Here is a 57,671-nt window from a genome sequence, read left to right on the forward strand (position 1 = left end):
ACCGACGGCGCTCCTGACCACCTTCCAATTTCCACCACCTTGACGGATGTGACCGGAAGAGCGGCGCCAAGCCCGCGCTTGGCGGACGCGCTTTCGACGCGATCCAGGCACTTACCTGGCTTGCCTCGAACACCTCGCCTGCCAGCAAAGCTTGCCGACTTAGAAAAAAGTGCATCCGAAGCGAAAAAAGCACTTCACAGCCCGGCACGTGGTCGCTATAAACCCGCCCACACCACGGGGAACGGCAAACGAGCCGCCTCGGTGACGGTCTGGGGGATCGTCTAGCGGTAGGACAGCGGACTCTGACTCCGCCAGCCTAGGTTCGAATCCTAGTCCCCCAACCAACCTTTCCTGGAAATCCTTGCACATCAGGCACTTAGGGCGAAGCCAACAGGCTGGTTCCCCAACTGTGCCATCAGCCTGCGCCAACGACGGTTCGGCGCCCTTCACGGGGGAGTGCCGGGGATGTGGCTTGGGGTCCATCTCTACCGCCGCGGATCCGTCTACTGGTGGCGCCGGATCCTGCCGGTATGTGGTGCCGCTGTCGGAGATGGCCGCGCTCCGATAGATTTCTCGAAAAAAATCGCCGGTCGGGAGATACGCCTCTCCCTGCGGACCAATATGCCCGGCCTCGCACGGCAGCGAGGGCGGCGTTTCAGCGTCGTGGTCGATGCCGTGCTCGCACTCCTCGGCGAGGTCATGCAGGCCGGCACCATCGACACCAGCGCGCTCCGCGCCCTCCTCCAACCGATCCTGCTTGGCGAGCTGGAACGGGCGGAGGTGGCCCGTGCCCTGGGCGGGGAGCGGGGGCCGGAGGAGATCGCCCGGCGGGTCCAGGCCGAACTCGACGCGGTCGCCACCATCGAGGACGCCGTCCGGCACAACCGTCTTGACGCCGCCCGCGCGGTGCTCGAGCGCGCCGTCACCATCGGCCTGCCGGTGCCGGCGGCGGAGACGGCCGAGCACAGCTACCTCGCGCGGCTGGTGCTGCGCGGGCTTCCCCGCGTCCACCGCATCAACGCCGAACGGGAACAGAACCACTACGACGACGACCTCGCGGACGTCCTGCCGCCCTTGCCGGCCAGTAGCATGCCGGCCGGCGCGCCGTCGGACACTGCGGTTCCCGGAGCCGGGGGTCGGCCCGCCGTCGTACTGGCGCCGCAGGCGCCGGTGCCGACCGTCATGCCTGCGCAGGTGGCGGCGCAGCCCCCCTCGGCCGCGCCCCCCGTGGCATCAATCGACCCCGTTGAACCCTGCGCCAGCCCGGTGCCCAACCGGAAGGAGGTGGACGCCCACCCGCACTCCCTGGCCAGTCAGCCCGCAGTTGCTGCTGCGGCGTCCGTGTTCGTCACGACCTCCACTGCCGCGGCTCCAGCGAGCCCGATCGCCGGCCCCTCTGCCACCGTTGTCGACCGGACGCCCGAAGCGACGGCGGCGGAAGCACGCCCCCAGCCGCAGAAGTCCAGCCCGGCAAAGGACTGGACGATCCAGCAGGCCATGGGCGAATGGGTCCGCCGCCGTCAGCGCGATGCAAACCCCTTCAAGACAGCGTCTCTGTGCAAGGAGGAGGAACGGAACTACCGCGTTGCCGCGGAGCTGTTCAGCAGCCTCATCGGCGACCACCGTGCCATCAAGGTGACGGAAGAAGAAGAGTTGCGGTTCAGGGGGGAACTGCACCGGGTTCCGAACCTGTTCGGCCGCGGCGCCTATCGCAACATGACCGGCGCCGAGGCCGTCGCCAGGGCGTCTCGGAATGTCGGCGCCGACGTTGCGTACGCTTCGCTTGTGGCGCAGCAAGCGCCTGTTTTCACAGCCGGCGGGGAGCGACTTCGGTGGACGTCAACTCCTTGAGAGACTCGCCATTGCCGCCCTACTCAAACGCGGTTGGTCGGTGGCGGCGATCGCCGACCTCCTCGCGACGCTGGATGATCCGACGCTGACCGCGTGCATCGTCGCCGAGGCCCAGGGCGGCGGCGCGGTTGGAGTGCCCCCTGGACCGGCGGCGCCTTTGACTCAGCGTGGAACAGCGCCCACCATGGGCGCAATGATCCGGAGGAGGTCGTCGTCGGCCTCCAATTCCTCCAGCATGCGGGGAAGGCGGCGGCGCCAGTTCGGGTGTTGGTCGACGGTTCCGGGAAGGTTGGGCTGCTCGTCGTCCGCCAGCGCGTCTTCGATCTGAACCATCACGATGCGCGACGGGGTGTGCGCCAGATAGGCGTGGACGGCGGCGGACAGCTCGACGCGGAACGGCTGGTCGCCATCGTCGGTGGGATAACTGTCCGGACGCAGCCCCTCGCGGGACAGGGCCTGCAACAGGCGCCAGCGGTCGACGCCGCGGTCCCAGCGGTCCTTGTCCCGGCTGGCATCGTCGGGATAGAGGCTGAGACGCCGGCGCCAATCAAGGTCGCGGCCGGTCCAGAAAGCCCTTGAAGGGTGCCAGATCATGCGTGCTGACCGTCGCCATCGACCCGGCGGGATACTCGCCGGGAGACTTGAAGCCGCCGTCGACGGTGCGTTCGAAATACAGCACGCGGTAGCTGAGGATGCCGGCCTGCTCCAGAGCCGGCCGGAAGCCTTCCGGAACGGTGCCCAGATCCTCGCCGATCACGACACAGCGGTTGCGGCGGCTCTCCAGCGCCACGATGCGCAGAAGGTCGTGGAAGGGATAGGCGACATAGGCGCCGTCGCTGCCGTCCTCCGGGATCCAGAACAGGTGCTGCAGCGCCATCACATGGTCGATGCGAAGCGCCGCCGCATGGCGCATGTTGGCGCGCAGAAGCTCGACGAAGGGGCGGTAGGCGGCCTCGCGCAGGCCCAGCGGCGACAGCGGCGCCAAGCCCCAGTTCTGGCCCTTCAGATTGAACTGGTCGGGCGGCGCGCCGACATTGGCGCCCTGCACCAGCATCGACGGATCGGACCAGGCGGATCCGCCGCCGGGATGGGCGGCCACGGCGAGGTCGCGGTAGAAGCCCATGGCAAGCCCGGCGGAACGGCCGCGCGCCGCCGCCTCCCCCAACTGGCGGTCGGCCTCGAACTGCGCCCAGGCGAAGAAATCGACGCGCCCGGCATGGTCGGCGGCGAAGGCGGCAACCTCGGCGCTCCCCGGATCCTGGAAGGCTGCGGGCCAGCTGCGCCACATCCACAGCGATGGGTCCTTGCGGAAGAAATGCTCGTGCAGGGCATCGAACAGGGCATGGCGGTCGAGCGCCGCCCCCATCTCCTGCCGGAAACGGGCGTAGGCTGCCTTGCGCGGATGGCCGTCGGGCAGGCCGCGGAAGCGGGCGTGCAGCCCCTCAAGCACCGGCAGCTTCAGCGCGGCGACCGCGGGGTAATCGACCAGCTCCGCCTGCCTTGCGGCGGCCAGGGCGGCCTGGAAGGCGGGGTCCGCGATCCGGGTGCGCAGGTCGTCGGCATCCGCCAACTCGGGAACGGAGGACGGGTCGATGTAGAGGATGTTGAGGAACTGGCGGCTGGACGGCGAATAGGGGCCGATATGGTTCGGGTCGGCCGGGAACAGGGCATGCAGCGGGTTCAGCCCGACCAGCCCGGCGCCCAGCCGGCCGGCGACCTCGGCGAAGCCGGAAAGATCGCCGAAATCCCCCATGCCCCAGTCGCGGCCGGACCGCAGGGAATAGACCTGCAGCCCGATGCCCCAGCAACGGCCGGCCGGCACCATCTCCTCCACCGTCACACAGCGGTCGGGCGCCACGATCAGGGTGGTGGCACCGGATGGACCGGCGCCGCCAGGGGCCTCCACATGCACCGCCAGCCGGTGATAGCCGATGGGCAGCGACACCGGCAGCAGCCCCCCAAGTGCGCGGCGCTCATAAACCGTGCCGTCCACCGTGGTACGCTCCTCCACCGGCAGATCGCGGATCGCGACGCGGCCGCCCTGGGCGATCCCGCCCTCCGGTGTCAGTTCCCAAAGCAGCGTAGCGTCATCCAGGCCGGCAGGCAGGGCGACGCCCAGCCCGATCCCCTGCCCTTCCCCGGTGACCAGGACCGGCGGCAGCGGGCGGCTCCAGGACCGCCGCTCCACCCTGCGCAGGCTGGCGGCGACCTCCTCGTCCGTGGCGGCCGCCAGCCCCATGGCGGCGATCAGCGCCCGCTTGGCGGCGGCGGAGGTCTCGCGCCGGTTGCCCCAGATGTCGTGATAGAGGGGTTCTACTCCAAGCAGATCGGCCAGCCGGTCGAGATCACTCATGCAGGGTCCCCGCGGGTTTGTACGGAAAGGGTGTGGGGCTAAGGGATTGGGGGCGCGGAGCGTGGCGTCAATGCAGACCGGCGGCCTATGCCATCGGCGCCTCCCGCGTCACCCGGCCGGAAGGGCGGATGCCGCCTGCCCTCCGGCACCCGGTGGCGGGACGGAGGAGGAGGCGGAAACGTCGTCGGCGGGGATCGCCGGCAGGGCAGCGGCGGCCGCCTTGGCCTGGGCGATCTGCTCCAGCCGGCTGCGGTAGCCGGAGACGGCGGCGGACACCTCGCGCGTCATCGCCTCCAGCGGGCGGTCGGGATCGACGGCCTGCCATCAGGGCGCGCGACAGGGCCTGCAACTGCTCCCGGTCGTCGACGGGGACCGGTCCGCACTCCGCGGCGGCGCGGACCTTGTCGGCCAGCGTCTTGACGGCGCGGGCCACCGCCTCAACCGGGGCATGGTCGCCGTCCTCGCCCAGCCGGCGCAGCAGATCGTCCAGGAAGCCGCCGATGCGGCCGACATGGTCGATGGCCATGCGGTCCGGCGCCCGTCGCGCCAGCCCGTCCAGGGCGAATTCCACCAGGAAGGCGACCTGGATGCTGGCGCGCAGCCGCTTCTGGGTGGTGACGGTCGAAATCGCCTCGTTCAGCTGCATGCGGGCGCCGGACTGGGTCCACTGGCCGACAGCCTTCAGGCGGAGCGTGTTGGGGGCGTCCAGAACCGGCACCTGGGCGCCATCGCGCGGGGATTTGCGGCGGTCGGGGCCGGTATAGTCGGCGGTGACGACGAAGCCCTTGCGCGCCTCGATCAGGCTGACGATCCGGTCGCGCACCTGCTTGGGCGACACCGGCTTCATCAGCAGATCGTCGCCGCCGACATTGGTGACGCGGGTCAGCAGTGCCGGAGTCGGCGCCCAGGTGGTGACGATGACGCAGGCGAAAGGGTTCGGCACGGCCGGTTCGTTGCGCAGGGCGCGGATGAAGCGGAAGGCTTCCGAATCCTCTCCGTCGGCGTCGAGCAGCAGCAGATCCGGCATGGCGGCGGTCAGCAGCCCGGCGGCGGCCCTCACCGAATCGAACAGCTCCACCCGGCGGAAGCCCAGGCGGATCAGCACGTCGCGGAACACGCGCGCGGTGTTGAGCTGGCTGTCGATGATCGCGGCGTCGACCTGCGAGAAATCGTAATCCGGCATCGCCCTACCCGAAGCTCCGCTGCGACCGTGACGGCACCACGCCCCGCAGGCTAACACGCATTGTCTCCGGCCGTCGCGGTAGCATCTTCACCGGGGAAAAGAACAGTGGGCAAAGGACCGCAGGGGCCGGTGCATGCCGTGCCACTGCCGCTCCACCGCTCACATCCCCGCCTGTTCCACCAGGGTGAAGACCAGCACCGTCCGCCCGTCCACCAGCACCGACCGGCCGGCCAGATGCAGTCGTTCGTCCCCCGCCCCGTCGGCGACGCGGGTGTCGAGCAGGCAACGCCAGCCCCGGCCGCCCGGCACGTCCGGCAGGGTGACGGTCAGGATGTCGGCATGGGCGTTCAGCACGATCAGCATCACGCCGTCGGACAGCGGCTGCCCGTCCGGCCCGGCATGGGTGCCGGCGCGGCCGTTCAGCAGCAGGACGATGCAGCGCGCCTGGGTGTTGCGCCAATGCTCGGCGGTCTTCTCGACACCCTGGGCATTGTACCAGACGATGTCCTTCAGCCCGTTGGCAGCGGTCTCGCGCCCATGCAGGAAGGTGGGGCGGCGCAGGACCGGATGGGCGCGTCTCAGCGCGATCAGCCGGCGGACGAACGACACCAGCGCCCCGTCGCGCTTCGCCCAGTCCAGCCACGTGATGTCGTTGTCCTGGCAATAGGCGTTGTTGTTGCCGTCCTGGCTGTGCTCCAGCTCGTCGCCGGCCAGCATCATCGGCGTGCCCTGCGACAGCATCAGCGTGGCCAGCAGGTTGCGCTTCTGCCGCGCCCGCAGCTCGTTGATGCCGGGGTCGTCGGTCTCGCCCTCCGCCCCGTGGTTCCAGGAGCAGTTGGCGGAATGGCCGTCGCGGTTCTCCTCGCCGTTCGCCCAGTTGTGCTTGTCGTTGTAGGCGACGAGATCGTGCAGGGTGAAGCCGTCATGGGCGGTGATGAAGTTCACGCTGGCCCAGGGCCGGCGCCCGCGCTTCTCGAACAGGTCGGCCGAGCCGGCGACGCGGCCGGCCAGTTCCGGCAGCATGCCGTCGTCGCCGCGCCAGTAGCGCCGCACGGTGTCGCGGTAACGGTCGTTCCACTCCGCCCAGCCCGGCGGGAAATTGCCGACCTGATAGCCGCCGGGGCCGACGTCCCACGGCTCGGCGATCAGCTTGACGTCGGCCAGCACCGGGTCCTGCCGCACCGCGTCGAGGAAGCCGGAGCCGGGGTCGTAGCCGTAGGGCTCCCGCGCCAGCACCGTGGCGAGGTCGAAGCGGAAACCGTCGACATGCATCTCCGTCACCCAGTAGCGGAGACTGTCCATCACCATCTGGACCACGCGCGGGTGGCTGAGGTTCAGGGTGTTCCCGGTGCCGGTGTCGTTGATGTAGTAGCGCGGGCTGTCCGGCATCAGCCGGTAATAGCTGAGATTGTCGATGCCCTTGAAGGACAGGGTCGGTCCCAGATGGTTGCCCTCGGCGGTGTGGTTGTAGACGACGTCGAGGATCACCTCGATCCCCGCCTCGTGCAGGCGGGCGACCATGGTCTTGAACTCCGACAGGACGCCGGTGGTCATGTAGCGCGGCTCCGGCGCGAAGAAGCCGATGGTGTTGTAGCCCCAGTAGTTGGTCATGTTGCGGGTGACGAGATGCTGCTCGTCGGCGATGGCCTGGACCGGCAGGAACTCCACCGAGGTGATGCCGAGCGCCCGCAGATACTCGATCACGCTCTGGGTCGACATGCCGGCGAATGTGCCGCGCAGATGGGCAGGCACCTCCGGGTGGCGCATGGTGAAGCCGCGGACATGGGTCTCGTAGAGGACCGTCTCGGTCCAGGGCACCCGGCGGTGGCGGTCGTGCCCCCAGGTGAAGGCGCCGTCCACCACCCGGCATTTCGGCATGCCGCGGGCGTTGTCGCGCCGGTCGAAGGATAAGTCCTCCTTCGTCGAGCCGACACGGTAGCCGTAATGGGCATCCGACCATTTGAAGCCGCCGAACAGCGCTCTGGCATAGGGATCGATCAGCAGCTTGTTCGGATTGAAGCGGTGCCCTTCCTCCGGCTCGTAGGGACCGTGGACGCGGTAGCCGTAGAGCAGACCGGGCCGCGCGTCGGGCAGGTAGCCGTGCCAGACCTCGTCGGTGTGTTCGGGCAGCGTGACCCGCTCGACCTCGCGCTGGCCGGTCTTGTCGAACAGGCAGAGCTCCACCCGCTCGGCATTGGCGGAGAAGATCGCGAAGTTGACGCCGAACCCGTCCCAGGTGGCGCCGAGCGGATAGGGCTTGCCGGGCCAGACCGGGGTGCGGGCGGGGGTGGAGGGCATCAGCGGGTGGCCTGTGTGGTGGAGGTCGTAGAGGTGATCGGCAGGGCCGGCGATGCGGCGGGGCGCTGGGTCGCCGGCCGGCGGATGGAACGTTTGGAACAGGATGAAACGGTTTTCGGGGCCTGTTCCATTGTTCCACGACCCTTGCGGCACCGCACCTTGCGGTTTTCCCGACGGGTCCGCATCGCGTCATCAAGGGAGGGAACGGGGTTCCTGTCGACCATCAGCCAGCGCACGCCTCACCGGTTCCCCGAAAAGACACAAGGGATCCAATAAGAAAGCCTCCCCCCGGCGGCGTCAAGGGAGGTTGGGAAAGGGTAGTGTCTCAGTTTGAATTTTCCAGTTCCGAGAAACTGAAGGGGCCGCTGTCGTGTGACAGCGACCCCTTCAAGTATCTGGCTTGGCGTTTCCGGCGGGCGGATCATTTCACCGGCTGAGAGCTTCTTTGAGAAAGCAGTAGGACTTATCACAATATAACCAGTACATATTGTCCGTCGTTTTAATTGTCAAACAGGCATTTAGGCATTCCTAAGACTTCTGCGGAATAGTGGGCGGTCCGACCCGTTCGAATTGGTGGCGATCTGCGTAAATCTTCCAGCCACGCAGTTCGTCAAGCGTCCTGACCCAAGTAACCAGCGTATCAGAAAGAACGAGTTCTGGCGGTATATACAGATGGCCTATCGCGAACTGCTCAACTCTGTAGCGCACACTCTCGTTTTCAAAGCTTTCATCCAACCTGATAAGCCCGGTTGACTGCACGCCGAGATTGGGTTCAGTAGCGCTAATTATCCGTGGCATTCCGGCCTCCTGATCGTATTTGCCACTAGGCATCTAGAAACGCGCAGCTAGATGCGAACGCCCTTTGAGCAGCGTTCGCCTGCGAACGAAATTTAAACTGAGACACTACAAAAATTTTGTGATTTTCCTACAACACAAACCGAAACGTTGGCGGCTACTTTGACCAACCAACGCTTCAGTTTTTTTGCGACAGATCATCCGCCAGAATAGCCATTCCGACGAGCGTTATCAACGCAATCGGAACGGTTCACATACCCTTGAGAAGATGCCCCAACAATCCTGCCGTTCGATGCAGTACGGGTCCATCTCCATTCACCGGCGTTATCCTTATAAATAGTCCACGAATCATTAGCGCCAGACATCTGCTTACCCTTCGAAGATTGCACAAAGCCTCTGCCTCGCAGCGGCAAATGCGATTCAGGGGTAGATGCTAGCGCGTTCAAGACTAGCAGAAAGAAAGTATGAGTATATTTTCTCCAATTCCCTCAAAAGTCCAATAATAACAGTCTACGAATGAATACATAAGGATGCTACTCCGCCTTCCTCTCCAAAATCAGCGTCGACAGCGGCGGGATGGTCAGGTCGAGCGAGTGGGTGCGGCCGTGCCAGGGGGTTTCCTCGGCATAGACGCCGCCGCCGGGGTTGCCGACGCCGCTGCCGCCGTATTTGCCGTCGTCGGTGTTGATCCGCTCCACATAGCGACCGGGCAGCGGTACGCCGACGCGGTAGCCGTACCGGGGAATCGGCGTGAAGTTGCACACGGCGATGACGATGTGCCCGGACTCGTCGGCCTTGCGCAGGAAGGTGAAGACCGAATTCTCATTGTCGTTCGACTCGATCCATTCGAAGCCGGACGGGTCGCAGTCGGTCTTGTGAAGCGGCTCCAGCTCGCGGTAGACGCCGTTCAGGTCGCGCACGAGGTCGCGCATGCCCCGGTGCATGGGCTGGTCCAGCAAATGCCAGTCCAGGCTCCGCGCCTCGCTCCACTCGCTCCACTGGGCGAACTCGCCGCCCATGAACAGCAGCTTCTTGCCGGGGTGGGCGAACATGAAGCCGTAATAGGCGCGCAGGTTGGCGAATTTCTGCCAATCGTCGCCCGGCATCTTGTTGATGAGAGACCCCTTGCCGTGAACCACCTCGTCATGGCTGAGCGGCAGCACGAAGTTTTCGGAGAACTGGTAGATCAGCCCGAAGGTCATCTGGTGGTGATGGTAGCGGCGGTGGATCGGGTCGTTCTGCATGTAATGCAGCGTGTCGTGCATCCACCCCATGTTCCATTTGTAGCCGAAGCCGAGGCCGCCGAGATAGGTCGGCTTCGACACCATCGGCCATGACGTGGACTCCTCCGCCACCGTCATGGCGCCCGGCTGCTGGCCGTAGACCAGCTCGTTCATGCGCTTGAGGAAGGCGATGGATTCGAGGTTCTCGCGACCGCCGAACTTGTTGGGGACCCACTCCCCTTCCTTGCGGCTGTAGTCGAGATAGAGCATGGAGGCGACGGCATCGACGCGCAGCCCGTCCAGCTTGTAATGGTCGAGCCAGAACAGCGCGTTGCCCAGCAGGAAGTTCTGCACCTCCGTCCGGCCGAAATTGTAGATCAGGGTGTTCCAATCCTGGTGGAAGCCCTGGCGCGGGTCGGCATGCTCGTAGAGATGCGTGCCGTCGAAATCGCCCAGCCCGTGCGGATCGGTCGGGAAATGGCCGGGCACCCAATCCAGCAGCACGCCCAGCCCGGCTCGGTGGCAGGCGTTGACGAAGTCCTTGAAGTCCTCCGGCGAGCCGTGGCGGGCGGTCGGGGCATAGAGGCCGATGGGCTGGTAGCCCCAGGAACCGTCGAACGGATGCTCGGTGATCGGCAGAAGCTCGATATGGGTGAAGCCCATGTCCTTGGCGTAGGGGATCAGCCGCTCGGCCAGCTCCTGATAGGTCAGGAATCGGTTGTCCTCCTCCGGCACCCGCGCCCAGGAGCCGAGATGGACCTCGTAGATGGAGATCGGCGCGGTGCGGTCGGAGGTGGCGAGCTTGCGGCTCTGCCACTCCTGGTCGCGCCACTCGTAGGGCGGCAGGCCGTGCACGACCGAGGCGGTGGCCGGGCGCATCTCCGCCTGGAAGGCGTAGGGGTCGGCCTTGGCCGGCATCAGGTTGCCGTTGGGTCCGCGAATCTCGAACTTGTAGCGTTGGCCGGCACGGGCGTGGGGGACGAAGATCTCCCAGACGCCGACCTCGACGCGCCGGCGCATCGGCAGGCGGCGGCCGTCCCAGTTGTTGAAGTCGCCGACGACGCTGACGCTGCGGGCGCTCGGCGCCCAGACGGCGAAGGAGACGCCGGCGACGCCGTCGACCTCGCGCGGGTGGGCGCCCAGCTTCTCGTAATTGCGCAGGTGGGTGCCCTCGGCCAGCAGATGGACGTCCAGTTCGCCCAGCATGTTGCCGAAGCGGTAGGCGTCCTCGAACTCCTGGGTCGCCAGCGGGTATTGGGCGCGCAGGCGGTAGCGGAAGCGCTCCGCCCGGTCGGGCATCACTGCGAGGTAGAAGCCGTCCTGGTGGATGCGCTCGGCCTCGCCCGCCGGTTCGCCGGTGGCACTGTCGATCACCCACAGCTTTTCTGCGCCGGGCACGAAGGCGCGGACCTCCACCGGGCGGCCGGGCGCCTCCTGCTGCATGCCCAGCACGGCGAAGGGATCGCCATGGTCGGCCCGCGCGATGGCGTCCGCCGCCGCGCGCAGGGCCTCGGCCCGGTGATCGGTACGGGGCTGACCGCCGTTACGGCCTTCGGGGACGCCGGTCTGCGCCTGGTCCTTGCGGGTGTCCGTCGTCATGTCGCTCGCCATTGGCCAAGTGCCCTTCTTCGTGGAGGCCCTATCGTCTTGTGGACCATTACTGTCCCAACCCCGTCATCCCCGCGAAGGCGGGGATCCAGGCTAACGCGCCAAGCTCCATTTTGGGGAGCCCTGGATTCCCGCCTTCGCGGGAATGACGGCCGACGAGGAGTCGCATAGCGCAAAGTCTCGCCGGAACGCCTTCTCCGGACGTGAACATACCCGCGGCGGTTTCGTCACACCATGCCCGCCGCGGATTTGTCCGCTCACCCCTTCGCGCCCGCCTCATTGGCATCGTCGAGCAGGCCCAGCACGCCCTTGACCGGGATGCCGATCCAGTTGGGCCGGTTCGCCGCCTCGTAGCCGATCTCGTAGAAGGCCTTTTCCAGCAGGAACAGGGTCAGCAGGCCGCGCGCCGCCTCGTCACCGGCCCCAGTCTCCGCGGGCCAGACCGGACAGCCCTCGATCGCCGTCCGGTAGCCGTCGAGGAAGGAGTCGATGCTGCGGCGTTCCCAGTCGAGGGCGGCGGCCAGCGCCGGGCTGTCACCGCTGTTGGCACCCTCGCCCGCGCTGTCCAGCCGGAACAGCGCCGCCCAGGCGGCATAGTTGAAGGAGCGCAGCATGCCGGCCACGTCGCGCAGGGCGCTGGACTTGGCGCGGCGTTCCTCCAGCGTCTTCGCCGGCTCGCCTTCGAAGTCCAGGATGTACCAGTCGTTCTGCGCCCGCACGACCTGACCCAGGTGATAGTCGCCGTGGATGCGGGTCTTGACGCCGTCGATCCGCATGCCCGCCAGCGCGTCGAGCCGCGCAATCGCCTCGGCCCGGCGGGCAAGCAGCTGTTCGGCGTCGGCGCGCACGTCGGCCGGCAGACGGTCCAGCGTTCCGGGCAGGGCGGCGAAGGCGGCCTCCGCCTGGGCGCGGGCGGCATCGGCCCAGCGGGCCAGATCGTCGGGCGTGATCGGCTCCGGATCGAAGGCGGGCCTGCCGGTGGCCTGCGCCAGTGCGCGATGCAGTTCGGCGGTGCGCTGCCCCAGCGTGGTCATCATCACCAGATGCATGCCGAAGGGCTCGCCCGCCTCCGCCGCATCCTCTGTGGTGCCGGCGACGCCGAGGCGGATGTCCTCCAGCTGGCGTTCCAGCTCCTCCACCGTGCTGGCCCAGCCGTCGCCCTGGTTGCGGACGAAGGCCTGCGCCACCGCCAGCGCGGTGGGCGTGCCGTCGGCCGCCACCTGCTCCACCGTGCCCAGCAGGGCCGGGGTGTTGGCGAAGCCGACCTCCGTCAGGAAGCGGCCCATCTCGACCTCGGGATGCTCGCCCTCCACCAGCCGGCGCAGGACCTTCAGCACGATCTGGCTGTCGACCAGGACGGAGGTGTTGCTCTGCTCCACGCCCAGCCGCCGCACCTCGGTCTCTTCCGACAGCTCGATGGCGGCCAGCGCGTCGGTGGCGGTGAAGCGGATGCTGCCGCTGCCGGCCATCCCCGGCGCGGACATCGCCTGCAGAGTCTCGCCGCGCCGCAGCGCCTCGATCAGTGCAAGCGCGAAACTGTCGGCCTGCACCGCGTCATAGATGGCGCCGGTTCGGGGTCCGCGCCGCACCTTGGCCAGCGTGTAGGGAAGCAGCGGCCAGCCGGTGCCGCCCGCCCCGTTCTCCCAACTCATCGCCATCGGCAGGAAATAGCTCTGGTCGGCGGCGTCGCCGTCCACGCCGACCCCGCTGAGGCCCACCTGCGTGCGCACCAGCATGAAGCCGTCGCCCGGCCCCGGCAGCTGGGCTGCCATGGTGACGTGCGAGCGGGTGATGCGGCGGTCCTTGGCGGAGAACCAGCGCTGCTTGGGCAGGAAGGCCTGCAGGACGTCGCGGCCCAACTCGTCCGCCGCCTTGCCGCTGGTCAGGCTGTGCCAGCCGTCGCGCACCACCACGGTCAGCAGGTCCGGCACCGGCTCCGGCGGGGTTTCGTGCCAGGTCGGCAGCTCCGCCTCGGCGGTCAGCGCGAACCAGTAGAAGCCATAGGCCGGCAGCGTCAGCAGATAGGGAAGGTCGCCGATCGGCGGGAAGACGGTCCGGCCCAGCAGCTCGACCGGAATGCGGCCCTTCCAAGTCTTAAGGTCCAGCTCAACCGCCTGGGCCGAGCGTGACAGGTTGGCGACGCACAGCGCGATCTCCGACCCGTTTTCCGTCTCCAGGCAGCGGACATAGGCCAGCACCTTGCGGTTGCCGGGATAGAGCAGCGAGAAGCTGCCGCGGCCGAAGCTCTGGCGCTGCTTGCGCACCGCCACCAGCCGCTTCATCCAGTTCAGCAGCGAGGAGGGGTTGCGGGCCTGCGCCTCCACATTGACGGCCATGAAGCCGTAGATCGGGTCGAGCACCGCCGGCAGGTAGAGCCGCGCCGGGTCGGCGCGCGAGAAGCCGCCGTTGCGGTCGATCGACCATTGCATTGGCGTGCGCACGCCGTCGCGGTCGCCGAGATAGATGTTGTCGCCCATGCCGATCTCGTCGCCGTAATACAGCACCGGCGTGCCGGGCATCGACATCAGCAGGCTGTTCAGCAGCTCGATCTTGCGGCGGTCGTTCTCCAGCAACGGCGCCAGGCGGCGGCGGATGCCGAGGTTGATCCGCATGCGCCGGTCGGCGGCGTAGAAGTTCCAGAGATAGTCGCGCTCGCTGTCGGTGACCATCTCCAGCGTCAGTTCATCGTGGTTGCGCAGGAAGATGGCCCACTGGCAGTCGGCCGGGATGTCCGGGGTCTGGCGCATGATGTCGGCGATGGGATGCCGGTCCTCCATCGCCACCGCCATGTAGATGCGCGGCATCAGCGGGAAGTGGAAGGACATGTGGCATTCGTCGCCGCCCTTCTCCGGATCGCCGAAATAGGGTAGCACGTCCTCCGGCCACTGGTTGGCTTCGGCCAGCAGCATGCGGTCGGGATACTCGGCGTCCAGCGCGGTGCGGATCGCCTTCAGGACGTCATGCGTTTCCGGCAAATTCTCGTTGTTGGTGCCCTCGCGCTCCTTCAGGTAGGGGATGGCGTCGAGCCGCAGCCCGTCCACCCCGATGTCCAGCCAGAAGCGCATGACCTTCAGCACCTCCTCCAGGACTTCGGGATTGTCGAAGTTCAGGTCGGGCTGGTGCGAATAGAAGCGGTGCCAGTAATAGGCGTTGGCGACCGGATCCCAGGTCCAGTTGGACTTTTCGGTGTCGCAGAAGATGATGCGCGTGCCCTGGTATTTCTGGTCGCTGTCGGACCAGACATAATAGTCGCGGTGGTTGGAGCCGGGAGGCGCCTCCCGCGCACGCTGGAACCAGGGATGCTGGTCGGAGGTGTGGTTGATGACCAGTTCGGTGATCACCCGCAGGCCGCGGTTGTGGCATTCCTCCATGAAGCGCCGGAAGTCGTCCAGGTTCCCGTAGGTCGGGTTGACCGAGGTGTAGTCGGCGATGTCATAGCCGTCGTCGCGTAGCGGGGACGGATAGAAGGGCAGAAGCCACACCGCCGTCACCCCCAGATCCTGGATATAGTCCAGCTTCTGGGTCAGGCCGGCGAAATCGCCGATGCCGTCGTTGTCGGCGTCGAAGAACGCCTTGATGTGCAATTGGTAGATGACGGCGTCCTTGTACCAGAGCCGGTCCTGCCGATCGATCATGGGTCCAGCACTTTCGAGAAGCGATTGACGGAACACGTGTCGCGGGAACACGGGACGGAAACAAGCCAACCGCTCGAAGGTTTCACCCGGCGAGCCATCAGGCAACCCCTGACTTCCGGATATGCTCGACGGCAAAAGTCAGGGGCCGCAACGGTCGGGAGTGTTTTCGAGCCGTAAGTCCAAATGCGCGGCAATCCGGACTGGACATGGAGTGGCGCGGAAGAGTTATCCAGGCGGGCCAGTTGACATACCATCCAGCGCCCGCAACCTGGCCGATGGATCATTCGCAATCATCGACGCACAACCGCGCCAGATCGCGCACCGCGCGGTCGAGCGTCGCCGGGTCGTGGGCGGCGAAGCCCAGCAGCAGGCCGTTGCCGGCGATGCCGCCGGCGGCGCGATGGTAGCTGGACAGCGGCGGCGTGGTCAGGCCGATGCCGGCGGCGCGCTCGGCCAGGGCATGGTCGGGGCAGTCCGGCGGCAGGCGGAGCAGGACATGCATGCCGGCCTCCCCCGCCTCGGCCGTGGCGAAACCGTCGAAGGCGCCTGCGATCGACTCCAGGATGGCGGTGCGCTTGGCGGCGTAGAGGGAGCGCATGGCCCGCAGGTGCGAGGCGAAATGGCCGTCGGCGAGGAAACGGTGCAGGGCCGCCTGCGGCACCACGCTGGTTCCGCCGTCGAAATGGCGCCGCGCGGCGCGCACCGGCTCGACCAGATCGGGCGGCACCACGACATAGCCGAGCCGCAGCGCCGGGAACATCACCTTGCTGAAGCTGCCGACATAGATGACCCGCCCGGCACCGTCCAACCCCTGGAGGGCGGCCAGCGGCGGGCCGGCATAGCGGAACTCGCTGTCGTAATCGTCCTCGACGATCCAGGCGTCGCGGGCCGCCGCCCAGTCCAGCAGGCGCAGGCGCCGCGCGAGGCTCATGGTCACGCCCAAGGGGAATTGGTGGGAGGGGGTGACCAGCGCCAGCCGGGCGTCGGCACCGCGGGCCATGCCGGCGGCGACGTCGATCCCCTCCCCGTCCACCGGCACCGGAATCAGCCGTGCCCCGGCCCCCAGCAGGGCGGCGCGGTTGCCGGGCCAACCCGGCTCCTCCACCCAGGCCGCATCGCCGGGGTCGAGAAGCAGTTGCGCCAACAGTGCCAGCCCCTGCTGCGCGCCGGAGACGATGACGACCTGCTCCGGCTCGCAACGGACGGCACGGATGGCCCGCAGACAGGCAGCGATCTCCGCCCGCAGCGGAGCGTGGCCCAGCGGGTCCGGCTCGGTCGCAAGCGTCCGCCCGCCCTGGCGCCAGCAGCGTCCGAGAAGCTGCGCCCACAGGGCGAAGGGAAAGACGCCGAGATCCGGCGTGCCGAGCGCGAAGGGCCGCCCCACCCGGTCACGCGCGATGGCCGGCGCCTCGGCCAACACACGGCCGCGGACGGACAGGCCGACACCCCGGCGGACCTCGTCGCGGGCCGGAATGCTGCCGGGCGCCGCATCGGGAAGCGAGGCGGCGACGAAGGTGCCGGCCCCCACCCGCCCGGTGACGTAACCCTCCGCCAGCAGCGTGTCGTAGGCGGTCACCACCGTGTTGCGCGACAGCCCCCAGTCGGCGGCGAGCGCCCGGCTGGGTGGCAGTCGCTCCCCCGGACGCAGGCGGCCATCCAGCACCGCCTGACGCAGCGCGCGGTAGAGTTGGCGGTGCAACGGCTCCGCTCCGTCACGGTCGAGCGCCACCGGGCCGAGGCTGGAGAGAACCGGAACTGCCGACCGGGCCATGGCGATCCTCCGTGGGATGAGCGGATTGGTCCCTATCGAATCGACATTCCGGACCTTTCGAGAGAACCATTCTGCGGGCCATTCTGGGCCATCGCAACAGTTCCGGCCTTGAGCACGACCATGACCAGCCTTCCAGCCGCTTCCTCCGCCGCCCTGGCCCAGACCCCGCGCACCCGGCCGGTGCGGCTGGGCGACCGCGGCAGCCATGACGTCGCCCTGATCCACGCCATCATCGACGAGGCGCCGATCTGCCACGTCGGCTTCGTCGACGACGCCATCAAGGGCCAGATCGAGGGCCAGGGCGCCCGCTCCCCCATGGTGATTCCGACGGTTCCCTGGCGCGTCGGGGACGAACTGATGATCCACGGCGCCTCCTCCAGCCGGATGATCCGGCGGCTGCAGGAGGGAGGCGAAGCCTGCATCACCCTGTCGCTGATCGATGGATGGGTGCTGGCACGGTCGGCCTTCCATCATTCCGTCAATTACCGCTCGGTCATGCTGTTCGGCCGGCCGCGGCTGGTGATGGAGGAGGCGGAGAAGCGCGCCGCCCTGGATGCCCTGATGGAGAAGATCGAACCCGGCCGCAGCGCCAAGGTGCGGGCGCCCAATGCGCAGGAGCTGAAGGCCACATCCGTGCTGGCCTTCCCGATCGCCGAGGCGTCGGCCAAGCGGCGCTCCGGCCCGCCAAGCGACGACCCGGAGGATATGGCTCACCCGGTATGGGCGGGCGTGGTGCCCTTGCGGCTGACGGCCGGGGAGCCGGAACAGGACCCGGCCCAAACAGGAGTCTGAGAGCAGGCTGGAACGGAAAAAGGCCGCGGCGGGAAAACCCGGCGCGGCCTTTTTCTTGCGGTTTCTCCCGCAGGCGGGAAGGCCGATCCGAAACCCCCGGAGCGGCCCCCTGCCATCCGTCCTTAGGACGACGGAGCGTTCAGCAGGCGCGGCAGGATCTGCGCACGACGGTTGGACGGCTCACGCACGTTCGGACCGGTCTGGACCAGCAGCTGGCTCTCGCCCTTGCCTTCGGTCGTGATGTTGGCAGTCTGGATGCCCTTGGCGACCAGAGCCTTCTTGACCGCGTCGGCACGACGCAGCGACAGCTTCTGGTTGTAGGCCGGCGAGCCCGACGTGTCGGTGTGGCCGACGACGTGGATCTTGGCGCCACCGTTCTTCAGGATGGCCGACACCGCGTCACCGATCACGCGATCGGCGGCCGGGGTGATGGTCGACTTATCCCAGTCGAAGAACACCAGATATTCGCTCTGGACCGCAGCGACGGCGGCCGGAGCCGGAGCAGCGGCGGCCGGCGGGCACGGATAGCTGCCCTGATGGATGACGTAGCCGCCGCCGGCGGTGCGGGCGGCGACGCCTTCCTTGACCTGACCGTTCCACCCGATGACCGGGTTGCACCACTCGGTGCCCTTGCCGACCAGGCTCGCGTCCTGGGCATTGGCGGCCGCCGACAGACCGAAAGCGACGATGGCGGCCGGGATGGCAGCCAGACCCGCGCGAACAATAGTCTTCATTGTCTTCACTCCCTTCCAGAACCCTTCCCCATCAGAGTGCCTGCGGGGGATGAACCTATCAACCGAAGCATCCGCCCATGTGCAAGCGCGGCAGCGACCATCCCAACATGTGGTGTGCGGTGGTGTTCCGACACCTCAGCCGATTGGCCGAACCGTACCTGTTCTTGGACCTATGCTCCACTTCCATAGCAGCTTTTCCGGTAGGATTCCGCCAAATCCGTGTAACGGTGGCTGAGAACCGGAAAAACCGCGAGATCGCGCTCCGTCAGCTCGCGAACCGGTCTAGCAGGGCTGCCGGCCCACAAGAATCCGGACGTCACCCGCTTTCCGGGCGTCACCAGAGCACCGGCGGCGACCATCGCCCGCGACTCGACATAGGCCCCATCCAGGATGCAGGCCTTCATGCCGATGAAGCAGCCGTCTTCCAGCGTGCAGGCGTGCAGCATCGCCATATGGCCGACGGTGATGTCGTCTCCGATGTAGGTGCCCTGCCCTTCGGCGGCCACGTGGACCACGGTGCCGTCCTGGAGGTTGGTGCGAGCGCCGATTCGGATCTCGTTGACGTCTCCACGCACGGTGCAGCCGTACCAGATGCTGCTGTTCGCCCCGACCACGACATCACCGATCACCGCCGCCGTTTCCGCGATGAACGCGGTCGGGTCGACGGTGGGCAGAATGCCGTTGAAGGCGCGGACAAGGCCGGTCATCAGGTCGTACCGAAGTCGTGCATGACGGGCCGGATTGAAGCACCGTAAGGCTTAAGGCACCACCTGATTTCGCATTGACAGGGCAAAGCAAATCCCGATTGGTGCCTCTGTGCAACAGTGCGGACAGGGGGCCACAACGCTGTCACAGCCCCCTCGTGCTGACTTGTTACGGGAAAAGCGGCGCCTGATCGATGCCGGTGGTCTCGCCCAGCCCCATCATGACGTTCATGTTCTGGATGGCCTGGCCCGAGGCGCCCTTCACCAGATTGTCGATCACCGACACGATGATGGCACCGCGCGGGGTGCGGTCGGCGACCACGCCGATCAGATTGTGGTTGGACGCGCGGACATGGCGCGTCGCCGGGACCACGCCGGCCGGAGTCACCCCGACGAAGGGCTCGTCGGCATAGCGGGCGGCCAGTGTTGCGCGCAGGTCGTCGGCGGTGACGCCGTCGGCCATGCGGACATAAATGGTCGCCATCATGCCGCGGTTCATCGGCACCAGATGCGGGGTGAAGGAGACGGTGACCGGCCGGCCCGCGGCCAGCCGCAGCTCCTGCTCGATCTCCGGCATGTGGCGGTGGTGGCCGACGCCATAGGCGTTGAAGCCCTCCGACACCTCGGTGAACAGGTTGGCCTGCTTGGCGTCGCGGCCGGCGCCCGACACGCCGGACTTGGCGTCGATGATGATGCCGCCCGGCTCGATCTGGTTCTCCAGCAGCAGAGGCAGCAGAGGCAGCAGCGAGCAGGTCGGGTAGCAGCCCGGATTGGCCACCACCCGCGCCTTGCGCACGCCCTGGCGGTTGAACTCGGTCAGGCCGTAGGCGACCTCCTTCTGCAGGCCGACGGCGCGGTGCTCATGGCCGTACCAGGTGGCGTATTCGGCCGGGTCGCTCAGACGGAAATCGGCGGACAGGTCGACCACCTTCAGCCCGCTGGGCAGGCCGGCGATCACCTCCTGCGTAGTGCCGTGCGGCAGGGCGCAGAAGATGAAGTCCAGGCCGTCCCACTTCAGCTGCTCGATCTTCACCAGATCGGGCAGGCCATAGCCGCCCAGATGCGGGAACACCTCCGCCATCGGCTTGCCGGCCTGTCGTTCGGCGGTCAGGGCAGAGATCTCGACGTTCGGGTGGCGCAGCAGCATGCGCACCAGTTCGGCGCCGGTGTAACCGGAAGCGCCCAGGATGCCGACGCGGATTTTCGAACCGCCGGGAGTGCTGCCCGGAATGCTGATCGAGGCCATGGAGGCGATGTCCTTCGCTTGACGGGAGGAACGCTTGATTGGTGATACCGGGACAAAAAGAAAGGGGCGCCCCTTTCGGGACGCCCCTCGCTTGTACCGTAAAGCAGCAGGCCCGTGTAGGGATTAGCGCTTCGAGAACTGGAAGCTGCGGCGGGCCTTGGCGCGGCCGTACTTCTTGCGCTCGACCGTACGGGCGTCGCGGGTCAGGAAGCCGGCGGCCTTCAGCGGCGGGCGCAGGGCCGGCTCGAAGTAGGTCAGCGCCTTGGAGATGCCGTGACGGACGGCACCGGCCTGGCCCGACAGACCACCACCGGCGACGGTGGCGACGACGTCGAACTGGTCCAGACGCTCGGTCACGCCGAACGGCTGGGCGATCATCATGCGCAGCACCGGACGGGCGAAGTAGACCGACTGGTCGCGGCCGTTCACGGTGACCTTGCCGGTGCCCGGCTTGATCCACACGCGGGCGACGGCGTCCTTGCGCTTGCCGGTGGCATAAGCGCGGCCCTGGGCGTCCAGCTTCGGAGCGGCGAGCTCCTCGGTGACGGTCGCGGTGGCGGCGGCGCCCGTCAGTTCCTTGAGGCTGGAGAGGGTGGTGGTGACCTGGGCCATGCTTACGCGCTCCGCTTATTCTTCGGGTTCAGGGCGCCGATGTCGAGGGCGACCGGCTGCTGCGCATCGTGCGGATGCGTGGCGCCCTTGTAGACCTTGAGATGGGTCATCTGCTGACGGCCGAGCGGACCGCGCGGAACCATACGCTCCACGGCCTTCTCGATCACACGCTCCGGATACTTGCCGTCCAGGATCTGGCCCTTGGAACGGCCCTTGATCCCGCCCGGATAGCCGGTGTGCCAGTAGAAGATGTCGGCATCGCGCTTGTTGCCGGTCAGCTTCACCTTCTCGGCATTGATCACGACGACATGGTCGCCGCAATCCATGTGCGGGGTGTAGGTCGGCTTGTTCTTGCCACGCAGGATGTTCGCCAGGATGCTGGCGAGCCGGCCGAGAACGAGGCCGTCGGCGTCGACGACGTACCACTTCTTCTCGATATCGGTCGGCTTCAGATTGAAGGTCTTCATCGCCACACTCGTTTCTTCGAATACGGATCGGCAGGCCGCCGAATCCGGGGCGCCGAAGCGGACGGCTTTCTACGGGCAGCGGCACACCTCTGTCAACCGAAAAATTTTCCTTTGATATCAGCGCCTTGCGAGAGCGGTAATTAGATACCTCTTTGCCAAACCCATTGATAATAAACAGATTTTTACGCGGCCCCATCCACACGGTAATGAGATACCGCAACAGTGACGGGATCGTGCGGGGGGATGGAGTAGGTGCCGGTGACATGGGCGACCGGCTCCGGATCGCCTTCGGAGAACAGCAGGATCTCGCCATAGGCCAGCCGCTTTCCCAGCTTCAGGACGCGCGCCTCGGCGACGATGGCGACGGGGGGCGGGCGGCGCAGGAAGTTGATGGTCATGCTGGTGGTCACCGCCAGTTCCACCCGCCCGATCAGGCTCAGCACCGCGCCATAGAGCGCCACGTCGGCCAGCCCGAACATGGCAGGACCGGTGACGGTGCCGCCGGGCCGGACGAAATCGTCCTTGTAGGGCAGCCGCAGGCGGATCGTGCCGGCGCCGAGGCTGTCGACGACGATGCCGAAGTTGCCGACCAGGGGAACCCCCTCGCGGATCAGCTCCTCCAACTCCTCCCTGGTCATTGCCGGAATAGGGGCTGGAGTGGGGGCGGGAGCGGCACTGTGTGCGGAATCGACGGCGGACATGGACCCTCGGCCGGTGATCTTACGGTTGGATCACCGGACTGTGCGCCATCCCGTCCATTCGGACAAGTATGGAGCTACAAGCATGGAGCTACTCGGCCGGCTTCGCCTCTGCTGGAACGGGAGCCGGAAGAGGGTCGGCGAACGGTGCGGAAACCGCAGGCGCCGGGGCATTGCCGGCAGGAGCGTTGTCGGTGGGGGCGGTCAGGCGAATGGGGCCGCCGCCACTGGACGGCGCAGGGCCGGCGGCGGATTCGGACGCGGCGGATGCAGACGGGGCAGATGCGGCGGGCGGGGCGAGCGGCACCGTCCTGACGTCCGATTTCGGCGTTTCCGGCTTCGGGGGTTCCACCGCGGCCTCCGTCTTGGCCGGATCGGCTTTGACCGAATCGGCCTTGGCGGCCGCGGACTCGGCGGGCGACGAATAGTCGGGCACGATGCGGGCCTGGCTGCCGGTGATGACCAGAACCTTCTGGCCGATGGGCAGCGGCTGCGGTTCCTTCTGGGTCAGCGACAGCAGGTCGCCGTTGGATTTGCGGACGATGTATTCCCAGCCGGTGGTGTCACCGGCGATATGCTCCATCGCCGTGCCCAGCAGGCCGCCGATCGCCGTGCCGCCGACGGTGCCCAGCGCTGCGTTCATGCCGCCGGAGCCGACCTGCGCCCCCAGGATGCCGCCGGCCGCCCCGCCGCTGACGGCGCCGACCGTGCCGTTGGCGCTGATCGCCACCTGACGGAATCCGACCACGACCGCCGGCTCCACCTTGTTGGCCTGCTGGACCGCGCTGGAGGAGTAGGTGTTGGGCGAATAGTCGGAGGTGCAGCCCGCAAGACCGCCGGCCGCGGCGACGAACAGGCAAAGGGAAACCGATCTGAGCACGGGGGATCCATCCGTTTTGAGGCCCGTCCTGTCTCTTACGGCAAAGCAAGCCTGCTCGTCACCGGGCAAAATCCGGACAAGGCCGGAAGGCTGCATTGCGGTGCCGCGATGTCCGGTGACGGATCGTCGGCAACGGCTGCGCCCCTGCGCTGTTGGGAAGGCATCGTCACAACCGGGGGGAAGCCACGGTGAACGATGCGGCCAAGGCCGGCGGCTCTAACAAGAAGACACCAGGCCCGATCTACGACGTCTGATTTCCTGCCGGCGTCAAGGTGTTGGCGCCGAAAGAAAAGGGCCGGGGAAGAGCCTGTCTTCCCCGGCCGTTTTCCATGCAGTCGGATCGCGGCCGGCGTCAGCGGCCGGCGGGTTGGTCGGCAGCTTTCAGCGACAGGTATTTCAAGGTCAGGGTCGGCACATTCTCGATCACCCAGGAGGCCATCGCCTCCTCCTCGCGCAGCGATGTCTGCAGAAGCGGGACGGCGAAGGCGAAGTTGCCGGCATCCGCCACCGTCAGCAACGACCGGTAGCTCGCCACCTCGAAATTCTCGAAGGCATAGTTGGCGAAGGAGTTCTTGAGGATTTCGTCCTCGGCGAAGCTGTGGCCCAGCGCCGCCAGATTGCCCATGATCGACAAGGCGGTGTCCTTCAGGCCCGAATGGCTTTCCTGCAGTTGGTCCAGGATCTGGTCGAGCCGGGTGATCTGCGCCTCGGTCTCGCCACGGTGCATGCGCAGATGGTCGGAGACTTCCGGATAATTCACCAGACGGTCAAGCTGGCGGTCCATCAGCGCGAGCGCCTGCTGTTCGACCGCGTGGGCGTTGCGCAGACCGGTGACGAACAGCGCGCGCGTGAGGTCCGCGGGATAGGCAGCCATGATTATCCTCCTTGTGGTGTCAACGCTCTGTTGAACGTGCTCTGTTGAACGTCTGCCCGCACCAACAGGGCGGCCACGCTTTCGACGCCCTACCGCTTCAGGCCTACTCCGACGGAACAGGCGGACAGTCCCTTGGCTGCCGGACCGGCCGGGAGGTGCCCCGACCAGGACACGGACGCACGGTTGCCGGGGGAGGGTTGCACCGGGGAAATGACGGGATGACCCACTGCACCTCCCCCGCAAAAGACATCCCCGTCAAGAGATTGGCCCTGCCCGGCTCGCTGGGCGCCGTGGCCGTCCTGATCCTTCTGCTGGCCGGGCTGACCGCCTGGCGCCGGACCGAGCCGGTGGACCTGACCGGCTGGCGCGCCGAACGGCTGGCCGCCTTCCAGGTCTGGCAGGCCGAAGGCGCGGCGCGCGAGATCTGGGACCATCCCGACGCCCCGGTGCTGGTGACGGTGCCGGCCGGCAGCTTCCTCCAGGGTTCGCCGGAGACGGAGGCGGAGCGTTTTCCGGGAGAAGCGATTCAGCGGCCGGCAACGATCCGGCACCCCTTCGCGCTCGGCAAATACACGGTCACCCGTGGCGAGTACGCCCGCTTCGTCGAGGACAGCGGATATCGGTCGCAGACCATCTGCCGCGGCTACACCGGCGAGACCGAGCTGCTGCCGCGCTGGCACTTCTCCTGGCGCCGGCCTGGATTCGACCAGACGAACGCCCACCCGGCGGTCTGCGTCAGCTGGTACGATGCCAAGGCCTATGTGGACTGGCTCAGCCGCCGCACCGGCCACGCCTATCGCCTGCCGACGGAGGCGGAGTGGGAGTATGCGGCCCGTGCCGGCACCGCGACCGCCCGCTGGTGGGGCGAAGACCCGGCGGCGGGATGCGGCGCGGCGAACGGCGCCGACCTGACCGCCAAGGACCGCTTCACCGACTGGGAGGTGGCGGCCTGCCGCGACGGCGCCCTGTTCACCGCCCCGGTCGGCAGCTATCGGCCCAACGGCTTCGGCCTGTACGACATGCTGGGCAACGTCTGGCAATGGGTGGAGGATTGCGCGGCCGACGCATCCGCAGGTTCCGAAGAGGCCGGGCGGAATTGCCCGCGTCGGACGATGCGTGGTGGGTCATGGCACAGCCACCCGCGCTATGTCCGCTCCGCCGTGCGGCGGGTGGATGGGGCGGAGAGCGGATATGCCGCTTACGGATTCCGCGTCGTCCGCGAGCCCTGATCCTCCGGCCAAAGCCCTGCGCTCAGCTTCGCAGCACGTCCAGCGCCGACAGCCCCTGCACCGCATGGTCGAGGAAGGCGCGCACCCGGCCGGGCATCAACCGCGCCGTCGGCACCACGGCATGGACCGGCAGCGGCGCCGGCTCGGCATGCGGCATCAGGCGCACAAGGGTTCCGGCGGCGATGTCGTCGGCCGCCTGGTAGGACAGTGGCCGGGCGATGCCATGCCCATCCCGCGCGGCGAGCAGGGCCGGCTCGATGTGGCTGACCGCCAGCCGCGGGGTGACCCGCACCACCCGCTCCCGCCCGTCGACCAGGAATCGCCAGTCCGGCGGACCGGGACGGGCCATGGACAGGATGATGTCGTGGCCGGCCAGATCCTCCGGCATCGAAGGCGTGCCGCGCCGCGCCAGATAGCCGGGGCTGGCGACCAGATAGCGCCCGACCTGCCCCACCCGCCGGGCGACGAGGCCGGAGTCGGGCAGCGGGCCGATGCGGATCGCGACGTCCAACTCCTCCTCGATCAGGTCGAGATTGCCGTCGGACAGCACCAGCTCGACCCGGATGTCGGGGAAAGCGCGCATGAAGTCGAGGACCAGCGGCGTCACATGCTTGCGCCCGAACATCACCGGAGCGGTGACGCGAAGCCGCCCGCGCAACGGCCGGTCGGTGCCTGTGGCGGCCAGCGCCTCGTCATAGTCGGCCAGCAGCCGGCGCGCCTGCTCCGCCAACCGCCACCCGGCGTCGGTGGGGGAGAGGTTGCGGGTGGTGCGCTCGATCAGCCGCAGGCCCAGCCGCTCCTCCAGCCCCGACAGGGCGCGGGTGACGGCGGGCGCCGACCGCCGCAGCCGCTTGGCCGCGCCGGCAAGGCTGCCGGCCTCCAGGATCGCGACGAAGATCGCCAGTTCGTCCAGCCGGTCCACGATTGTTCCGATTTCTGGAAGAGTGCCTTTTGATCAAAGCGCATTCCCGCGTCGGTGCGCAAGTGGTTGGCTGTGGGCATCCGCGATCCAACAAGGAGGTGCTTTCCCATGAGCCTTAATACCGATCCCGCCATCACGCTCTACGGCATGCGTCTGTCCGGTCACGTCCACCGGGTGGAAGCGTTCCTGAACATCCTCGGCCTGCCCCACCACTATGTCGAAACCGACGCCGACCGGCGGCGGTCGGACGCCTTCCTCGCGCTGAACCCGCTCGGCCAAATCCCGGTGCTGGTCGATGGCGACCTCGTCCTGCCGGACTCCACCGCCATCCTGGTCTATCTCGCCGACCGCTATGACGCCTCCGGCCTGTGGAACCCGAAGGCGCCGGAGGCGGCGGCGCGGGTGCAGCGCTGGCTGTCGATCGCATCCGGCGACCTGCGCTTCGGGCCGGCGCTGGCGCGCATCCTGACGCTGTGGGGCGGGGCCGGTTCGCTGACCGATGCGCAGAGGGTCGCGGAGCGCGTTCTCCGCTTCATGGACGGGCATCTGGCCAGCCGCGACTGGCTGGCGGCGGAGCGGCCGACCATCGCCGACATCGCCTGCTACGCCTATGTCGCCCGCGCCCCGGAAGGGCGCATCCCGCTCGATCCCTATCCGGCGGTCCGCCGCTGGCTGGAGCGGGTGGAGGCGATTCCGGCACTGACACCGATGCCGCAGAGCGCCATTCCCAGCGCCATTCCGCAGCATGCCTGAACGCCCTTCGCCTCGAACACAGGAGCACGGCCATGGACCAGGACCGCATCCCCGATCCCTTCCATACCGGCGAGCGGGAGGCGCAGGCGCGGGCCGGGTTCCGCGTGCCGTCGGCGCCGATCCGCGACCGGCTGATCCCCCAGCACCAGGAGTTCTATCCGCTGCTGCCCTGGCTGCTGGTCGCCGCACGGGACGAGGCCGGCGACCCGTCGGCCGGCGTGCTGACCGGCGCCCCCGGCTTCGTTGCCGCGGCCGATCCGCGGACGCTGTGGGTGCGGCCGGACGTTGGCGCGTGGCAGCCCTGGCCGTCCGGGCCGGCGGTCGGGGATCCGGTGGCGGCGCTGGGCATCGACCTCGGCACCCGGCGACGCAACCGGGTAAACGGCCGGGTGTCGGCGCGCAACGGGCAGGCCTTTGCGATAGGGGTGGAAGAGAGCTTCGGCAACTGCCCGCAATACATCCATGTCCGCCGGACGGAGGCCGCACCCCCCTCCCCCGCCGGAGCGGTGGAAGCACTGTCCGGATTGGACGGCGAGGCACGGCGCCTGATCGGTGCGGCGGACACCGCCTTCGTCGCCTCCGCATCGTCGACGGGAAAGGACGCCCGGCTGGACGTGTCGCACCGGGGCGGGCCGGCGGGCTTCATCCGCATCGACGGCGACCGGCTGATCGTGCCGGACTATGCCGGCAACCGCTATTTCAACACGTTGGGCAACATGCTGCTGAACCCCCGCGCCGGGCTGCTGCTGGTCGATCTCGCCGGCGGCGACGTGCTGCACCTGACCGGAGCCGTCGGCATCGACTGGGAGCCCGACTCCGCACTTCCCAATGCGCAGCGGAGCTGGAGCCTGCATGTGGAGCGCGGGTGGCGGCGGAAGGCCGCGATCCCGTTGCGCTGGACCCGGTTGGAGGACGGCAGCGGGACACCCTGACGCAAACGTACTCGGATACCGTGGCGCAAGCGTCACTGGACCATCGCCAAGCACTTGAAACTGTGCTTCGATGACGATTCCATGACACTTGATGGATGGGTGTGTCGATGCGCAAATCCGCCTGTTCCGGGCGCTGGTCGCTGCTGCCCGGTGCGGTTGTCCTCTCCCTTCTCGCCGGTCCAGCCCTTGCCGCCGATCCGGCTACGCAGGGTCCGGTGCCCCAGAACGACCTGCTGAACGCCGAGCTGTGGATGCAGCGGTCGGTCGAATACAAGGCCAACGCGCTGGCCGTCTATGCGCTTGGCAAGATCCAGCTGGACAAGGCGCTGGCCGACAGGACCTGGACCGCGGCGACCGAGCAGACCGGCAATTACCAGGACCTGCCGCCGGCCGTGGTGCTGGACCTGGACGAGACGGCGATGGACAACTCCGCCTACCAGACCGGGCTCGTGACCACCGGCACGGACTTTTCGCCCAAGACCTGGGATGCCTGGGTGAAGGCGGAAAAGGCGACCGCCGTGCCGGGCGCGGTGGAGTTCACCCGGTATGCCGAGTCGAAGGGCGTCAAGGTCTTCTACGTCACCAACCGCAGCGCCGACCAGGAAGAGCCGACCCGCCGCAACGCGCAGGCGCTGGGCTTCCCGATGGGCGGCAACGTCGATACCTTCCTGATGTCCAAGGAAAAGCCCGATTGGGGTTCGGCGAAGAGCACGCGGCGCGCGGCCATCGCCAAGGAGTACCGGATCGTCCTGCTGTTCGGCGACAATTTCGGCGACTTCTCCGACGCCTATAACGGCAGCGACGCGGAGCGGCTGAAGGCCTACGAGTCGGCGAAGGAGCATTTCGGGCGCGACTGGCTGATGCTGGCCAATCCCGGCTACGGCTCGTTCGAGAGCGCGCCCTACGGTCACAATTTCAAACTCTCGGCCGACGAAAAGCGGGCCAGGAAGGTCGGTGCGCTGGAACCCTGGGTGGCGCCGGCCCAGTAAGCGCGTGACGTATGGGGGTGCGCCGGTCCGAGACGAACTCTCAGAAGATCAGGCGCACCGCCTGCACGATCACCACCCACGGCGCGCCGATCATCACCGTCCACACGGCCAGACGCGGCAACCCGCGCATCTTGCGGATTTTCGGCTCGGCGGACGGGGCGGCTTCGAAAGAGGTGGCGTTGTAGATCGACATGGCCTGCTGCTCCATGAGCAAGATGACGGTGACGCCATCATGCGGTTTCGATCCTTAACGACCTTTAAAGAGCACCGTCTTCCAAGTCGACGTTTGCGCATTACCTCGACCGGGTAAGTATGCTCCCGGCGAACGCGGTGTCGTGACGCTGTCCGGCAGCCGTCACGATGCCTCAAGGAGAGGGACGTTACGGCTTCGCCACGTGCCAGACGTTGTTCACCCCGTCACCGGTGGTGTCGCCGGGCTTGGCGTCCTTGGCCCAGGTGTAGAGCGGCTTGCCGTCGTAGGCCCATTGCCGGGATCCGTCGTCGCGGGTGACGACGGTGTATTTGCCCATCGGCTTGGCGGAGGCGGGAGCCGTCAGCGGCGGCCAATTCGTTGCGCAAGGCCCGTTGCAGGCCGACTTGCCTGCCGTGTCCTTGTCGAAGACGTAGAGCGTCATGCCCTTCGCGTCGGTCAGGACGGGACCCATCGCGGTCTTGCCCATCATGGCCGGTTCTTTTTCCTGGGCGAAGGCCGGCGCGCCGAACAGGACGGCTCCCAGGCCGAAGGCGGCGACAACACGGATTGCGGACTTCATTGCACGGTTCCTCCCAAAGCAGGCCCGCCGGATGGCAGGCCCGATGGATCAAAGACGCAATGGCCGTCCGGTTATTCCGCAGGTCGCCCACAGAAAATTACCGCAAGCAGTGTTATACCGTCAGGTACTTGCGCACCTCCTGCTCGTCCAGGCCGCTGCGCGGACCGGACAGCATCACCTCGCCACGCTCCATCACCACCCAATCGTCGGCAAGGTCGCGGGCGAAATCGAAATACTGCTCCACCAGCAGGATCGCCATCGTGCCCTTGTCGCGCAGATAGGAGATGGCGCGGCCGATGTCCTTGATGATCGACGGCTGGATGCCCTCGGTCGGCTCGTCCAGAACCAGCAGGCGCGGGCGGGTCACCAGGGCGCGGCCGATGGCGAGCTGCTGCTGCTGGCCGCCGGACAGGTCGCCGCCGCGGCGGTCCAGCATGGATTTCAGCACCGGGAACAGCTCGAACACCTCGTCGGGAATGGAGCGTTGCGAGCGCGGCAGCGGGGCGTAGCCGGTCAGCAGGTTTTCCCGCACCGTCAGCAGCGGGAAGATCTCGCGCCCTTGCGGCACATAGGCGATGCCGCGGCGCGCCCGGTCGGCAGGCGCCATTTTCGTCACGTCGGCGCCGTCCCAGCCGATGGAACCGCCGGACACCGGCTTCAGCCCGACGATGGCGCGCAGCAGGCTGGATTTGCCGACACCGTTGCGGCCGACCAGGCAGGTGACCTTGCCGATTTCGGCCTTCATGGAAACGCCGCGCAGAGCCTGGGCGGCGCCGTAATGCAGATCGAGGGAACGAATGTCCAGCATCATGGGATCTCCCGTCAGCGGCCGAGATAGGTGTCGATGACCTGGCTGTTCGCGCTGACCGCATCCAGCGAGCCTTCGGCGAGAACCGAGCCTTCGGCGAGCACGGTCACCTTGACGCCGAGTGCGCGGACGAAACTCATGTCATGCTCGACCACGATCACCGAATGCTTGCCGGCGATGCTGCACAGCAGTTCCGCCGTCTGTTCGGTTTCGGCGTCGGTCATGCCGGCGACCGGCTCGTCAACCAGCAGAAGCTTGGGGTCCTGGGCCAGCAGCATGCCGATCTCCAGCCACTGCTTCTGCCCATGCGACAGGCTGCCGGCCTGACGGTTGCGCAGAGCCGACAGGCGGGTGATGTCGAGGATCTCCTCGATCCTGCTGCGGTCATCGCGGCTGATGGCGTAGGTCAGCGTTTTCAGCGGACGGCGCGGCGCCTTCAGCGCCAGCTCCAGATTGTCCCACACCGTGTGCGGTTCGAAGACGGTCGGGCGCTGGAACTTGCGGCCGATGCCGAGGTTGGCGATGGCCGCCTCGCGCAGGCGGGTCAGGTCGGTGGCGCCCTCGAACAGGATGGTGCCGGTGTCGGGGCGGGTCTTGCCGGTGATGACGTCCATCATCGTCGTCTTGCCGGCGCCGTTGGGACCGATGATCGCCCGCATCTCGCCGGGCATCATCACCAGAGACAGGCTGTTCAGCGCCTTGAAGCCGTCGAAGCTGACCGACACGCCGTCGAGATAGAGAAGGGTCGATTCCGCACTCATGGGTCAGGCTCCCTTCTGGCCAGCGGTCTGGTTTGCGGTTTGGACGTTGGGAAGGGCGGCGGTCTTGTTGCGGCGCGGCAGCTTCGCGGTCAGCTGGCCCCACAGGCCGAGCAGGCCCTTGGGCAGGAACAGCGTGACCGCCACGAACAGGCCGCCGAGAGCGAACAGCCACAATTCCGGCAGGGCGCCGGTGAAGTAGCTCTTGCCCATATTGACCAGAACGGCACCCAGGATGCCGCCGGCCAGCGTGCCGCGCCCGCCGACGGCGACCCAGATCACCGCCTCGATCGAGCTGGCCGGGGCGAATTCCGACGGGTTGATGATGCCGACCTGCGGGACGTAGAGGGCACCCGCGACGCCGGCCATGCAGGCCGACAGGGTCCAGGCGAACAGCTTGTAGCTTTCGGTGTCGTAGCCCATGAAGCGGACGCGGCTTTCCGCATCGCGCAGCGCCACCAGCACCTTGCCGAGCTTCGACGCGATGACGCCGGACGCGATCATGTAGGAGAGCGCCAGCGCCGCGACCGTCGCCACGAACAGCGCGACGCGGGTGGTGTCGGCCTGGATGTCGTAGCCGAGGATATCCTTGAAGTCGGTCAGGCCGTTGTTGCCGCCGAAGCCCATGTCGTTGCGGAAGAAGGCCAGCAGCAGGGCGAAGGTCAGCGCCTGGGTGATGATCGACAGGTAGACGCCGGTGACGCGGCTGCGGAAGGCGAACCAGCCGAAGGCGAAGGCCAACGCGCCGGGCACGACCAGCACCATCAGCGCCGCGAACCAGAACTGGTCGAAGCCCCACCAGTACCAGGGCAGCTCCGTCCAGTTCAGGAACACCATGAAGTCGGGCAGCTCCGGGTTGCCGTAGACGCCGCGCGGGCCGATCTGGCGCATCAGGTACATGCCCATGGCATAGCCGCCCAGCGCGAAGAAGGCGGCATGGCCGAGCGACAGGATGCCGCAATAGCCCCACACCAGATCGAGCGCCAGCGCCAGCAGCGCGAAGCACAGGTATTTGCCCAGCAGCGAGACGGTGAAGACCGAGAGGTGGAAGGGCGAGTCCGCCGGCACCCACAGCGTCATCACCGGGACCGCCACCGCCAGAACGGCGAGGATCGTCAAAACGATCCCGGCCTTGCGGTCCAGCCCCATCAGGAAAAAGCGCAGCAGCATCGGATCAGGCCTCCACCGCGCGGCCCTTCAGCGCGAACAGGCCGCGCGGACGCCGTTGGATGAACAGGATGATGAAGATCAGCACCAGGATCTTGCCCAGCACCGCACCGGCATAGGGTTCCAGGAACTTGTTGATGGAACCCAGCGTCAGGGCGCCGACCAGCGTGCCCCACAGGTTGCCCACCCCGCCGAACACCACGACCATGAAGCTGTCGATGATGTAGCCCTGGCCGAGGTTGGGGCTGACATTGTCGATCTGGCTCAGCGCCACCCCGGCCAGCCCGGCGATGCCGGATCCGAGACCGAAGGTCAGCGCATCGACCCGCGCGGTGCGGATGCCCATGGCGTTGGCCATCGGCCGGTTCTGCGTCACCGCCCGGATCGACAGGCCGAACCAGGTGCGCTTCAGCGCCACCAGCAGCGCGGCGAAGACGGCGAAAGCGAAGATGACGATCCACAGCCGGCCGTAGGTGATGGTCAGGCCGCCCAGTTCGAAGGCGCCGGACATCCAGCTGGGCGCCCCCACCTCGCGGTTGGTCGGGCCGAAGATGGAGCGGACGGCCTGCTGCAGCGCCAGCGACAGGCCCCAGGTGGCGAGCAGCGTTTCCAGCGGACGGCCGTAGAGCCAGCGGATCACGCTGCGCTCGATGACGATGCCGACGCCGCCGGAGACGATGAAGGCGGCGGGCAGCGCCACCAGGATCGACAGGTCGAACAGGCCGGGGGCGTAGGCGCGGAAGAACTCCTGCACCAGGAAGGTGGTGTAGGCGCCGATCATCACCATCTCGCCATGGGCCATGTTGATGACGCCCATCACGCCGAAAGTGACGGCCAACCCAATGGCGGCCAGCAGCAGCACCGAACCCAGCGACAGCCCGTACCAGAGATTCTGCAATGCGGCCCAGAAGGCCAGCTTCTGCTCCAGGGTGGAAACGGCGGCGGCGGCCAATTTCTTGGTGACGTCGGACGCGCCGGAGCCGGCGACCATGTTCAGCAGCACCAGCGCGTCGCGGTCGCCGCGGGCGGTCAGCGTGTCGGTCGCCGACTGGATTTCGGCGTCGGTCATCTTCGACGCGGCCTCGCCGGTCAGCAGGATGGCGGCACGCGCCTGCTCCATGGCGGCGCGGATGCGCGTGTCCTGTTCCTTGGCGATGGCGGCGTTCAGCGTCTCCAGCGCCTGGGCGTCGCGGCTCTTGAACACCGCATCGGCGGCGGAGCGGCGGACGCCGGCATCGGGGCTCATCAGGGTGAGGGCACCGAGCGAGGCGCTGATGGCGCGGCGGAGCGCATTGTTGATGCGGATCTTCTCGACCGCGGCGGCCGGCGCATCGCCGAGGGCAGCGCGGCTCAGCGGGTCGGTCAGGGTATAAGCGTCGCCGGCCTTGCGGGCGATCACCACGGCCCCGTCGGCCTTGCGAACGAAGAGGTCGCCGGACTGGAGCGCCTCGATCACCGGCACGGCTGCCGGGTCGCCGGCCTCCGACAATTGCGCCAGGGCCTTTTCGGTTCCGGAATAGCCGCCGCTGCCCAGGGCCTGGACGAGAGGGCGCAGATCGGTTGCTCGGGGGTCGGCGGCGAATGCGGCGGTCGATGTGGCGACCACCACATAGAGCGCCATCAGCCAGCGGAGAGCGCGTCGCATCGCGGGTCCTTCGGTGCGGGGGTTAGAAATGCGAAACGCTTGCTCTCTCCCCTCCCCGGCCCAGCGGGAAAGGGGAAAGGGGAAAGGGCAAGCGTCGCAACCACTCAGATCAGCGAGGGAACGCTACCCTCACGACCCCTTGCCGCCGCACTTGCCGGTCTTCACGTTGAAGTTGCCGCAGGACATCGGCTTGCGCCAGTCGGCGATCAGGTCCTTGCTGTCCGGCAGGTAGTCCGACCACTCGTCGCCCGGGACGAGGCCCGAGGTCTTGGAAACGACGTCGAACTGGCCGTTCTCCTGCACTTCGCCGATCAGGACCGGCTTGGTGATGTGGTGGTTCGGCAGCATCGCCGAATAGCCGCCGGTCAGGTTGGGCACGGCCACGCCGACCATGGCGTCGATGACCTTGTCCGGCTCGGTGGTGCCGGCCGCCTCGACCGCCTTCACCCACATGTTGAAGCCGATGTAGTGGGCTTCCATCGGGTCGTTGGTGACGCGCTTGTCGTTCTTGGTGTAGGCCTTCCACGACTTGATGAAGTCGCTGTTCGACGGCGTCTCGACCGACTGGAAGTAGTTCCAGGCGGCCAGATGGCCCAGCAGCGGCTTGGTGTCGATGCCGGCCAGCTCTTCCTCGCCGACCGAGAAGGCGACGACCGGGATGTCCTGCGCCTTCACGCCCTGGTTGCCCAGTTCCTTGTAGAACGGAACGTTGGCGTCGCCGTTGATGGTGGAGACGACGGCGGTCTTCTTGCCGGCCGACCCGAACTTCTTGATGTCCGCCACGATCGACTGCCAGTCGGAATGACCGAACGGCGTGTAGTTGATCATGATGTCCTCGGGCTTGACGCCCTTGCTCTTCAGGTAGGCTTCGAGGATCTTGTTGGTCGTGCGCGGATAGACATAGTCGGTGCCGGCCAGCACCCAGCGCTGGACCTTCTCCTTCTCCATCAGGTAATCGACGGCCGGGACCGCCTGCTGGTTCGGCGCGGCGCCGGTGTAGAAGACGTTGCGGGACGATTCCTCGCCCTCATACTGGACCGGGTAGAAGAGGATGTTGTTCAGCTCCTCGAACACCGGCAGCACCGACTTGCGGCTGACCGAGGTCCAGCAGCCGAACACGGCCGACACCTTGTCCTTGCTGATCAGCTCGCGCGCCTTCTCGGCGAACAGCGGCCAATTGGAGGCCGGGTCGACCACCACCGGCTCCAGCTTCTTGCCCAGCAGGCCGCCCTTCTTGTTCTGCTCGTCGATCAGCATCAGCATGACGTCCTTCAACGTCGTCTCGCTGATCGCCATCGTGCCGGACAGGGAGTGCAGGATGCCCACCTTGATCGTGTCCTGCGCCATCGCCGGCGCGGACATCGCAGCCATCGCGCCCATGGCCAGACCGGCCAGCGCGCTGATCCCGAAGCTCGACGTCAGTTGCTTGGTCCGCATGAAGTTGCCCCCTTCCTTTGGCGCCCCGGTTGCTCCGGGGCTTCGCCACATCGTCGGAAGAAAGGCTACCGCGCATGCGAAAGACGGTATCTACGTCAAATGACACATACGGCCACGCCCGAGCATTTCCGGCGGTACCACCGGCGACGGTTCGGAATAAAACCGATGCGGCGGCGTCCACCTGTCTGATGAACGCGTGTAACGATGATGGGCGCCTGCGAGTGACGCGGCGATGCACGGGAGCAACAGTGTGAACAGCAGAGCTGACGACACCAAATGTCGCTTGCGGATCCCGGGTGGCTCGCTGAAGGATACAGCGCTCGATCCTATCCGTTCACGTTCCGGTCCCATCGCCATGCATGATCACCGCCGCCTGATCTCCCGCCGCTCCGCCGCCCTCTGCATGGTCGGCGGGCTGGTCGGCGTCATCCTGAGCGGTCCTGCGCTGGCCGCACCGCAGAAGGAGGCGGCCCATGCCGCCAAGCCTCCGCTGGTCGCCGGCTGGGCCGCGGCGCTGGAACGGCGTGCGCTGGAAATCCAGAACGCGCCCAAGGCGCAGGCCACCCGCATCGGCTATGGCGCCGTCGTCAAGAAGGGCGACGGCGGCATGATCGAGGGCGTCGCCCCCGCGGTGGACCTGCCGCCGGCCGAAGTCCAGCAGGCCCAGGCCCCCACCCTGCCCGGCCTGGAACCGGTGGAGCCGGCGCCGCCGGTCGTCATCACCGTGCGCTCGCCGCTGGCCGACCGCGTCGGCCGGGTCTCGCGCCGCCTGATCGAACTGGGCTTCCTGCCCGACGACAAGTGGACCGACAGCTTCAACGACGATGTCGAGACCGCCGTGCGCGCCTTCCAGCTGGCTGAAGGGCTGCAGCCCGACGGCAAAGTGGGCGAGGTGACGCGCCAGGCGATGGACCGCACGCCCGCCCAGACCGTCGCGCTTCTGCGCCGCGCCGCGGCGGCGATGCGCGCGCAGCAGGCCTCCATCCCCGAGACCACCGTGCTGGTCAACCTGCCCGGCCAGTCGGTCACCCTGATCGAACATGGCCGTCCGAGCTTCACCATGCGCGCGGTGGTCGGCCGCCCGTCGCGCAAGACGCCGCTGCTGCAGGACAGGATCACCAGCGTCACCATCAACCCGACCTGGACCGTTCCGCCGACGGTGCTGAGCGAGGACAAGCTGCCGGCCCTGCGCAAGAAGGGCACCACCGGCATCAAGAACGCCGCCGTCTATCTGGACGGGACGGAGGTCGTCAACACGCAGTCGGTCAACTGGTGGGGGGTCGATCCCGGCCGCATCCGCATCGTCCAGAAGCCGGGCGACGACAACGCGCTGGGCCGCTTCCGCTTCAACCTGACCAACGGCGACGGCATCTTCCTGCACGGCACCAACGACCCGCGCCTGTTCAGCCGCGACCTGCGCGCCGCCAGCTCCGGCTGCGTCCGGCTGGAGGATGCCCGGATGATGGCGGAAACGCTGCTCGGGGCCGCGAAGATCACGCCGGCCAGCATCGGCCAGCAGCTCGACACCGGGGAGACCAAGACGATCCGGCTGCCGAACGCCATCCCCGTGCGCTTCGTCTATTGGAACGCCTCGGTCGACACCGCCGGCGTGGTGCGCGTCCATCCCGACATCTACGAGGATCCGCCCACCCTCTCCACCCCGGCCGGTCAGTCGGGTTCGGCCGCTCCGGCGATGTCGGCCAATCCGGGGGGTAGCGCTGCCGCGACCCCGGTGTCGACGCCGCGCCCGCTGTCCAAGCCGGCGCCGCTGCCGGTCCCGGCCGCCCATGCGCCGACGCCGCTGTCCTCCGCCTCGGTGCCGGCGCCGGCCAAGCCGCTGCCGGCACCGACGGGAATGTGAGGAAGGGCGAATCCCCCTCTCCCCCGCTCTCGCGCAAACTTCGTTTGCGCTGACGCGACAGGCGGACCATAGGTCCGCCGAAAGCGGGGAGAGGGGATTGTCTGTTACCTCACCGCGCCTGGAGCACCCCGACCGCACCGCGGGCAACCTCGTGCAGGTCGGTTTCGCCGCCGGCCTGGACATGGGCGAACAGGCCGGCGCGCATGCGCGGATCCCAGAATTTGCGGATGTGGGTCGCCGTCTCCGTCACCGCCTCTTCATGCGGGTAGGTGGCGAAATGGACGGCGATCTGGTTCGCCATCCGGACCAGATCCTTGGCATGGTTCGTGTGGCTCATTGGTGTCTCCGGAATGGGTTGAAATCAACGGAACAGGATGACGGTGTCGCGGCGCGACAGCGCACCCAGGGTCAGGTTGGCGTTGCGCGCCAGTTCCAGCGCCAGCGCCGTCGGTGCCGAGATGGTCGCCAGCAGCGGATGCCCACCGCAGCGGTCTTCTGCACCAGTTCAAAGCTGCAGCGGCTGGTCATCACCACGAAGCCGGTCGCCGGGTCGGCACCCGAACCGGCGATGGCGCCGATCAGCTTGTCCAGCGCGTTGTGGCGGCCGACATCCTCGCGGGCCAGCCGGATGGTCCCGTCCGGCGCGCACCACGCGGCGGCATGGACCGAGCGGTTGGCCCGGTTCATCGGCTGGTGGTCCGGCAGAGCACGGAAGGCGGCGGCCACCGCGGCCGGGTCCACCTCCAGCGAGGTTTCGATCTTGCGGGGCTCCCGAACGGCGTGGACAAGACTGTCCACGCCGCACAGGCCACAGCCGCTCCGCCCCTCCATGGAACGGCTGCGCAGACTTCCGCGCAGGAGACGCAGCGGGTCGACCGTCAGGTTGACGACGAAGCCCAGCGGCGTTTCCCGCACGGAGATTTTCTCGATATCGGCGGCGGACCCGACGATCTCCTCGGCAAGGCTGAAGCCCAGCGCGAAGTCTTCCAGATCGGCAGGGGTCGCCATCATCACGGCATGGGAGCGGCCGTTGTATTCGAAGGCGACCGCGGTTTCCTCCGGCACCTGCCATTCGACGTCCGCGCCCTCCTCCACCCCGACACCCGCGGCAAAGCCGGTTCCGGTGACGGCGATGGAGCACATCAGGCTGTCGTCAGGACGGATGGAGCCAGAGGGCATCGCGGTCATGCTTCCCACTCCTCAGGACGTTATTCGGCGGCGAGGACGTTGGCGGCGGCGATGCGCTTGCGCTCGACGTCGTTCTTCGCGTAGTCGACCTGCCAGTCCGACGGCTGGTTGCTGCGGGCGACCTGCACCGCCGTCACCTTGTATTCGGGGCAATTGGTCGCCCAGTCCGAATTCTCGGTGGTGATGACGTTGGCGCCGGTCACCGGGTGGTGGAAGGTGGTGTAGACGACGCCGGCCGGCATGCGGTCGGAGATGACGGCCCGCAGCGTCGTGGCCCCCATGCGGCTGGCGAGCGACACCATGTCGCCGTCCTTGACGCCGCGAATCTCGGCATCCACCGCGTTGATCTCCAGCACATCCTCCGGATGCCAAGCCACGTTGGCGGTGCGGCGGGTCTGGGCACCGACATTGTAGTGGGCGAGGATGCGGCCGGTGGTCAGCACCAGCGGATACATCCGCGTGGTCCGCTCATCGGTCGGCACATATTCGGTGATCACGAAGCGGCCGAGACCGCGGGCGAAGCTCTCGCCATGCATGATCGCCATGCCGGTGTCGTCGTCCTCGAACCCGGTGCAGGGCCATTGGACGCTGCCGACGCGGTCGAGTTTCTCGAAGCTGACGCCACGGAAGGTCGGGGTCAGCCGGGCGATCTCGTCCATGATCTCCGACGTGGTCTCGTAATGCATCGGGTAGCCCATCGCCGTCGCCAGCGCGCAGGCGACCCAATGCTCGTCCCGGCCTACCTTCGACGGCATCGCCTTGCGGACGCGGTTGATGCGGCGCTCGGCGTTGGTGAAGGTGCCGTCCTTCTCCAGGAAGGAGGTGCCGGGGAAGAAGACGTGGGCGAAGGCCGCCGTCTCGTTCAGGAACAGATCCTGGACGATGACGACGTCCAGCGATTCCAGCGCCGAGGTGACGTGGGTGGTGTTGGGATCGGACTGGACGATGTCCTCGCCCTGCACGAACAGGCCGCGGAAGCTGCCGTCATGCGCGCTGTCGAACATGTTGGGGATGCGCAGTCCCGGCTCCGGATCCAGCGTGACGCCCCAGGCGGCCTCGAACTCCTGGCGGACGAGATCGTCCGACACATGGCGATAGCCCGGCAGCTCGTGCGGGAAGGAGCCCATGTCGCAGGAGCCCTGCACGTTGTTCTGGCCGCGCAGCGGGTTCACGCCGACGCCCTCGCGGCCGATGTTGCCGGTCGCCATCGCGAGGTTGGCGATCGCCATCACCGTGCTGGAGCCCTGGCTGTGCTCGGTCACGCCCAGGCCGTAGTAGATCGCGGCGTTGCCGCCGGTGGCGTAGAGCCGGGCGGCGGCGCGCACCTGATCGGCCGGGACGCCGGTGCGCGATTCCAGATATTCCGGCGAGTTGCGGTGCTCGGCGATGAACGCCTCCCACTTCGCGAACGCCGCAGGGTCGCAGCGCCCCTCGACGAAGGAGCGGTCGACCAGCCCCTCGGTGACGATGGTGTGGGCGATGGCATTCACCACGGCGACGTTGGTGCCGGGCTGGAGCTGGAGATGGTATTCGGCCTGGACATGCGGGCTGCGCACCAGATCGATGCGGCGCGGGTCGATGACGATCAGCTTGGCGCCGGCGCGCAGCCGCTTCTTCATGCGCGAGCCGAACACCGGGTGGCCGTCGGTCGGGTTGGCACCGATGACCAGGATGACGTCGGACTTGTCGACGCTCTTGAAATCCTGGGTGCCGGCCGAGGTGCCGAAGGTCTGCGACAGGCCGTAGCCGGTCGGCGAATGACAGACGCGGGCGCAGGTGTCGATGTTGTTGGTGCCGAAGGCCGCCCGGATCATCTTCTGGACGACATAGACCTCCTCGTTGGTGCAGCGCGACGAGGTGATGCCGCCGATGGAGCCCCGGCCGTACTTGGCCTGCACCGCCTTCAGCCGCTCGGCGGCGTAGGCGATCGCCTCCTCCCACGAGACCTCGCGCCACGGGTCGGTGATCCGCTCGCGCACCATGGGCTTCATGATGCGGTCCTTGTGGGTGGCATAGCCCCAGGCGAAGCGGCCCTTGACGCAGCTATGGCCCTCGTTGGCGCCGCCATTCTTCCACGGCGTCATGCGGACCACCGTGGTGCCCTGCAACTCGGCCTTGAAGGAACAGCCGACGCCGCAATAGGCGCAGGTGGTGATGACGCTGTGTTCCGGCTGGCCGTGCTCGATGATCGACTTCTCGGTCAGCGTCGCGGTCGGGCAGGCCTGGACGCAGGCGCCGCAGGACACGCACTCGCTGTCCATGAAGCTTTCCTTGGCGCCCGGCGACACCGACGAGGCGAAGCCGCGGCCGTCGATGGTCAGCGCGAAGGTGCCCTGGGTCTCCTGGCAGGCGCGGACGCAGCGCGAGCAGACGATGCACTTGGAGGCGTCGAAGGTGAAGTACGGGTTGCTCTCGTCCTTGGCGGCGGCGCGATGGTTTTCGCCGTCGAAACCGTACCGCACGTTGCGCAAGCCGACCGCGCCCGCCATGTCCTGCAACTCGCAATCGCCGTTGGCGGCGCAGGTCAGGCAGTCGAGCGGATGGTCGGAGATGTACAGCTCCATGACGCCGCGGCGCAGCTTCGCCAGCTTGTCGGTCTGGGTGTGGACCTTCATGCCGGGGGCGACGGGGGTGGTGCAGGAGGCCGGGGTGCCCCGGCGACCCTCGATCTCGACCGCGCAGAGGCGGCAGGAGCCGAAGGGTTCCAGGCTGTCGGTGGCGCAGAGCTTGGGCACGGTGATGCCGGCGTCCATCGCGGCGCGCATCACGGACGTGCCGTCGGGAACGGTGATGCTGCGGCCGTCGATCTCCAGCGTCACCAGGGTCTCGGAGACGCGGGCCGGGGTGCCGTAGTCGGTCTCGTGGATGAGGGTCATCTCGGGTGCTCCTGGGGTCGCTCGTTATTCGGCGGCGATGTGGGTGACGCGGACGGCGTGCTGCTTCTTGCGGAAGTCTTCCGGGAAGTGCTTCACCGCGCTGCGCACCGGATAGGGCGTCATGCCGCCCATGGCGCAGAGCGAGCCGTCCACCATCACGTCGCAGAGGTCGGCGAGCAGTTCGAGGTTCGCGTCGACGTTCTTGCCGGCGATGATCTTGTCCAGCGTCTCCATCCCGCGGGTGGAGCCGATGCGGCAGGGGGTGCACTTGCCGCAGGACTCGGCGACGCAGAACTCCATGGCGAAGCGGGCCTGCTGGGCCATGTCGACGCTGTCGTCGAAGACGACGATGCCGCCATGGCCGACCATCGCCTCCTGCGCGGCGAAGGCCTCGTAATCCTTCGGCAGGTCGAACTGCGAGGGCGGCAGATAGGCGCCGAGCGGACCGCCGACCTGCACCGTGCGGATCGGCCGGCCGGTGATGGTGCCGCCGCCGAAGTCGTACAGCAGCTCGTGCAGGGTGATGCCGAAGGCCTTCTCGACGATGCCGCCGTTCCTGATGTTGCCGGCGAGCTGGAAGGGCAGCGTGCCGCGCGACCGGCCGACGCCGAAGTCGCGGTAATACTCGCCGCCCTTGTCGAGGATGATCGGCACCGAGCAGAGCGACAGCACGTTGTTGACCACCGTCGGCTTGCCGAACAGGCCTTCCAACGCCGGCAGCGGCGGCTTGGCGCGGACCATGCCGCGCTTGCCCTCCAGGCTTTCCAGCATCGCGGTCTCCTCGCCGCAGATGTAGGCGCCGGCGCCGACGCGGACGTCGAGGTGGAAGGTGCGGTTGGTGCCGTGGATGTTGTCGCCGAGCCAGCCCTCGTCATAGGCCAGCTTGATGGCGTGGCGCAGGGTGGCCGTGGCGTGCGGGTATTCCGAGCGCATGTAGACGTAGCCGGAGGTGGCGCCCACCGCGATGGCGGCGATGGTCATGCCTTCGATCAGGCAGAAGGGGTCGCCCTCGATGATCATGCGGTCGGCGAAGGTGCCGCTGTCGCCCTCGTCGGCGTTGCAGCAGACGAACTTCTCGTCCGCCTTGGCCTGCATCACCGTGTTCCACTTGATGCCGGTCGGGAAGCCGGCGCCGCCGCGGCCGCGCAGGCCGCTGTCGGTCACGACCTTGACGATCTCCGCCTGGGACATCGCCAGCGCGTTTTCGAGGCCGCGGAAGCCGCCATGGGCGCGGTAGTCCTCGACCGACAGCGGGTCGATGATGCCGCAGCGGGCGAAGGTCAGCCGCTCCTGCTTCTTGAAATAGGGGATTTCCTCGGTCAGGCCGTGGCCCAGCGCATGCTCCCCGCCGGTCAGGAAGCCGGCGTCGAACAGGGCGGGCACGTCGGCGGGGGTGACCGGGCCGTAGGCGACGCGGCCTTGCGCGGTTTCCACCTCGACCAGCGGTTCCAGGTAGAGCATGCCGCGCGAGCCGTTGCGGACGATGCGCAGCGGCAGGTCGCGCTTGGCGGCCTCGGCCCGGATGGCGGCGGCCACGGCGTCGGCGCCGACGGACAGGGCGGCGGAGTCGCGCGGGACGAAGACGGTGATCAGATGGCCGCTCATTGCGCGTGACCCTCATGGCTGAGGGCGCGGGGGATCTGCTGGTGGGCCTGCGGGTTGGCCCGCGTCTCGGCCGCCAGCTCGTCGAAGCGGTCGGGCGAGACCCGGCCGTGCAGGTTCTCGTCGATCATGACGGCGGGGGAGAGGGCGCAGTTGCCGAGGCAGAAGACCGGTTCCAGCGTGAAGGAGCCGTCGGCGGTGGTGCCGTGGAAATCGACCTGCAGCCGCTTCTTGATGTGGTCGACCAGGGCGTTGGCGCCCATCGACTGGCAGGCCTCGGCCCGACAGACCTTGACGATGTGGCGGCCGGGCTTTTCGCGGCGGAATTCGTGGTAGAAGGAGACGACGCCATGCACGTCGGCGCGCGAGAGGTTCAGCTCCGTCGCCAGGAGGGGGATGGCCTGTTCGTCGATATAGCCGAACTCTTCCTGAAGCGCGTGGAGGATCGGCAGCAGGGCGCCGCGCAAATGCCGATTGCTTTCGACAATCGTCATGGCGCGCTCGGCGCTCCACGGATGGCTTGCGTTCACGGGTGTCCCTCCTTGCGATCGTCCGCGCCGCACTTGGGGTCGGCGTCGTTCTGGCTTGGCTCTGTTGGCTTTTTCGGGGCGTCTCTCAGCGCCCGGCACCGTCAGAGTGGCGGAGGATACGGTATGCCAGCAAATTGTATTTTCCGATGGGCTGATAGCTTTTGGCTATCAAGAGCGCCCCGTCAGCGGATCGCTACCCGCCAGGGGATCATGGCCTCGGCGACGCTGATCGCCACGCGCTGGGCGATGTCGGCGTCGGAGGCCGCCACCGCCAGTGCCTTGGCCAGCGGCGGCGGCGGGTCACGGTCGGCATAGGCGAGGCCGACGACGTGGCTCAGCTCCGGATCGACCAGCGGAAGGGCGACGATGTCCGGGTGCGGCGGCACGAAGGTCAGCAGCTGGCCGGGGACGATGCTGGCGCAGCTGCCGGCGCGGACGATGGTGTAGAGGGTGACGATGGAGTTGGTCTCCATCGCCGGCTGCACCGTCCGCCCGGTCATGCGGAAGGCGGTGTCGGCGATGCGGCGGTTCTGCATGTCCGGGGTCAGCAGGCAGAGCCGCAGGTCGGCGGCCGTCTCCCAGGCGACCGCCCCCTCGGCGATCAGCTCGTCGGACAAGTCGTGGCGGTGGGCCAGCAGGTGGTAGCGCTCGGTGTAGAGCGGCAGGGTGCGGACGTTGTTCAGCGGTTCGTTGTCGAGATAGGTGATGGCAGCGTCGAGTTCGAATTCGTCGAGACCGCGCTGGATCTCGCGCGAACTGAGCGAGACGACACTGGAGCGGATGTGCGGGAAGCGGGTGGTGAAGGGCGTCAGCACATGGGGAACCACCGGCAGGGCCGAGGGGATGGCGCCGACCCGCAGATGGCCGGTGACGCCCTGGGCCAAGGCCAGCAGCTCGTGGCGCAGGTTGTCGCGCTCGCCGACGATGCGGCGGGCGTATTCCAGCACCGTCAAACCTTCCGGCGTGAAGCCTTCGAACTTCTGGCCGCGCTCGACGATGGGGACCTGAAGCTCCTCCTCCAACTGGCGGATGGCGTTGGAGAGGGTCGGCTGCGAGACATGGCAGCTTTCCGCCGCGCGGCCGAAATGCTTCTCGCGCGCCAGGGCCAGCAGATAGACGAACTTCCGGAACATGCTCAGGCTTCCGGGTCGAAGGGCGGGACCGGCAGGCCCGGCACATCGACCGTCATGGCGAATAGGCCGCCGGACTGCGGCAGGCGCTCCAGCTCGTCGGCGGGGCGGCCGGCGCTGGCGCTGGTGACGTAGAGGGTGCGCAGGTCGGGACCGCCGAAGGCCACCATGGTCGGGCAGCGCGCCGGCACCGGATGCTCCGACAGCAATTCGCCGGCGGGGGAAAAGCGCGCGACCCGCCCGCCCTCGTACAGCGCCGACCAATAGCACCCCTGCGCATCCACCGCCGCCCCGTCCGGCCGGCCGCGGTCGCCGTCCTTCGGCTCCAGCCGGACGAACACCTCGCGGTCGGAGACGGCGCCGGTGGCGGGATCGTAGCGGTAGCGGTAGACGGTGAAGGTCGGGGTGTCGGAATGGTACAGGGTCCGTCCGTCCGGGCTGAAGGCCAGACCGTTGGAGGTCAGCAGCCCGCCGGCCAGCACCGCCAGCCCGCGCCGGTCGTAGCGGTAGAGATGCGCCTTGCCGCCGGCCTTGGGCTCGTCCAGCGTGCCGGCCAGATAGCGGCCGGCGGGATCGGTCTTGCCGTCGTTGAAGCGGCTGGCGCCCTGGTCCTCCGGATTGGCGGCAAGGCAGGAGACCGGTCTCCCCTCCCCGTCCAGCTGCCATAGGCCGGAGCGCAGGCCGGCGATGAAGCCGCCGCCCTTGCGCGGGGCGACGCAGCCGATCTCCTCCGACAGAGCCATCGCAAGATTGGTCCCGGTGGCCGGATCGAAGCGGTTCAGCGCCCGGCCCTTGATGTCGACCCAATAGAGCGCCTGCTCGTCCACCGACCAGACCGGCCCCTCCCCCAGCTTGGCATGGGCGTCGAGCACACAGGTGAAGCCTGGGGTGAAGGCGGGGCCGGCGGTCATCGCGTGATCCTCGGGTCTGCGAACGGACACGCAGGGTCGGACAGATCGGCGGCGCGATCAAGCCTGCCGGTCGGACAGTCCGGCGGGGCCGGTCAGGGTGGGGGTATCGGCGGCCTCATCGGGAGGTGGAACGGCGTGGAACAGGATCCGGCGGATGTCGCATCGGCCGGCGGAGCGGTCAGAGGGGATGGGAGAAGGGACCGGCGGCGCGGCGGCTGACCGGGCCGGGGTTGAGGTTGGGGTAATGCTCGTACTCGTTGACGGTCCAGGGGAAGACGCCCTTCGGACCTTTTCCCTCCGGACGGGCCAGGATGGCGGCGACCATGGCCGGATCGGGCGCCATCCGCTCGCGCAGGTCGCCGGGGATGTCGTCGTCCAGTTCGGGGATCGTGACGGCGGGCGGATCCTCTGGCCGGGGGGCGGGCCGGGGAGCGGGCGGCTCGGCTTGGTCGGCGGCTTGCCGCCTGGACGCCGGGCGGTCGAGGCCGTCGAACATGCCGAGCCGTTCGGCCATCCAGCGGACGGTGGTGGGGTCGCCGGAGGTGACCAGCCGCTCGATCTGCTCGGCCACCAGGATGCGCAGCGAGGACAGGCGCAGCTCGGCCTCGCGGTTCAGCGCCTGCCGCTCCCACCACACCCTGTGACGAAAATCCTTGGAGCCGTAATAGGCCCGCCAGAGCGTGGTGCGGCTGCACCCCATGGCGCGGGAGACCTGAAGGAAGCTGTTGCCGCGCGCCAGCATGCCGGCGGCCATGATCCACTGCTCGTCATGGAACTGCGAACCGGGGACCAGCGAGCCTTCGGACGGCACCGGCGGCTCTTCGGCCCAGCGGGGGAAACGGTCGTTCTGGAGGGTACGGCTGTCGAGGGGCATGGTGGGGCTCCGCGAAGGGGTGGGACCTGGGCGGAGAGGGTATAGGAATTTGGTCCGGGGTTGGGGGAGTTTTGTGAAAATGGGGGGTGGGGCACGTGAGGCGGCGGCTTCTGACCCGGAGCGGCCCCTCAACTGCCCTTTCAGCAACGTCCGCTTTACGTCCCCACCCCGGACGCTCGGCCAAAGTTTGCCTGCACTCAGAAGCAGAGGTTCCGGCTCCGATGGAGGTCACTCGTCGCCGGCTCTGAGAACTCCTTCGCTCCGGAATGTTGATCTCGCCCCATGACGCTTCTCAAAACCCCGGTAGCGTGCTTCAGTTTTTGAAAGTCAGCGGAAGAGGTAGGATCTGGCATGGGGTCACCCCGGGAATTTATCCTACAGCATAAACCACCCGACAATCCGCGACCTCGCGCTGCCCCCGAGCTCTTCGAAGATCGACATGATCTCCGCGTGCATGAGATCGGAGTTGAGTTTCATTGGAAGGAACGGATTGCCCGGTGTCATTGTATATCGGGTCTCGTGTTTCACCTCGGCCAGCGCTCGGCGGTTGTCCTCGCACGACATGAACTCAAGGAAGTTCCCGTACGCTTCAAGCAACCGTCCCAGCCCAAGCCGATGGGTGCCGATAATAGCGTCGGCAAGACGGTTGGCTGGCGATTTCGCGAAAGCTTCCAAGAGTGCCTGCTTGAAGGCCGCATCGCCCTTGGGGTGGTCGTCTGCAATCGTCACCATCGACATGATAGTGGAGAAGTACCAGAACTTCCGGCTGTGTCGTAACTTGATGTTCCGCGTGCCCCAATCCTTCTCGGGGTCCATCACGCGTGGAATGTACTCTACGCAAAGCGTCTTGTAGTAGCGCGCCACATCGTTGCACAATGACAGGATGTGGCGTCCGCTCGTGCGGTCTTCGTTTCCATATGCATCCAGCAGAGCCGTGCGAACATCGGCGATGGGCATCCCACCGCCCACGCTTACGCTTTCGGTGATGAGCAGGACACGTTTCGTCAATTCTGCGCTGCAGTCCTCGTCTCCACCGATCTTTTGAGGACTCGTCAGACCGGGAAGCGAGCAGGGTGCCGTGAGGTCGTCTCCTTTGGACACCTTGATTTTCAAAGCACCTGCCAGCGCCGCACGTAGATCCTTGTCGTGCGGGCGCCATTTTTCGAGGGCTGCATCGTTTCTGGCTATCGGCAGGAGGTCGAGGTCGGAAGCCTCAAGTGCTTCACGGCGACCGACCGAACCCGTCGCGGCAAAACAGATGTCTTCCGTTCCGCCCATCTTGTCAGTCACGTAGTCGTTCACGAATGCGGAAGCTTTGTCTGCAACCGTATTTGAATACTCTTCCGCCCTTTTTAGAACTTCAAGTGTGCGCTCTCTGACGCACTTCTCGATTTTTTCGTGCAACATTCCTACCCCTTATCGCATGAATGCTAAGATCTAGCCTTAGTAAAGACGTCGGACAAGGCATCAACCGGAATCGAACTCTTCAGCTTCTTCGCATTCCGATATCTAAATGCTACTTGGTAAATCAGTGGGGCCTTATAGCGCACGACCTCGTTGACCGGCCGAAGATATCTGCTTGCGACATTGCGCAGGATGTCGCTCTCATTCGCATACAGTGATTCAGAAAGATCGATGTTCCGGTAGTGGTCGCGGATGGCTGCCGACCACGAGGATTCGAAGGCGACGGTCTCTTCCTTGTTGATGTAGCACGAGTATATTCTGCTTTTCATGCGCCAAAACCGGATCGCTAGCGCGGAATGAGTCCGCTTGAGGCGAAGTCCCGAAACTAGGTCTCGCTCCATAGCGTCGACGAATTCGAACGGTTGAGGAACGTCCAGATCGAACGTGCGTCCACTTCTGTGCATTCCCTCCAGCGTGTCTGGGGTCAGCGCAGAGTGGAGAAGTTTATGAAGGTCGGACGCCTCACCGTCGAGATCCGCTTTTCGGTCGAACAGGCCAAGAAGTAGGTCGACATCAAGCTTCATCTCCTTGACTGCATGGTATGCGCACAAGGAATGATGTAGCCTACTGTCACCAACGATCATCATCCGACGAAGTGTCTGCGCAGATGTTTCGGTCGCGTCGGAAAACGCAGCTTCTCCCGTGTGTGAAAGCGGCCAAGTCGCGATGTCATGCAGGAGACCCCAAGCGAGCGCGTAGCGTGTCGTCTCGGGTGAAAAGCCCAAATATTCCGACATCTTTCCGGCAAGCAGGGCTACCCGGAGGCTATGATGGTTTCGGCTGCGATCGCTTCGCGTGGTCGTGAACCTTATCGGGTGATAGTCCACGTTCGAATACGCAGGCGACAAAATCCCGAGGAAGGTAATCCGCCTCAGTCTCCGGAAAGAATCCGACAGGATAAGGGGTGCGGCCAACCGGACGGCATCCATGAAATCCGCACCGCGGTTAGTGAGAGCCGTCGTTGCTGCTAACAAGTTGCTCTCCCCTTCCTTGGCCGAATTCAGTTCCAAACCGGGAACCTCCACAGGATAAGTTTCGTTCGATGCTAGCACGTCTTCCTCAAGTGAACTCATATCGGCGTTCATTGGGGTGAATAAAGAAGCCGTGCGCAAGAATCCTGATAACATTATCCGTCTGCACCGGCTGAAGCCCCGCAAAGCTTAGCCGCCCTGAGATACAGTCCTCTTTCAATCCTCTCATTCCGCATACCCTGGGCAACCGATGTCAGTTTCGATCCATGAGACACAACTACTTCGCATATTTCAGAGTGGCCATGTCTCCATCCTCTCCGGCGATCAGGATGCCGGCCTCTACGCTACCCGATTCTATCATGCTTTGCATCAAGGCGTGAAGCCGCTGTCCATACGTCATATGCAAGGACAAGTCGCTCTGCTTGATAGCCGTTTCGGCTAGTTGTTTCGCCGGCGGCTGACGTGCCGCTTCCGGCTCCAAACCGGCCGTTCGTCGTCGCCGCAGCGAACCTCCGCTCCTGGCGCAAAGCAGACTTTACCCGCAGTTCGCCAATCGCCAATTTTCCAATATTCCGCAGAGGTTCGGACCGCCCCTCCCCCCTACCCCTCCCCCATCGCCTCCACCGCCCGCCGCGAGGCGACGCAGCGGGCGATCTCGGTCAGCAGCAGCACGCGGTCGATGGGCTTGGGCACATGGCAGTCCATGCCGGCCTCGTAGCAGCGGGCGATGTCGTCGGGGAAGGTGTTGGCGGTCAGCGCAACGATGGCGACGCGGCCGGCCGGGCCGGGCATGGCGCGGATGGCGCGCGTCGCCTCCAGGCCGTCCATCACCGGCATGTTCACGTCCATCAGGATCGCGTCGAACGGCTCGCGCCCATCCACCGCCCCTGCCGCCGCTGCCGCCGCAACCGCCTGCGCCCCGTCCTCCACCGCCGCGACGCTGTGGCCGGCCTGCTTCAGCAGGGTGACGGCCAGCAGGCGGTTCATCTCCACATCCTCCGCCACCAGGATGCGCAGGGAGCCCGGCGCCGATGCCGCGGGGCCGGGCATTGACGCAGGCTGCGGGGCGGGCGGCGGGACTGGAGGCTCGGCGGCAGGGGCGGGCATGGCCTCGGGCACGGCCTCGGCGATGGGCGGCGGCGGCGGCGGGGCTTCCGCGACCGGCGGGGCGGGCGGCTCGGGGGACGGCTGCGGCGGGGCCAGAGGTGAGGACGGGGCCAGCGGGTGCAGGCGGGCCAGACGGTCGCGCAGCTCCAGCGGGTCGTAGGGCTTGGCGATCAGGTCGTAGCCGCCCAGCGCCACGTCGTCGGCCACCACCGCATGGGCGGCGAAGCCCGAGGCCAGCAGAACCGGCAGGTCGGGGCGCAGGCGACGCGCCTCGCGCGCCAGCTCCGCCCCGTTCATGCCCGGCGGCATTACGATGTCGCTGAACAGCAGGTCCAGCGGCTCGTCCCCGCGCAGCACCACCAGGGCCTCGCCGGCGCCGGACGCGCCGATCACCCGGTGGCCCCAACTGCGCAGCAGGGCGCAGCCGTGCTCCAGGATGTTGTGGTCGTCCTCCACCATCAGGATCGACAGGCTGGGCCGGTCCGATGGCGGGCGGGCGGTGCCGCCGCTCTCGTCGGCCAGACGGTCGGGCGGGAAATGCAGGGTGACGGTGGTGCCCTGCCCCACCCGGCTCGACAGCGTCATGGTGCCGCCATGCAGCTCCACCAGCCGGCGGGTCAGCGGCAGGCCCAGGCCGGCGCCCTCGGTCTGGCGGTTGGCCGGGCTCTCGACGCGGGTGTAGGCCTGCAGGACGCGGCCCAGATCCTGTTCGGGAATGCCGATGCCGGTGTCGCGCACCTCCAGCAGCAGGCCGCCGTCAGGAGCAGGGCCGGCGGTCAGCGTAACGGCGCCGCCGGAGGGCGTGTATTTGACGGCGTTGGACAGCAGGTTCAGCAGGATCTGACGGATGCGCCGCTCGTCGCCGCGCAGGAAGCGGGCGGCGGGGTCCACCGTCGCCGAGAGGACGATGCCGGCGCGGGCCGCGCGCGGGGTCAGCAGGCGGATGGCGAAGGTGGCGGCGGCGTCGAGATCGACCGGCTCGTCGTCCAGCACCAGCTGCCCGGCCTCCGCCCGCACATGGTCGAGGATCTCGTTGATAAGCTCCAGCAGGTGCTGGCCGCTGTCGCGGATGTTGACGGCGAAGTCGCGGTAATGGGCGGTGCCGACCGGCCCCTCCGACTCCCGCGCGATCAGGTCGGCGAAGCCGATGACGGCGTTCATCGGGGTGCGCAGCTCGTGGCTCAGGCTCGCCAGGAACTCGGTCTTGCTGCGGCTGGCGGACTCCGCGGCCTGGCGGGCGTCCTGAAGCTCCGCCTCCATGATCTTGCGGGCGGTGACGTCGCGCTCGACGCTGACGTAATCCTGCGGGGCGCCCCAGTCGTCGGTGACCAGCCGCACCGCCGCCTCGATCCACACCCAACGGCCATCGGCATGGCGCAGGCGGTAGGTGGTCTTCAGGGTCGGGCGGTCGGGGGTCAGCCGGGCCAGACCGGTTGACAGGGCATCGCGGTCGTCGGGGTGCACCCGCTCCACCAGCGGGCGGCCGATCAGCTCGGAGGGCGCGCAGCCCAGGCTGTCGCGCGTCGCCTCCGAACAGAAATGCCGCACGCCGTCCAGACCGATGCGGCCGATGATGTCGGTGACGCCGCGCGCCAGCAGGCGGTAGCGCGCCTCGCTGGCGCGGATCGCGCGTTCGGCCTCGTGCCGGCGGGTGATGTCGCGGGCGCCGACCGACAGCATGACGATGGCGCCGCTCTCGTCGCGGATCGGCACCTGCGACACCTCCCACCAGCGGGTGACGCCGTCGTGGGTGTGCTGCTCCTCGAAGCGGGTGGGGGCGCCGGCGTCGATGCAGGATTGCAGGTCGGCCATCGCCTTGGCCGCCAGATCGGGCGGCAGCAGGCTGTCCAGCGGTTTGCCGGCCGCGTCGGCGGCGCGGTCACCCATCGCGCGCTGGGCGGCGGCGTTGGCGCTGTGCAGGGTGAAACGGCCGTTTTCGCCGACGCGGATGATCGCAAGGCTGTCGGCGGAGCTGTCGAACACGGCGCGGAAGAGGGCGGCGTTCTCGGCCAGGGCGTTCTCGTCGTCGACGCGCCGGTGCTCGCGCGCCAGCATGGTGCCGAGCAGGCCGATGCCGAGCGCGGTGAAGGCGGTCAGCGGCAGCGCCGCCTCCTCCAGCACCCGCAGGGCGAGCCGCAGGTCGGGCAGCAGCATGAAGGCCAGCAGGGTCAGCGGGGTGATGGCGAGGCCGAACAGGGCCAGCAGGCCGAAGCCGTAGGCGCCCTTCCCTTCCCCTCGGTTGGCTGCGCCGGCGGCCCACCGCTCCATCGGACGGGCCAGCAGCGGCGCCGCCAGCGCGGTCAGCAGGAGGCCGGCCAAGCCGGTCAGCGAGCCCATGCCGCCCAGCCACAGCCGCACCCCGCCGGCAGCAAGGGCGGACAGCAGGGCGGCCGGCCAGCCGCCGAACAGCCCGGCCAGCCCGATCATCACGTTGCGCAGGTCGACCAGCACCCCGCCCTCGACCGGGTAGGCGTCGAGCATGGAGATGGCGGCGGCCACGCCGAACAGCAGGCCGGACGCCAGGGCGAAGGGCAGGCGCCGCGCCCCGAACCGCCGCAGCACATAGCGGTAGGCGAGCAGGACCAGGGCCAGCAGCCCGACACCGTGCGCAAGGGCGATGATGATGCCGGTTCCCATGCTCCGCCCCCCAGCGGCAATCCCGATCCCACCCCAATTCCGGGGTCCGAAATCCGGGGCGAACTTTTACACAGGCAATCAAACAAGAAAAAGAAGCGATTCGAAACAGTCATATGGGCTTTTTATATAGTCCTGCCGCCGAAAGCGGCCGAACCGCTCCCCTATCGATGCAGGCGGCAGGATCGGCACCACGCGGCTGTCGTGTTCGGCCGCCGATTCGGTTAGGATGACCCGCGCGAATTGTTCGTGGTCGTCGTGTCTTCGTAGGCTTCGGCATGCTGTTCAAGGTTTTTTCACGGAGCCTGGTCGCCCGGACGACGGCATCGGCGGTGCTGCTGGTGTCGGTGCTGATCGCCGTGCCCATGGTGGTGCTGATCCAGGCCGACGTGCGCAACACCCGGGCCGAGCTGGCCATCCGTGCCGAGATGGCGACCAGGATCGTGCTGGACGACGTGGCGAACGCGCTGTGGGACCTCGATCCCGAAGAGGCGGTGACGGCGCTGATGCCGCTGCGCTCGATCGACAGCTTCGCCGAGGCGGTGATCCTGGGCACCCATGGCGAACGCTTCGCCACCTTCCGCAAGCCCGGCGCGGCCATCGTCAGCGAGGCCGCCGCCACCGCCGCCGCCGTGCCGCTGACCCACCTGGACCGGACCGGCGCCGTCCGCAGCATCGGCACGCTGCTGGTCCGGCTGGACACCGGCCCGACCGACGCGGCCATCCGCCACCATGTGCTGGTGCTGAGCGGAGTCGGCGCCGTCACCCTTCTCCTGGTGGTCCTGGGGGTGGTGTGGGCGACCCGCGGCATGACCCTGCCCATCGCCGGCATGACCCGCGCCATGGCCGATCTGGCCGCCGGCGACGTGTCGGTGGACGTGCCGGTGCGCCACCGCGACGACGAGATCGGCCGCATGGCAAAGGCGCTCGCCACCTTCCGGCAGAACGCCATCGACCTGCGCGTCGCCAAGGAACGGGCCGAGCAGGCGGTGGCTTCGAAGGCCAAGTTCATGGCCGCCGCCAGCCACGACCTGCGCCAGCCGGCCCAATCGCTGCTGATGCTGACCGCGATGCTGCGCGCCACCGCCCCCACCCCGAAGGTGGCGGAATCGGCGCGCAAGATCGAACAGGTCGTCATGACCCTGAAACAGCTGCTGGACGAGCTGCTGGAGGTGTCGCGTCTGGATGCCGGCGGCGTCGCGGCGAACAAGGCCGTGCATGAGGTCGCCGACCTGTTCGACGCGCTGGACTCGCAGTACGGCCCGGTGGCGCGCAACAAGGGGCTGGCCTTCGCCGTGCCGCAACACCGCGCACCGGTGGTGACCGACCGCATCCTGCTGCTGCGCCTGCTGGGCAATCTGATCGACAACGCGATCCGCTACACGGCCAGCGGGCAGGTGCAGGTCGCCTGTCTGGAATCCGGCGGGACCCTGATCGTCGAGGTGCGGGACACCGGCATCGGCATCCCCGAAGACCGGCTGGACGCCATCTTCGAGGAGTTCCACCAGATCGGCAACCCGGAGCGCAACCGCGACAACGGCATCGGCCTTGGGCTGTCGATCGTCAAGCGGCTGGCGACGGTGCTGAACCACCCGGTGAAGGTGCGCTCGACGCTGGGCAAGGGATCGGTCTTCTCCGTCACCATTCCGCTGGCCCCGGTGGAGGCCGTTGCGGTGGAGGCCGTTGCGCTGGAACCGGTGGCCCCTGCCCCTGCCCCTGCCCCTGCCCCTGCCCCTGCGGCCACGATGGCGACGCTGGCGGACGCACCGGCGAAGGAGGGGGAGATCGCAATCCTGGTGATCGACGACGATAGTTTCGTGCTGTCCGCCATCTCCATGTTCCTGACCAGTGCCGGGCATCGCGTCGTCGGCGCCTCCACCGTCGCGCAGGGCCTGCGGGCGGTGGAGGACGGAACCGTCCGTCCCGATGCGGTGATCGCCGACTATCACCTGTCCGCCACCGAGAACGGCCTGGATTTCATCGCCGAGGTATGGAAGCGGCTGGGCCTGCGCATTCCGGCGGTGCTGATCTCCGGCCGGCTCGACGGGGCGGTGACCAGCCGGGCGGCGGAGATGGGCGTGATCGTGGCCGCCAAGCCGATCATGCCCGACCGCCTGTCGACGCTGGTGGAGGCGATGACCGCCTCGCGGCCGGCCCTGTCCGTCGCCGCCGATACCTCCCGCCCCGCATAATACCCTGGTCGATCCCCTGCTCGGCAGAAGTCATCGGCCGGGCGCCGGACGCTTAGGACTAAAAATAATCTCACATATCCGGCTGTGCTGTGGCACAACATTGACGCCATGCCCGGAACCAGTCCTGCAACCCGCGTCACGGGCCGGAAACAAGCAACCTCGGAGGATCCCATGCGCGGCGCCACCACGACCGACATCACGCGTGCCCAGGACATCATCGCCGGTTTCGACTTCGGCTATGTGGTTGACCGGGCGGTCGCCGCAGGCATGACCCGCGCCACGTCCGAGATCGCGCTGCACCAGTTGAAGGCCTTCCTGCTGGCCTGCGCCGAGCATCCGGACCGCGACATCGTTCCGCAGTCCGCCGCTTGCGACGATTTGTGGCACGAGTTCATCGTCGCCGACACCCGCGCCTACTTCCGCTTCTGCGAGGCGGTGTATGGCGAATACCTCCACCACAACGGCGTCGCCGTCGCTGCCGACCGCATGGCCGCCGCCCGCGCCGACAGCGCCCGCCTGTTCGCCACCGCGGACTGCCTGCGCGAAGCGAAGGTGGCGGATTGCCTTCGTGAGGCGAAGGCCGCTGACTGCCTCCGCGAAGCGAAGGCTGCCGACTGCCTGCGCGAGGCCAAGAGCGCCGACTGCCTGCGCGAGGCCAAGAGCGCCGACTGCCTGCGTGAAGCGAAAGCCGCTGACTGTCTGCGCGAGGCCAAGAGCGCCGACTGTCTGCGCGAAGCGAAGGCGGCGGATTGCCTCCGGGAGGCGAAGAGCGCCGACTGCCTGCGCGAAGCGCGGTCGCAGGACGCCTGACACCACCCGGCGGCTTCAGCGAAAAGCCCCTGTCCGTCAGCCGGACAGGGGCTTTTTTCTTGCCCGCGTCACCCTGCCCTATGCCGGTTCAGCCGAAGTTGAGGCCGCCGAACGGCGTGATGAAATTCTCGCTCAGCACGTTGCCGCGCAGCGCCACGTAATCCGGCACCACCAGCGGGATCACCGGCAGATCCTTCATCACCAGGCACTCGGCGTCCTTGTAGACCTCCGCGCGGCGCTCGGGGTCCGCGATGGCCATCGCGCGTTCGACCAAGCCGTCGAACTCCGCATTGGACCAGCCGACGGGATTGAAGCGGCTGCGGCTGTTGAACAGCTCGTCCAGGAAATTCATCGGATCGGGGTAGGTGGCGGTCCAGCCGAACAGGAAGGAGTCGTAGTCGCGCCGGCGGGAGCGGGCGATGAACTCCTGCCGCGGGGCGGTGACCAGCTTCGCCGGGATACCGGCATTGTTCCATTGCGACACGTAATAGACGAACTCGCGCCGGTATTCCGGCACGACGGTGACGGTGAAAGGATCGATGCCGCGCCCAGCCGGATAACCCGCCTCTTCCAGCAGGCGTGCCGCCAAGGTCGGATCGTAGGCCAGCGGCTCCAGTCTTTCGTTCGACAGCAGGGCCGGCGGGACGACGCCGTTATGGACGGCAGCCACGCCGCGGAAGAAGCGCTCCGCCATCGCGTTGCGGTCGATCAGCAGCGACATCGCCCGGCGCACCCGCAGATCGGCAAAGGCCTTCACCCGGCGCGGATCGAGCGCCACCACCCGCATCTGCATCCGCTGCACGTTGGACAGCGACCTTTTGAAGCCGGGATCGTCCATCACCCCGCGCAACGCATCGGTGTCGACGAAGGTGAAATCGACCTGACTGTCGTTGAACAGCGTGATGCCGTCATTGCCGATGCCGGTGGCGAGGAAGGACACCCGCTCGAACGGCACCGCACCGCCGCGCCAGCCGGGATTGGCCTCCACATCGATGCGGATGCCCTCGGTCGAGCGGGCCAGCCGGTAGGGGCCCGTGCCCGCCGACATGGTGCGAAACCAGTCGGGACCGGCCTGCTCGGCCGCCTCGACATCGACGATGTGGATGCGGGCGAAGGGGAAGACGGCGTTGGGTTCGTCGCAGATCACCTCCAGCGTCCGGTCGTCGATCACGGTGACGCCCGACAGCTCGGCGGTCGTCTTTGCGCGCAATTCCCGAAAGCCGCGGACCTTGGACAGGGCCAGCAATGCGAAGTTGGCGCCGTCACCTGCCAGAGCCGCCTCGAAACTGCGCTTGACGGCGGCGGCGGTGAAGGGGCGTCCGGTGTGGAAGGTCACGCCGTCGCGGATCGTCAGCCGCCAACGCCGCGCGTCCTCCGAGGCTTCCCAGGCGGTGGCGAGACCCGGCAGGATGCGGCCCTGCGTATCGACGCTGGTCAGGCTTTCATACATCGAGCCCAGGATCTGCCGCGCGACCAGGTCACTGACGGTCAGCGGATTGAGCGCCGCCGGCAGGGACTTCAGCCCGATCCGCAGGGTGCCTGCGGCAGCCAGCGCCGGCCGCGGCACCGCGCCGGACAGCGCGGCGGCTCCGAGAAAGCCCCCGAACGCGCCAAGGAAATGTCGTCTCTGTACAGCCGGCATCGCTGATCCGTCGCGTCGTAGTCTTGCCGGCAATCCTTACCATGGGGCAGGGCAGGCGGTCACCCTGGACGACCGCCAGAGGCTTTCGCACTCGAAAGCAACCGGCAGTCGCACAGCATCATGGAAGCAACCGCAGCGTGCTTTCGAGTGCGAAACCCTCAGCCGTTCAGCAAGACATCGATCCGATCGCGCAGGGCCTGCAGCCGTTCGCGATGTTCGCGCTGCAAGGATTGGGCGACCGTGTCGATGGCGGCCAGATCCTTGTCCATGCGGTTGATCGCCTTGCCCAGCACCCGCATCGGCTCGGCCGTGGAGGATGCCGCCGGGCGGGCCGCCCGCACCGCGCCCACCGTCAGTCCGCCGGTGCGGGCCGTCTGCCAAAGCCGGCGCAGCTCCGCCTCGTCCTCGACGAAGGCCAGTTCGACCAGGGCGGAGCGGGAGACCGCGTCCGGATTGGCGCGATAGTCGGCCAGGATGTCGTCGGGCAGGCGCAGCACCTTCAGGCGCTTGGACACCTCGGCCTCCGAACAGCCGACGGCCGCCGCCACCTCCGACTGGGTGTAGCCATGCGCCTCGATCAGCTGGGACAGGCCGCGGGCGAGGTCGATGGCGTCCAGATCCACGCGCTGGACATTCTCGATCAGCGCGATTTCTTCCGGGCGGCCCTTGGTGATGATCGCGGCAATGGTGCCGCGGCCGAGCAGCCGGTGGGCGCGCAGCCGCCGCTCGCCGGCCACCAGCC

The 57,671-nt window shown here is 67.5% G+C and carries 46 protein-coding genes and 1 tRNA gene (1 of these 47 only partly in view); 10 read left to right on the forward strand and 37 right to left on the reverse strand.

Annotated elements, in window-relative coordinates:
• Positions 1-270 precede the first annotated feature (270 nt).
• Positions 271-344: transfer RNA gene (locus F1643_RS10365), tRNA-Gln, on the forward strand.
• A gap of 277 nt (positions 345-621) precedes the next feature.
• On the forward strand, positions 622-1,851 hold the full coding sequence (locus F1643_RS10370) for a hypothetical protein (protein WP_194913004.1): 1,230 nt from the start codon (positions 622-624) through the stop codon (positions 1,849-1,851).
• Between the two features lie 162 nt (positions 1,852-2,013).
• Here F1643_RS10370 and F1643_RS22855 read toward each other — a convergent pair whose 3' ends face one another.
• The 8 genes from F1643_RS22855 to F1643_RS10405 all read right to left on the reverse strand — a co-directional run bounded on the left by F1643_RS22855 (position 2,014) and on the right by F1643_RS10405 (position 16,717).
• Positions 2,014-2,445 (reverse strand): 4-alpha-glucanotransferase, encoded by a 432-nt coding sequence (locus tag F1643_RS22855; RefSeq protein ID WP_255542629.1) that lies wholly within the window; start codon positions 2,443-2,445, stop codon positions 2,014-2,016.
• The gene (malQ, locus tag F1643_RS10375; protein ID WP_255542630.1) at positions 2,399-4,204 is read right to left on the reverse strand and encodes a 4-alpha-glucanotransferase; all 1,806 of its coding nucleotides are present in this window, start codon (positions 4,202-4,204) and stop codon (positions 2,399-2,401) included. The genes F1643_RS22855 and malQ overlap by 47 nt, the downstream gene beginning before the upstream one ends.
• A gap of 85 nt (positions 4,205-4,289) precedes the next feature.
• Entirely contained in the window at positions 4,290-5,387 is a 1,098-nt protein-coding gene (locus tag F1643_RS10380) for a two-component system response regulator (protein WP_255542631.1), read from the reverse strand.
• A gap of 159 nt (positions 5,388-5,546) precedes the next feature.
• Positions 5,547-7,685, reverse strand: coding sequence for a glycogen debranching protein GlgX (gene glgX, locus F1643_RS10385; protein WP_194913006.1), 2,139 nt, complete (start codon positions 7,683-7,685; stop codon positions 5,547-5,549).
• Positions 7,686-8,677: 992 nt separating this feature from the next.
• A complete protein-coding gene (locus tag F1643_RS10390) occupies positions 8,678-8,845 on the reverse strand; it encodes a DUF1508 domain-containing protein (protein ID WP_194913007.1) in 168 nt (55 codons plus the stop codon).
• Between the two features lie 168 nt (positions 8,846-9,013).
• Complete coding sequence (gene glgB / locus F1643_RS10395) at positions 9,014-11,302, reverse strand: 1,4-alpha-glucan branching protein GlgB (RefSeq protein ID WP_370540561.1); 2,289 nt, start codon at positions 11,300-11,302, stop codon at positions 9,014-9,016.
• A gap of 266 nt (positions 11,303-11,568) precedes the next feature.
• Positions 11,569-14,946, reverse strand: coding sequence for a maltose alpha-D-glucosyltransferase (gene treS / locus F1643_RS10400; protein ID WP_194913011.1), 3,378 nt, complete (start codon positions 14,944-14,946; stop codon positions 11,569-11,571).
• Between the two features lie 280 nt (positions 14,947-15,226).
• Positions 15,227-16,717: a PLP-dependent aminotransferase family protein gene (locus F1643_RS10405; RefSeq protein WP_194913014.1), complete on the reverse strand. Its 1,491-nt coding sequence runs from the start codon at positions 16,715-16,717 to the stop codon at positions 15,227-15,229.
• A 120-nt stretch (positions 16,718-16,837) separates the two neighbouring features.
• Between F1643_RS10405 and F1643_RS10410 the strand changes: the two genes are divergently transcribed.
• Positions 16,838-17,509, forward strand: coding sequence for a pyridoxamine 5'-phosphate oxidase family protein (locus tag F1643_RS10410; RefSeq protein ID WP_194913016.1), 672 nt, complete (start codon positions 16,838-16,840; stop codon positions 17,507-17,509).
• A 122-nt stretch (positions 17,510-17,631) separates the two neighbouring features.
• Here the strand turns inward: F1643_RS10410 and F1643_RS10415 are convergent, their stop codons facing one another.
• The 8 genes from F1643_RS10415 to F1643_RS10450 form a co-directional block, all read right to left on the reverse strand.
• A complete protein-coding gene (locus tag F1643_RS10415) occupies positions 17,632-18,243 on the reverse strand; it encodes an OmpA family protein (protein WP_194913018.1) in 612 nt (203 codons plus the stop codon).
• A gap of 170 nt (positions 18,244-18,413) precedes the next feature.
• Positions 18,414-18,950 (reverse strand): gamma carbonic anhydrase family protein, encoded by a 537-nt coding sequence (locus tag F1643_RS10420; RefSeq protein ID WP_194913020.1) that lies wholly within the window; start codon positions 18,948-18,950, stop codon positions 18,414-18,416.
• 166 nt (positions 18,951-19,116) lie between these two features.
• A complete protein-coding gene (argC, locus tag F1643_RS10425) occupies positions 19,117-20,193 on the reverse strand; it encodes an N-acetyl-gamma-glutamyl-phosphate reductase (protein ID WP_194913022.1) in 1,077 nt (358 codons plus the stop codon).
• Between the two features lie 123 nt (positions 20,194-20,316).
• Positions 20,317-20,805 (reverse strand): 30S ribosomal protein S9, encoded by a 489-nt coding sequence (rpsI, locus tag F1643_RS10430; protein ID WP_194913024.1) that lies wholly within the window; start codon positions 20,803-20,805, stop codon positions 20,317-20,319.
• A gap of 2 nt (positions 20,806-20,807) precedes the next feature.
• Positions 20,808-21,272, reverse strand: coding sequence for a 50S ribosomal protein L13 (gene rplM / locus F1643_RS10435; RefSeq protein WP_194913026.1), 465 nt, complete (start codon positions 21,270-21,272; stop codon positions 20,808-20,810).
• 182 nt (positions 21,273-21,454) lie between these two features.
• Positions 21,455-21,910: a PaaI family thioesterase gene (locus tag F1643_RS10440; protein ID WP_194913085.1), complete on the reverse strand. Its 456-nt coding sequence runs from the start codon at positions 21,908-21,910 to the stop codon at positions 21,455-21,457.
• Between the two features lie 151 nt (positions 21,911-22,061).
• A complete protein-coding gene (locus F1643_RS10445) occupies positions 22,062-22,850 on the reverse strand; it encodes a glycine zipper 2TM domain-containing protein (RefSeq protein ID WP_194913028.1) in 789 nt (262 codons plus the stop codon).
• A gap of 352 nt (positions 22,851-23,202) precedes the next feature.
• The gene (locus tag F1643_RS10450; RefSeq protein ID WP_194913030.1) at positions 23,203-23,724 is read right to left on the reverse strand and encodes a ferritin-like domain-containing protein; all 522 of its coding nucleotides are present in this window, start codon (positions 23,722-23,724) and stop codon (positions 23,203-23,205) included.
• A 218-nt stretch (positions 23,725-23,942) separates the two neighbouring features.
• Here F1643_RS10450 and F1643_RS10455 point away from each other — a divergent pair, with 218 nt between their 5' ends.
• Positions 23,943-24,953: a formylglycine-generating enzyme family protein gene (locus tag F1643_RS10455; protein ID WP_194913031.1), complete on the forward strand. Its 1,011-nt coding sequence runs from the start codon at positions 23,943-23,945 to the stop codon at positions 24,951-24,953.
• Between the two features lie 22 nt (positions 24,954-24,975).
• On the opposite strand, the gene F1643_RS10460 is transcribed toward F1643_RS10455, so the two are convergent.
• On the reverse strand, positions 24,976-25,875 hold the full coding sequence (locus F1643_RS10460; protein WP_194913032.1) for a LysR family transcriptional regulator: 900 nt from the start codon (positions 25,873-25,875) through the stop codon (positions 24,976-24,978).
• 108 nt (positions 25,876-25,983) lie between these two features.
• Here F1643_RS10460 and F1643_RS10465 point away from each other — a divergent pair, with 108 nt between their 5' ends.
• From F1643_RS10465 to F1643_RS10475, 3 genes are all read left to right on the forward strand, one after another.
• Positions 25,984-26,628 (forward strand): glutathione S-transferase family protein, encoded by a 645-nt coding sequence (locus F1643_RS10465; protein ID WP_194913034.1) that lies wholly within the window; start codon positions 25,984-25,986, stop codon positions 26,626-26,628.
• 32 nt (positions 26,629-26,660) lie between these two features.
• On the forward strand, positions 26,661-27,560 hold the full coding sequence (locus F1643_RS10470; protein WP_194913035.1) for a pyridoxamine 5'-phosphate oxidase family protein: 900 nt from the start codon (positions 26,661-26,663) through the stop codon (positions 27,558-27,560).
• 107 nt (positions 27,561-27,667) lie between these two features.
• Complete coding sequence (locus tag F1643_RS10475; RefSeq protein ID WP_194913036.1) at positions 27,668-28,549, forward strand: 5'-nucleotidase, lipoprotein e(P4) family; 882 nt, start codon at positions 27,668-27,670, stop codon at positions 28,547-28,549.
• A gap of 40 nt (positions 28,550-28,589) precedes the next feature.
• Here the strand turns inward: F1643_RS10475 and F1643_RS10480 are convergent, their stop codons facing one another.
• The 7 genes from F1643_RS10480 to urtA all read right to left on the reverse strand — a co-directional run bounded on the left by F1643_RS10480 (position 28,590) and on the right by urtA (position 35,137).
• Entirely contained in the window at positions 28,590-28,742 is a 153-nt protein-coding gene (locus F1643_RS10480; protein ID WP_188092578.1) for a hypothetical protein, read from the reverse strand.
• A gap of 187 nt (positions 28,743-28,929) precedes the next feature.
• Positions 28,930-29,322, reverse strand: coding sequence for a hypothetical protein (locus F1643_RS10485; RefSeq protein WP_194913037.1), 393 nt, complete (start codon positions 29,320-29,322; stop codon positions 28,930-28,932).
• Positions 29,323-29,434: 112 nt separating this feature from the next.
• Positions 29,435-30,130, reverse strand: a complete 696-nt coding sequence (gene urtE / locus F1643_RS10490) for an urea ABC transporter ATP-binding subunit UrtE (RefSeq protein WP_108548032.1) — start codon at positions 30,128-30,130, stop codon at positions 29,435-29,437.
• A 14-nt stretch (positions 30,131-30,144) separates the two neighbouring features.
• Positions 30,145-30,891 (reverse strand): urea ABC transporter ATP-binding protein UrtD, encoded by a 747-nt coding sequence (gene urtD / locus F1643_RS10495; protein WP_194913038.1) that lies wholly within the window; start codon positions 30,889-30,891, stop codon positions 30,145-30,147.
• Positions 30,892-30,894: 3 nt separating this feature from the next.
• Positions 30,895-32,058, reverse strand: a complete 1,164-nt coding sequence (gene urtC / locus F1643_RS10500; protein ID WP_194913039.1) for an urea ABC transporter permease subunit UrtC — start codon at positions 32,056-32,058, stop codon at positions 30,895-30,897.
• A gap of 4 nt (positions 32,059-32,062) precedes the next feature.
• Positions 32,063-33,700, reverse strand: coding sequence for an urea ABC transporter permease subunit UrtB (urtB, locus tag F1643_RS10505; RefSeq protein ID WP_194913040.1), 1,638 nt, complete (start codon positions 33,698-33,700; stop codon positions 32,063-32,065).
• 129 nt (positions 33,701-33,829) lie between these two features.
• Positions 33,830-35,137 (reverse strand): urea ABC transporter substrate-binding protein, encoded by a 1,308-nt coding sequence (gene urtA / locus F1643_RS10510; RefSeq protein WP_194913041.1) that lies wholly within the window; start codon positions 35,135-35,137, stop codon positions 33,830-33,832.
• 355 nt (positions 35,138-35,492) lie between these two features.
• Here urtA and F1643_RS10515 point away from each other — a divergent pair, with 355 nt between their 5' ends.
• Entirely contained in the window at positions 35,493-36,998 is a 1,506-nt protein-coding gene (locus F1643_RS10515; RefSeq protein ID WP_194913043.1) for a L,D-transpeptidase family protein, read from the forward strand.
• 109 nt (positions 36,999-37,107) lie between these two features.
• Here the strand turns inward: F1643_RS10515 and F1643_RS10520 are convergent, their stop codons facing one another.
• The 11 genes from F1643_RS10520 to F1643_RS10570 form a co-directional block, all read right to left on the reverse strand.
• Positions 37,108-37,335 (reverse strand): formate dehydrogenase subunit delta, encoded by a 228-nt coding sequence (locus tag F1643_RS10520; RefSeq protein WP_194913046.1) that lies wholly within the window; start codon positions 37,333-37,335, stop codon positions 37,108-37,110.
• A 71-nt stretch (positions 37,336-37,406) separates the two neighbouring features.
• Positions 37,407-38,186 (reverse strand): formate dehydrogenase accessory sulfurtransferase FdhD, encoded by a 780-nt coding sequence (gene fdhD / locus F1643_RS10525; RefSeq protein WP_255542633.1) that lies wholly within the window; start codon positions 38,184-38,186, stop codon positions 37,407-37,409.
• A 20-nt stretch (positions 38,187-38,206) separates the two neighbouring features.
• Positions 38,207-41,062: a formate dehydrogenase subunit alpha gene (gene fdhF / locus F1643_RS10530; protein ID WP_194913048.1), complete on the reverse strand. Its 2,856-nt coding sequence runs from the start codon at positions 41,060-41,062 to the stop codon at positions 38,207-38,209.
• Positions 41,063-41,086: 24 nt separating this feature from the next.
• Positions 41,087-42,667, reverse strand: coding sequence for an NADH-quinone oxidoreductase subunit NuoF (locus F1643_RS10535; RefSeq protein WP_194913049.1), 1,581 nt, complete (start codon positions 42,665-42,667; stop codon positions 41,087-41,089).
• Positions 42,664-43,194 carry a formate dehydrogenase subunit gamma gene (locus F1643_RS10540; RefSeq protein WP_194913051.1) on the reverse strand — a complete coding sequence of 177 codons (531 nt, stop codon included), beginning with the start codon at positions 43,192-43,194 and terminating at the stop codon, positions 42,664-42,666. The genes F1643_RS10535 and F1643_RS10540 overlap by 4 nt, the downstream gene beginning before the upstream one ends.
• A 182-nt stretch (positions 43,195-43,376) precedes the next feature.
• Positions 43,377-44,327 carry a LysR family transcriptional regulator gene (locus F1643_RS10545; protein ID WP_194913053.1) on the reverse strand — a complete coding sequence of 317 codons (951 nt, stop codon included), beginning with the start codon at positions 44,325-44,327 and terminating at the stop codon, positions 43,377-43,379.
• Between the two features lie 2 nt (positions 44,328-44,329).
• Positions 44,330-45,235 carry an SMP-30/gluconolactonase/LRE family protein gene (locus F1643_RS10550; RefSeq protein WP_194913055.1) on the reverse strand — a complete coding sequence of 302 codons (906 nt, stop codon included), beginning with the start codon at positions 45,233-45,235 and terminating at the stop codon, positions 44,330-44,332.
• A 178-nt stretch (positions 45,236-45,413) separates the two neighbouring features.
• Positions 45,414-46,109, reverse strand: a complete 696-nt coding sequence (locus tag F1643_RS10555) for a hypothetical protein (RefSeq protein WP_194913057.1) — start codon at positions 46,107-46,109, stop codon at positions 45,414-45,416.
• A gap of 375 nt (positions 46,110-46,484) precedes the next feature.
• Complete coding sequence (locus F1643_RS10560) at positions 46,485-47,516, reverse strand: hypothetical protein (RefSeq protein WP_194913058.1); 1,032 nt, start codon at positions 47,514-47,516, stop codon at positions 46,485-46,487.
• Between the two features lie 23 nt (positions 47,517-47,539).
• Positions 47,540-48,646, reverse strand: a complete 1,107-nt coding sequence (locus F1643_RS10565) for an HD domain-containing protein (protein ID WP_194913059.1) — start codon at positions 48,644-48,646, stop codon at positions 47,540-47,542.
• Positions 48,647-49,144: 498 nt separating this feature from the next.
• Positions 49,145-52,288 (reverse strand): response regulator, encoded by a 3,144-nt coding sequence (locus F1643_RS10570; protein ID WP_194913061.1) that lies wholly within the window; start codon positions 52,286-52,288, stop codon positions 49,145-49,147.
• Positions 52,289-52,563: 275 nt separating this feature from the next.
• Here F1643_RS10570 and F1643_RS10575 point away from each other — a divergent pair, with 275 nt between their 5' ends.
• Both F1643_RS10575 and F1643_RS10580 read left to right on the forward strand, forming a co-directional pair.
• The gene (locus F1643_RS10575; RefSeq protein WP_194913062.1) at positions 52,564-54,477 is read left to right on the forward strand and encodes a hybrid sensor histidine kinase/response regulator; all 1,914 of its coding nucleotides are present in this window, start codon (positions 52,564-52,566) and stop codon (positions 54,475-54,477) included.
• Positions 54,478-54,648: 171 nt separating this feature from the next.
• Positions 54,649-55,287 carry a hypothetical protein gene (locus F1643_RS10580; protein ID WP_194913064.1) on the forward strand — a complete coding sequence of 213 codons (639 nt, stop codon included), beginning with the start codon at positions 54,649-54,651 and terminating at the stop codon, positions 55,285-55,287.
• Positions 55,288-55,375: 88 nt separating this feature from the next.
• Here the strand turns inward: F1643_RS10580 and F1643_RS10585 are convergent, their stop codons facing one another.
• Together F1643_RS10585 and F1643_RS10590 are read right to left on the reverse strand one after the other, a co-directional pair.
• Positions 55,376-56,929: an ABC transporter substrate-binding protein gene (locus tag F1643_RS10585; RefSeq protein WP_194913066.1), complete on the reverse strand. Its 1,554-nt coding sequence runs from the start codon at positions 56,927-56,929 to the stop codon at positions 55,376-55,378.
• A 158-nt stretch (positions 56,930-57,087) separates the two neighbouring features.
• A protein-coding gene (locus F1643_RS10590) for a ParB/RepB/Spo0J family partition protein (RefSeq protein WP_194913067.1) crosses the window boundary here: on the reverse strand, positions 57,088-57,671 show its 3' portion. Its footprint extends 271 nt past the window's final position; only the last 584 of its 855 coding nucleotides appear in the window; the start codon falls outside the window, past its right edge; it ends in the stop codon at positions 57,088-57,090.

The organism is Azospirillum sp. INR13 (genome assembly GCF_015390205.1).
GTDB lineage: Bacteria > Pseudomonadota > Alphaproteobacteria > Azospirillales > Azospirillaceae > Azospirillum.

Excerpts from the sequence above, each read along its gene's own strand:
- F1643_RS10370 (WP_194913004.1), top strand. The coding sequence starts at position 622 with ATGCCCGGCCTCGCACGGCAGCGAGGGCGGCGTTTCAGCGTCGTGGTC.
- F1643_RS22855 (WP_255542629.1), bottom strand. The coding sequence starts at position 2,445 with ATGATCTGGCACCCTTCAAGGGCTTTCTGGACCGGCCGCGACCTTGAT.
- malQ (WP_255542630.1), bottom strand. The coding sequence starts at position 4,204 with ATGAGTGATCTCGACCGGCTGGCCGATCTGCTTGGAGTAGAACCCCTC.
- F1643_RS10380 (WP_255542631.1), bottom strand. The coding sequence starts at position 5,387 with ATGCCGGATTACGATTTCTCGCAGGTCGACGCCGCGATCATCGACAGC.
- glgX (WP_194913006.1), bottom strand. The coding sequence starts at position 7,685 with ATGCCCTCCACCCCCGCCCGCACCCCGGTCTGGCCCGGCAAGCCCTAT.
- F1643_RS10390 (WP_194913007.1), bottom strand. The coding sequence starts at position 8,845 with ATGTCTGGCGCTAATGATTCGTGGACTATTTATAAGGATAACGCCGGT.
- glgB (WP_370540561.1), bottom strand. The coding sequence starts at position 11,302 with ATGACGACGGACACCCGCAAGGACCAGGCGCAGACCGGCGTCCCCGAA.
- treS (WP_194913011.1), bottom strand. The coding sequence starts at position 14,946 with ATGATCGATCGGCAGGACCGGCTCTGGTACAAGGACGCCGTCATCTAC.
- F1643_RS10405 (WP_194913014.1), bottom strand. The coding sequence starts at position 16,717 with ATGGCCCGGTCGGCAGTTCCGGTTCTCTCCAGCCTCGGCCCGGTGGCG.
- F1643_RS10410 (WP_194913016.1), top strand. The coding sequence starts at position 16,838 with ATGACCAGCCTTCCAGCCGCTTCCTCCGCCGCCCTGGCCCAGACCCCG.
- F1643_RS10415 (WP_194913018.1), bottom strand. The coding sequence starts at position 18,243 with ATGAAGACTATTGTTCGCGCGGGTCTGGCTGCCATCCCGGCCGCCATC.
- F1643_RS10420 (WP_194913020.1), bottom strand. The coding sequence starts at position 18,950 with ATGACCGGCCTTGTCCGCGCCTTCAACGGCATTCTGCCCACCGTCGAC.
- argC (WP_194913022.1), bottom strand. The coding sequence starts at position 20,193 with ATGGCCTCGATCAGCATTCCGGGCAGCACTCCCGGCGGTTCGAAAATC.
- rpsI (WP_194913024.1), bottom strand. The coding sequence starts at position 20,805 with ATGGCCCAGGTCACCACCACCCTCTCCAGCCTCAAGGAACTGACGGGC.
- rplM (WP_194913026.1), bottom strand. The coding sequence starts at position 21,272 with ATGAAGACCTTCAATCTGAAGCCGACCGATATCGAGAAGAAGTGGTAC.
- F1643_RS10440 (WP_194913085.1), bottom strand. The coding sequence starts at position 21,910 with ATGACCAGGGAGGAGTTGGAGGAGCTGATCCGCGAGGGGGTTCCCCTG.
- F1643_RS10450 (WP_194913030.1), bottom strand. The coding sequence starts at position 23,724 with ATGGCTGCCTATCCCGCGGACCTCACGCGCGCGCTGTTCGTCACCGGT.
- F1643_RS10455 (WP_194913031.1), top strand. The coding sequence starts at position 23,943 with ATGACCCACTGCACCTCCCCCGCAAAAGACATCCCCGTCAAGAGATTG.
- F1643_RS10465 (WP_194913034.1), top strand. The coding sequence starts at position 25,984 with ATGAGCCTTAATACCGATCCCGCCATCACGCTCTACGGCATGCGTCTG.
- F1643_RS10470 (WP_194913035.1), top strand. The coding sequence starts at position 26,661 with ATGGACCAGGACCGCATCCCCGATCCCTTCCATACCGGCGAGCGGGAG.
- F1643_RS10475 (WP_194913036.1), top strand. The coding sequence starts at position 27,668 with ATGCGCAAATCCGCCTGTTCCGGGCGCTGGTCGCTGCTGCCCGGTGCG.
- F1643_RS10480 (WP_188092578.1), bottom strand. The coding sequence starts at position 28,742 with ATGTCGATCTACAACGCCACCTCTTTCGAAGCCGCCCCGTCCGCCGAG.
- F1643_RS10485 (WP_194913037.1), bottom strand. The coding sequence starts at position 29,322 with ATGAAGTCCGCAATCCGTGTTGTCGCCGCCTTCGGCCTGGGAGCCGTC.
- urtE (WP_108548032.1), bottom strand. The coding sequence starts at position 30,130 with ATGCTGGACATTCGTTCCCTCGATCTGCATTACGGCGCCGCCCAGGCT.
- urtD (WP_194913038.1), bottom strand. The coding sequence starts at position 30,891 with ATGAGTGCGGAATCGACCCTTCTCTATCTCGACGGCGTGTCGGTCAGC.
- urtC (WP_194913039.1), bottom strand. The coding sequence starts at position 32,058 with ATGCTGCTGCGCTTTTTCCTGATGGGGCTGGACCGCAAGGCCGGGATC.
- urtB (WP_194913040.1), bottom strand. The coding sequence starts at position 33,700 with ATGCGACGCGCTCTCCGCTGGCTGATGGCGCTCTATGTGGTGGTCGCC.
- urtA (WP_194913041.1), bottom strand. The coding sequence starts at position 35,137 with ATGCGGACCAAGCAACTGACGTCGAGCTTCGGGATCAGCGCGCTGGCC.
- F1643_RS10515 (WP_194913043.1), top strand. The coding sequence starts at position 35,493 with ATGCATGATCACCGCCGCCTGATCTCCCGCCGCTCCGCCGCCCTCTGC.
- F1643_RS10520 (WP_194913046.1), bottom strand. The coding sequence starts at position 37,335 with ATGAGCCACACGAACCATGCCAAGGATCTGGTCCGGATGGCGAACCAG.
- fdhD (WP_255542633.1), bottom strand. The coding sequence starts at position 38,186 with ATGACCGCGATGCCCTCTGGCTCCATCCGTCCTGACGACAGCCTGATG.
- fdhF (WP_194913048.1), bottom strand. The coding sequence starts at position 41,062 with ATGACCCTCATCCACGAGACCGACTACGGCACCCCGGCCCGCGTCTCC.
- F1643_RS10535 (WP_194913049.1), bottom strand. The coding sequence starts at position 42,667 with ATGAGCGGCCATCTGATCACCGTCTTCGTCCCGCGCGACTCCGCCGCC.
- F1643_RS10545 (WP_194913053.1), bottom strand. The coding sequence starts at position 44,327 with ATGTTCCGGAAGTTCGTCTATCTGCTGGCCCTGGCGCGCGAGAAGCAT.
- F1643_RS10550 (WP_194913055.1), bottom strand. The coding sequence starts at position 45,235 with ATGACCGCCGGCCCCGCCTTCACCCCAGGCTTCACCTGTGTGCTCGAC.
- F1643_RS10555 (WP_194913057.1), bottom strand. The coding sequence starts at position 46,109 with ATGCCCCTCGACAGCCGTACCCTCCAGAACGACCGTTTCCCCCGCTGG.
- F1643_RS10560 (WP_194913058.1), bottom strand. The coding sequence starts at position 47,516 with ATGTTGCACGAAAAAATCGAGAAGTGCGTCAGAGAGCGCACACTTGAA.
- F1643_RS10565 (WP_194913059.1), bottom strand. The coding sequence starts at position 48,646 with ATGAGTTCACTTGAGGAAGACGTGCTAGCATCGAACGAAACTTATCCT.
- F1643_RS10570 (WP_194913061.1), bottom strand. The coding sequence starts at position 52,288 with ATGGGAACCGGCATCATCATCGCCCTTGCGCACGGTGTCGGGCTGCTG.
- F1643_RS10575 (WP_194913062.1), top strand. The coding sequence starts at position 52,564 with ATGCTGTTCAAGGTTTTTTCACGGAGCCTGGTCGCCCGGACGACGGCA.
- F1643_RS10580 (WP_194913064.1), top strand. The coding sequence starts at position 54,649 with ATGCGCGGCGCCACCACGACCGACATCACGCGTGCCCAGGACATCATC.
- F1643_RS10585 (WP_194913066.1), bottom strand. The coding sequence starts at position 56,929 with ATGCCGGCTGTACAGAGACGACATTTCCTTGGCGCGTTCGGGGGCTTT.